The sequence below is a fragment of the Alteromonas sp. ISO5 genome, from assembly GCF_058105165.1.
Map to the genome: position 1 here is coordinate 3,977,843 of NZ_CM176572.1, position 57,671 is coordinate 4,035,513.

At 48.1% G+C, this 57,671-nt stretch carries 48 protein-coding genes and 1 pseudogene (2 of these 49 running past the window's edge); 33 read left to right on the forward strand and 16 right to left on the reverse strand.

Annotated features, from left to right (window positions below; genetic code table 11):
* The 3 genes from AC2T0J_RS17840 to AC2T0J_RS17850 all read left to right on the forward strand — a co-directional run.
* Positions 1–1,012, forward strand: partial view of a TonB-dependent receptor gene (locus AC2T0J_RS17840; RefSeq protein ID WP_489807109.1) — the final stretch only. It extends 2,048 nt beyond the left edge of the window; 1,012 of the gene's 3,060 nt are visible here — the last part of the coding sequence; its start codon lies beyond the left edge, outside the window; it ends in the stop codon at positions 1,010–1,012.
* Between the two features lie 32 nt (positions 1,013–1,044).
* A complete protein-coding gene (locus AC2T0J_RS17845) occupies positions 1,045–5,376 on the forward strand; it encodes an alpha-1,6-glucosidase domain-containing protein (RefSeq protein ID WP_489810363.1) in 4,332 nt (1,443 codons plus the stop codon).
* 65 nt (positions 5,377–5,441) lie between these two features.
* Positions 5,442–5,852 (forward strand): DUF4019 domain-containing protein, encoded by a 411-nt coding sequence (locus AC2T0J_RS17850; protein WP_489807110.1) that lies wholly within the window; start codon positions 5,442–5,444, stop codon positions 5,850–5,852.
* Here AC2T0J_RS17850 and AC2T0J_RS17855 read toward each other — a convergent pair.
* Together AC2T0J_RS17855 and AC2T0J_RS17860 are read right to left on the reverse strand one after the other, a co-directional pair.
* The gene (locus AC2T0J_RS17855; protein WP_489807111.1) at positions 5,842–6,555 is read right to left on the reverse strand and encodes an endonuclease/exonuclease/phosphatase family protein; all 714 of its coding nucleotides are present in this window, start codon (positions 6,553–6,555) and stop codon (positions 5,842–5,844) included. The two genes, AC2T0J_RS17850 and AC2T0J_RS17855, sit on opposite strands and share 11 nt — an antisense overlap.
* Positions 6,543–8,723 (reverse strand): VTT domain-containing protein, encoded by a 2,181-nt coding sequence (locus AC2T0J_RS17860; RefSeq protein ID WP_489807112.1) that lies wholly within the window; start codon positions 8,721–8,723, stop codon positions 6,543–6,545. The genes AC2T0J_RS17855 and AC2T0J_RS17860 overlap by 13 nt, the downstream gene beginning before the upstream one ends.
* Before the next feature lie 311 nt (positions 8,724–9,034).
* On the opposite strand from AC2T0J_RS17860, the gene AC2T0J_RS17865 reads away from it, so the two are divergent.
* Positions 9,035–9,565 (forward strand): RNA methyltransferase, encoded by a 531-nt coding sequence (locus AC2T0J_RS17865; protein ID WP_489807113.1) that lies wholly within the window; start codon positions 9,035–9,037, stop codon positions 9,563–9,565.
* Here AC2T0J_RS17865 and amt read toward each other — a convergent pair.
* The gene (gene amt / locus AC2T0J_RS17870) at positions 9,562–12,618 is read right to left on the reverse strand and encodes an ammonium transporter (protein ID WP_489807114.1); all 3,057 of its coding nucleotides are present in this window, start codon (positions 12,616–12,618) and stop codon (positions 9,562–9,564) included. The genes AC2T0J_RS17865 and amt overlap by 4 nt on opposite strands.
* A gap of 228 nt (positions 12,619–12,846) precedes the next feature.
* Between amt and AC2T0J_RS17875 the strand changes: the two genes are divergently transcribed.
* Together AC2T0J_RS17875 and AC2T0J_RS17880 are read left to right on the forward strand one after the other, a co-directional pair.
* The gene (locus tag AC2T0J_RS17875; protein ID WP_489807115.1) at positions 12,847–12,987 is read left to right on the forward strand and encodes a hypothetical protein; all 141 of its coding nucleotides are present in this window, start codon (positions 12,847–12,849) and stop codon (positions 12,985–12,987) included.
* Positions 12,987–14,663, forward strand: a complete 1,677-nt coding sequence (locus tag AC2T0J_RS17880) for an alpha-amylase family glycosyl hydrolase (RefSeq protein WP_489807116.1) — start codon at positions 12,987–12,989, stop codon at positions 14,661–14,663. The genes AC2T0J_RS17875 and AC2T0J_RS17880 overlap by 1 nt, the downstream gene beginning before the upstream one ends.
* A gap of 17 nt (positions 14,664–14,680) precedes the next feature.
* Here AC2T0J_RS17880 and AC2T0J_RS17885 read toward each other — a convergent pair whose 3' ends face one another.
* Entirely contained in the window at positions 14,681–15,706 is a 1,026-nt protein-coding gene (locus AC2T0J_RS17885; RefSeq protein WP_489807117.1) for a LacI family DNA-binding transcriptional regulator, read from the reverse strand.
* A 214-nt stretch (positions 15,707–15,920) separates the two neighbouring features.
* On the opposite strand from AC2T0J_RS17885, the gene glnS reads away from it, so the two are divergent.
* Positions 15,921–17,588 carry a glutamine--tRNA ligase gene (gene glnS, locus AC2T0J_RS17890; protein ID WP_489807118.1) on the forward strand — a complete coding sequence of 556 codons (1,668 nt, stop codon included), beginning with the start codon at positions 15,921–15,923 and terminating at the stop codon, positions 17,586–17,588.
* A gap of 96 nt (positions 17,589–17,684) precedes the next feature.
* Here the strand turns inward: glnS and AC2T0J_RS17895 are convergent, their stop codons facing one another.
* The gene (locus AC2T0J_RS17895; protein WP_489807119.1) at positions 17,685–18,428 is read right to left on the reverse strand and encodes a YciK family oxidoreductase; all 744 of its coding nucleotides are present in this window, start codon (positions 18,426–18,428) and stop codon (positions 17,685–17,687) included.
* Between the two features lie 345 nt (positions 18,429–18,773).
* On the opposite strand from AC2T0J_RS17895, the gene AC2T0J_RS17900 reads away from it, so the two are divergent.
* The 5 genes from AC2T0J_RS17900 to AC2T0J_RS17920 all read left to right on the forward strand — a co-directional run bounded on the left by AC2T0J_RS17900 (position 18,774) and on the right by AC2T0J_RS17920 (position 24,691).
* Positions 18,774–21,347 (forward strand): VolA/Pla-1 family phospholipase, encoded by a 2,574-nt coding sequence (locus tag AC2T0J_RS17900; RefSeq protein WP_489807120.1) that lies wholly within the window; start codon positions 18,774–18,776, stop codon positions 21,345–21,347.
* A gap of 166 nt (positions 21,348–21,513) precedes the next feature.
* Positions 21,514–22,536: a protease SohB gene (gene sohB, locus AC2T0J_RS17905; RefSeq protein ID WP_489807121.1), complete on the forward strand. Its 1,023-nt coding sequence runs from the start codon at positions 21,514–21,516 to the stop codon at positions 22,534–22,536.
* Positions 22,537–23,178 (forward strand): TetR/AcrR family transcriptional regulator, encoded by a 642-nt coding sequence (locus AC2T0J_RS17910; protein WP_489807122.1) that lies wholly within the window; start codon positions 22,537–22,539, stop codon positions 23,176–23,178.
* Positions 23,179–23,181: 3 nt separating this feature from the next.
* Positions 23,182–23,934 carry a Nif3-like dinuclear metal center hexameric protein gene (locus AC2T0J_RS17915; protein ID WP_489807123.1) on the forward strand — a complete coding sequence of 251 codons (753 nt, stop codon included), beginning with the start codon at positions 23,182–23,184 and terminating at the stop codon, positions 23,932–23,934.
* 10 nt (positions 23,935–23,944) lie between these two features.
* Complete coding sequence (locus tag AC2T0J_RS17920; RefSeq protein WP_489807124.1) at positions 23,945–24,691, forward strand: methyltransferase; 747 nt, start codon at positions 23,945–23,947, stop codon at positions 24,689–24,691.
* Here AC2T0J_RS17920 and AC2T0J_RS17925 read toward each other — a convergent pair.
* A complete protein-coding gene (locus tag AC2T0J_RS17925; RefSeq protein ID WP_489807125.1) occupies positions 24,688–25,701 on the reverse strand; it encodes a 2-hydroxyacid dehydrogenase in 1,014 nt (337 codons plus the stop codon). The genes AC2T0J_RS17920 and AC2T0J_RS17925 overlap by 4 nt on opposite strands.
* Positions 25,702–25,845: 144 nt before the next feature.
* Here AC2T0J_RS17925 and AC2T0J_RS17930 point away from each other — a divergent pair, with 144 nt between their 5' ends.
* Entirely contained in the window at positions 25,846–26,712 is an 867-nt protein-coding gene (locus AC2T0J_RS17930; RefSeq protein WP_489807126.1) for an NAD(P)-dependent oxidoreductase, read from the forward strand.
* Here AC2T0J_RS17930 and AC2T0J_RS17935 read toward each other — a convergent pair.
* Positions 26,709–28,367: a response regulator gene (locus AC2T0J_RS17935; protein ID WP_489807127.1), complete on the reverse strand. Its 1,659-nt coding sequence runs from the start codon at positions 28,365–28,367 to the stop codon at positions 26,709–26,711. The genes AC2T0J_RS17930 and AC2T0J_RS17935 overlap by 4 nt on opposite strands.
* Before the next feature lie 210 nt (positions 28,368–28,577).
* Here AC2T0J_RS17935 and AC2T0J_RS17940 point away from each other — a divergent pair, with 210 nt between their 5' ends.
* Genes AC2T0J_RS17940 through mmsB form a run of 4 tightly spaced genes read left to right on the forward strand, consistent with a single transcriptional unit; the run spans position 28,578 to position 33,252 of the window.
* A complete protein-coding gene (locus tag AC2T0J_RS17940) occupies positions 28,578–30,068 on the forward strand; it encodes a CoA-acylating methylmalonate-semialdehyde dehydrogenase (protein WP_489807128.1) in 1,491 nt (496 codons plus the stop codon).
* Positions 30,069–30,079: 11 nt separating this feature from the next.
* Positions 30,080–31,234: an acyl-CoA dehydrogenase family protein gene (locus AC2T0J_RS17945; RefSeq protein WP_489807129.1), complete on the forward strand. Its 1,155-nt coding sequence runs from the start codon at positions 30,080–30,082 to the stop codon at positions 31,232–31,234.
* Between the two features lie 9 nt (positions 31,235–31,243).
* Positions 31,244–32,359: an enoyl-CoA hydratase/isomerase family protein gene (locus AC2T0J_RS17950; RefSeq protein WP_489807130.1), complete on the forward strand. Its 1,116-nt coding sequence runs from the start codon at positions 31,244–31,246 to the stop codon at positions 32,357–32,359.
* A gap of 2 nt (positions 32,360–32,361) precedes the next feature.
* On the forward strand, positions 32,362–33,252 hold the full coding sequence (gene mmsB, locus AC2T0J_RS17955) for a 3-hydroxyisobutyrate dehydrogenase (protein ID WP_489807131.1): 891 nt from the start codon (positions 32,362–32,364) through the stop codon (positions 33,250–33,252).
* Positions 33,253–33,308: 56 nt separating this feature from the next.
* Here the strand turns inward: mmsB and AC2T0J_RS17960 are convergent, their stop codons facing one another.
* Positions 33,309–34,823, reverse strand: coding sequence for a DUF3413 domain-containing protein (locus AC2T0J_RS17960; RefSeq protein WP_489807132.1), 1,515 nt, complete (start codon positions 34,821–34,823; stop codon positions 33,309–33,311).
* 5 nt (positions 34,824–34,828) lie between these two features.
* Positions 34,829–35,050 (reverse strand): YejL family protein, encoded by a 222-nt coding sequence (locus AC2T0J_RS17965; RefSeq protein WP_489807133.1) that lies wholly within the window; start codon positions 35,048–35,050, stop codon positions 34,829–34,831.
* Between the two features lie 137 nt (positions 35,051–35,187).
* Between AC2T0J_RS17965 and yejK the strand changes: the two genes are divergently transcribed.
* From yejK to AC2T0J_RS17980, 3 genes are all read left to right on the forward strand, one after another.
* The gene (gene yejK / locus AC2T0J_RS17970) at positions 35,188–36,228 is read left to right on the forward strand and encodes a nucleoid-associated protein YejK (RefSeq protein WP_489807134.1); all 1,041 of its coding nucleotides are present in this window, start codon (positions 35,188–35,190) and stop codon (positions 36,226–36,228) included.
* Between the two features lie 108 nt (positions 36,229–36,336).
* On the forward strand, positions 36,337–37,212 hold the full coding sequence (locus AC2T0J_RS17975) for a 6-carboxytetrahydropterin synthase (RefSeq protein ID WP_489807135.1): 876 nt from the start codon (positions 36,337–36,339) through the stop codon (positions 37,210–37,212).
* Positions 37,208–38,008, forward strand: coding sequence for a M23 family metallopeptidase (locus tag AC2T0J_RS17980; protein ID WP_489810364.1), 801 nt, complete (start codon positions 37,208–37,210; stop codon positions 38,006–38,008). The genes AC2T0J_RS17975 and AC2T0J_RS17980 overlap by 5 nt, the downstream gene beginning before the upstream one ends.
* A gap of 19 nt (positions 38,009–38,027) precedes the next feature.
* Here the strand turns inward: AC2T0J_RS17980 and AC2T0J_RS17985 are convergent, their stop codons facing one another.
* On the reverse strand, positions 38,028–39,806 hold the full coding sequence (locus AC2T0J_RS17985) for a M61 family metallopeptidase (protein WP_489807136.1): 1,779 nt from the start codon (positions 39,804–39,806) through the stop codon (positions 38,028–38,030).
* A gap of 106 nt (positions 39,807–39,912) precedes the next feature.
* On the opposite strand from AC2T0J_RS17985, the gene AC2T0J_RS17990 reads away from it, so the two are divergent.
* From AC2T0J_RS17990 to AC2T0J_RS18005, 4 genes are all read left to right on the forward strand, one after another.
* Complete coding sequence (locus AC2T0J_RS17990; protein ID WP_489807137.1) at positions 39,913–40,593, forward strand: flagellar brake domain-containing protein; 681 nt, start codon at positions 39,913–39,915, stop codon at positions 40,591–40,593.
* Between the two features lie 100 nt (positions 40,594–40,693).
* On the forward strand, positions 40,694–41,155 hold the full coding sequence (locus tag AC2T0J_RS17995) for an Mpo1 family 2-hydroxy fatty acid dioxygenase (RefSeq protein WP_489807138.1): 462 nt from the start codon (positions 40,694–40,696) through the stop codon (positions 41,153–41,155).
* Between the two features lie 146 nt (positions 41,156–41,301).
* Positions 41,302–42,399, forward strand: coding sequence for a sensor histidine kinase (locus tag AC2T0J_RS18000; RefSeq protein WP_489807139.1), 1,098 nt, complete (start codon positions 41,302–41,304; stop codon positions 42,397–42,399).
* The gene (locus AC2T0J_RS18005; protein WP_489807140.1) at positions 42,400–43,227 is read left to right on the forward strand and encodes a LytR/AlgR family response regulator transcription factor; all 828 of its coding nucleotides are present in this window, start codon (positions 42,400–42,402) and stop codon (positions 43,225–43,227) included. It abuts the gene before it with no gap.
* Positions 43,228–43,440: 213 nt separating this feature from the next.
* Here AC2T0J_RS18005 and AC2T0J_RS18010 read toward each other — a convergent pair whose 3' ends face one another.
* A complete protein-coding gene (locus tag AC2T0J_RS18010; protein WP_489807141.1) occupies positions 43,441–44,412 on the reverse strand; it encodes an integron integrase in 972 nt (323 codons plus the stop codon).
* Between the two features lie 241 nt (positions 44,413–44,653).
* On the opposite strand from AC2T0J_RS18010, the gene AC2T0J_RS18015 reads away from it, so the two are divergent.
* A complete protein-coding gene (locus tag AC2T0J_RS18015) occupies positions 44,654–45,118 on the forward strand; it encodes a hypothetical protein (protein ID WP_489807142.1) in 465 nt (154 codons plus the stop codon).
* Positions 45,119–45,233: 115 nt separating this feature from the next.
* Here the strand turns inward: AC2T0J_RS18015 and AC2T0J_RS18020 are convergent, their stop codons facing one another.
* Positions 45,234–46,439 (reverse strand): IS4 family transposase, encoded by a 1,206-nt coding sequence (locus AC2T0J_RS18020; protein WP_489810324.1) that lies wholly within the window; start codon positions 46,437–46,439, stop codon positions 45,234–45,236.
* Positions 46,440–46,572: 133 nt separating this feature from the next.
* Between AC2T0J_RS18020 and AC2T0J_RS18025 the strand changes: the two genes are divergently transcribed.
* From AC2T0J_RS18025 to AC2T0J_RS18045, 5 genes are all read left to right on the forward strand, one after another.
* Positions 46,573–47,010: a DMP19 family protein gene (locus AC2T0J_RS18025; RefSeq protein ID WP_489807143.1), complete on the forward strand. Its 438-nt coding sequence runs from the start codon at positions 46,573–46,575 to the stop codon at positions 47,008–47,010.
* Between the two features lie 115 nt (positions 47,011–47,125).
* Positions 47,126–47,590 carry a DUF4262 domain-containing protein gene (locus AC2T0J_RS18030; protein WP_489807144.1) on the forward strand — a complete coding sequence of 155 codons (465 nt, stop codon included), beginning with the start codon at positions 47,126–47,128 and terminating at the stop codon, positions 47,588–47,590.
* A 114-nt stretch (positions 47,591–47,704) separates the two neighbouring features.
* Entirely contained in the window at positions 47,705–48,034 is a 330-nt protein-coding gene (locus tag AC2T0J_RS18035) for a hypothetical protein (RefSeq protein WP_489807145.1), read from the forward strand.
* 152 nt (positions 48,035–48,186) lie between these two features.
* Complete coding sequence (locus AC2T0J_RS18040; protein ID WP_489807146.1) at positions 48,187–48,579, forward strand: TIR domain-containing protein; 393 nt, start codon at positions 48,187–48,189, stop codon at positions 48,577–48,579.
* A gap of 8 nt (positions 48,580–48,587) precedes the next feature.
* A complete protein-coding gene (locus tag AC2T0J_RS18045; RefSeq protein ID WP_489807147.1) occupies positions 48,588–49,910 on the forward strand; it encodes a TRAFs-binding domain-containing protein in 1,323 nt (440 codons plus the stop codon).
* Positions 49,911–50,003: 93 nt separating this feature from the next.
* Here the strand turns inward: AC2T0J_RS18045 and ltrA are convergent, their stop codons facing one another.
* Positions 50,004–51,338 (reverse strand): group II intron reverse transcriptase/maturase, encoded by a 1,335-nt coding sequence (ltrA, locus tag AC2T0J_RS18050; RefSeq protein ID WP_489807148.1) that lies wholly within the window; start codon positions 51,336–51,338, stop codon positions 50,004–50,006.
* 504 nt (positions 51,339–51,842) lie between these two features.
* Here ltrA and AC2T0J_RS18055 point away from each other — a divergent pair.
* Entirely contained in the window at positions 51,843–52,520 is a 678-nt protein-coding gene (locus tag AC2T0J_RS18055) for a CPBP family intramembrane glutamic endopeptidase (RefSeq protein WP_489807149.1), read from the forward strand.
* 422 nt (positions 52,521–52,942) lie between these two features.
* On the opposite strand, the pseudogene AC2T0J_RS18060 reads toward AC2T0J_RS18055, so the two are convergent.
* A pseudogene (locus AC2T0J_RS18060) lies at positions 52,943–53,991 on the reverse strand (IS110 family RNA-guided transposase).
* Positions 53,992–54,195: 204 nt separating this feature from the next.
* Here AC2T0J_RS18060 and AC2T0J_RS18065 point away from each other — a divergent pair.
* Complete coding sequence (locus AC2T0J_RS18065) at positions 54,196–54,615, forward strand: hypothetical protein (RefSeq protein ID WP_489807150.1); 420 nt, start codon at positions 54,196–54,198, stop codon at positions 54,613–54,615.
* Between the two features lie 435 nt (positions 54,616–55,050).
* Here the strand turns inward: AC2T0J_RS18065 and AC2T0J_RS18070 are convergent, their stop codons facing one another.
* Entirely contained in the window at positions 55,051–56,205 is a 1,155-nt protein-coding gene (locus AC2T0J_RS18070; protein WP_489807151.1) for an IS110 family RNA-guided transposase, read from the reverse strand.
* Between the two features lie 123 nt (positions 56,206–56,328).
* Between AC2T0J_RS18070 and AC2T0J_RS18075 the strand changes: the two genes are divergently transcribed.
* A complete protein-coding gene (locus tag AC2T0J_RS18075) occupies positions 56,329–56,625 on the forward strand; it encodes a hypothetical protein (protein WP_489807152.1) in 297 nt (98 codons plus the stop codon).
* 596 nt (positions 56,626–57,221) lie between these two features.
* On the opposite strand, the gene AC2T0J_RS18080 is transcribed toward AC2T0J_RS18075, so the two are convergent.
* Positions 57,222–57,671, reverse strand: the end of a protein-coding gene (locus AC2T0J_RS18080) for an ATP-dependent 6-phosphofructokinase (RefSeq protein WP_489807153.1). It continues 567 nt past the right edge of the window; the window shows 450 of its 1,017 coding nt (coding positions 568–1,017); the start codon falls outside the window, past its right edge; it ends in the stop codon at positions 57,222–57,224.

Genomic DNA, 57,671 nt, shown 5'->3' on the forward strand with positions numbered 1-57,671 from the left:
CGAGTACACCGATGTACTGCCGTCGATTAACTTAAATTTCCAACTTACTGATAATTCGCAACTTCGTGTTGCCGCTGCGCGGGTAATGGGGCGTGCGCCGATCAATCGCTTTGCGGCCAATGCGTCGACCAATGTTGAGTTAATCAGCGCCACCCAGAACCGCGACTCTGGTGAGATTACCTTATCTAACCAGCAGGCGCGCATTTCGGGATCGTCAAATAACAGCCCTTACCTGGATCCGTTTTACGCAACTCAGTATGACATTTCCTATGAGCACTACTTTGACGACAGTGATGGCGCGATTGTAGTTGCGGGTTTTTATAAGAACATTGAATCGTTTATCGAAAACATTGCCATTGAACCTTATGACTTTGAAGGCAACGGTTTTGTGGTACCGGATTCAGTGACTGTACCGGTGTTTTACGAAGCCGATTATCCGGGCCAGGCGCCAGAGCCAGTGGTAGACAGTACCGGCGCGCAGGTTACCGTTACGGTGCCCACCACCGATGGTCGCTATGAAACCGCTATCAATAATGCCCGTGGAGGTTACATTCGTGGTATAGAGCTGGCTTATACCCAGATATACAGTGACTTACCGGGGATGTGGTCGGGACTGGGCGTTAATGCCAGCTACTCGTATACCGAAAGTGAAATACAGCGCACCGTGGGCAATGGCGTGTATGCCAGTCAGTTACCTGGCCTGTCAGAAAACGTCGCTACGATGACCTTATTCTGGGAATACGAAGGGTTTGAAACCCGGGTGTCAGGCCGCTACCGCGATGCGTTTGTTTCCAAGCAGGTCGCGGTCAACGATCAAACCGTCAATTTTGATTCAGAGTTAGTGGTGGACTATCAGGCGTCATACGAAATCAACGACAACGTAAGTGTGTTGTTCCAGATAAATAACCTGACCGATGAACCCACCAAAAGCTATTTCACCTCGCCTGAACAAACAGGAACCATTCAGTTCTTTGGAACCCAATATTTCCTGGGGATGACTTACTCGCTATGAATACCTTTACTCAACCCACAGTATCTACCGGCATGCTGTATAAAATACTGGCTGGCTTAATGGTGATAGTGGTGCTTACCCTTACCGGGTGTGGCAGTTCTGGCACCGACTCAGGATCTAATGATTTATTGGTGTGTGATGCGCCTTTGGTGCCCGACGAAGCAGGCATGATGTGCGTGGAAAAACCGCCTATTGATTGTGATCCACCCACCGTACCTAACGAAGACAACAGTGCCTGTGTGGTCGGCGCTGATCCAACACTGGATGACCCGGTGTATTTCCCTTCTGCCAATCAGGCCGTTTTGTATTACAACCGGGCTGGCGTTGGTGCCACTAATGACCCGGGAGACAGTGCTTATGATGGCTGGAAACTGCATACCTGGAATAATGATGCCTGTGATGCTTATGCCGATGGTGATACCGACTGGGCAAATGGTCGGGCGATTTCCGGTATCGACCCTAATTTCGGGGCTTACTGGATACTGGAGCTGAAACCTGGCGTAGCTGGTACACCGGGCGCCTGCCATAACTTTATTATTCATAAAGGTACCGACGATGCGGGCAAAGAAATGGGCGGAGGCGACTTCCAGGCGCCTCTTGATCAGGATGATGATACGTTCACGCGGATGAATTTCACGCTGTCCGGTGTGTCTACAGTATTTGAATTTCCTTTGCTGTCGCTGGGCCCGCAACCGGTAAAAATTGAGGGGGCGGCGGCACACTGGCTCGATACCCAGGTTGTATTGTGGGATGCGCCGGATGGCGTTGAAACGGTTAAACTGCATTATTCTGCGGCGGCGGATTTAGCCACCACGGTAGAAAACGGTCTCAACGGCACAGCCATTGAACTCAGCGCAACCAGCCTCACCGAAGAGCAGGTTGCCATTGCGCCACATCTGGCTTCGTTGTCAGCTTTTGAAGGGCAGTGGAGTAGTGACGAGGCCAAAGCGGTACTTAAAACCCAGGTGGTTGTGGGTGGCTATGCCAGTGATGGTACCTTGCTGGCAGCAACAGGTTTACAGCATGCAAACGTGCTCGACCAGCTATATACCCGGGGTGAAAATGACGCTGATGAAGCCATGCTGGGAGGTGTCTACGCCGGTGAAAGTATAACGGCATCAGTGTGGGCACCCACGGCAACTGAGGTGAACTTACTGGTCTTCAATGATGATAAAACCTTAGCTAACCGTTATCCAATGACCCTGGATGACGCGTTAGGCGTATGGTCCTATGCCGGAGACGCATCGCTGGATCGCAAACTTTACCGTTACGAAGTCACTGTGTTTTATCCATCACTGGGCGAAATTACCACGCTGGAAGTGACCGATCCGTATTCGGTGTCATTATCAACCAACGGGCGTTTTTCACGCTTTGTGAATTTAACTGATGAATCGCTGAAACCGGACGGTTGGGATACCCATTGGATCCCTGAGATTGCTCATCCGGAGGATGCGGTGATTTACGAAGGACATGTGCGCGATTTCAGTATTCGCGATATGTCTACCAGTGAAGCCAACCGTGGTAAATACCTGGCCTTTACTGAACAGGGTAGCGATCCGGTTAATCATTTACAGACACTGGTAGATGCGGGATTAACACACTTTCACATTTTGCCCAGTAATGATATTGCCACCATCGATGAAGATCCGGCCAATACCGTGGACATCTACGATACGGTGGGTCAGCTGTGCGTCAAGAAGCCGGATGCTAAGGTGTGTAATGAAGAAGACCCCAGCAGTATTTTGCTTGATGTCTACAACAGTTACGACCCGCTTTCGCAGGCGGGCAGTGCTCAGGCGCTGACCCAGGATTTGCGCAGTGTGGATAGCTTTAACTGGGGGTACGACCCGCACCACTTCAATGCGCCGGAAGGCAGCTATGCGTCCAGTGCTGAAGGTGTTGAGCGGATCATTGAAATGCGTGCAATGGTGCAGGCGCTACACGAAACAGGCCTGCGGGTTGCCCTTGATGTGGTGTATAACCACACCAATGCATCGGGTATTTTTACCAAATCGGTGCTCGATAAAGTCGTGCCCGGTTATTACCATCGTTATGAGACGGATAGCGGCGCGATTGTGCGTGAAACCTGCTGTGAGGATACCGAGCCGCGTAATGTCATGATGGAAAAACTCATGCTGGATTCCCTGTCCATGTGGGCTAGTGAATACAAGTTTGATGCTTTCCGCTTTGACATTATGAGTCAGTCAACCAAAGACAGCATGGTGCGCTTACGTAATGCCATTCAGGCGATTGATCCTGACAGCTACTTTTACGGTGAGGGTTGGAATAAGATTGACCGTGGCTACGAGCAGGCCAACCAACTGAATATGGCCGGTACGGAAATCGGTACTTACAATGACCGTCTGCGTGATGCCATTCGCTATGGTCACATTTTTAACCCGGACAGTGAATCTGCACTGTATGAGCAGGATCGGGTCAAAATGGGGATGGCTGGTACACTCGCTGATTTTGTCTTAAATACTTCCGGTGGTCGTGCAACCACAGCATCAGCTCTGGGAGGCTATGCCAAAGACCCGGCCGATATTATCAATTATGTGTCTAAGCATGATAATGAAACCTTGTGGGACCAACTTAACTATGTGTTACCTGAGTCGTTAACCCTCCACGAAAGAGTGCGGGCGCAAAATGCTGCTATGGGGATCACCTTGTTATCCCAGGGTATTCCATTTCTACAAATGGGCGGTGATATGTTGCGCTCAAAATCCATGGACCGCGACAGCTATGACTCTGGTGACTGGTTTAATTATGTTGATTTTACCATGCAAACCAATAACTGGAACGTGGGGTTACCACTAGCCGAGAAAAACGAGGCCCGTTGGTCAGAAATGGGACAATTTGTGTCATCACCTGAACGGGCCGCGAGCATGACGGAAATAGAACTGGCGGCAGAAGTGTTTAAGGAATTCCTGACCATTCGCCAGACCAGTCCGTTATTCCGCCTCACAACCGCTGACGACATTATGCACCGTGTAGGGTTTCATAATCTGGGTACCCGTCAGCAGGTTGGCCTGATCGCCATGAGCATTGACGATGGCTATAACAGCGAGGCAGAAAACCAGCTTACCGATATCGATGCCAATTACGATGCGGTGATGGTAGTGGTCAATAGCGGCTATGAAGAAAAGAGCCTGAGCGTGAATACCGCTGCCGGCTTTATGCTGCACCCGGTCCAGCAAAGCTCTTACGATACGACTGTAAGAGGGGCCTATTTTACTGAAGATGAATCTGGTAACGGTAGTTTCACTGTACCGGCGCTGACCATTGCGGTATTTGTTAAACCTCAGGCCGGGGTCCAGGGGTATGGTCTGGCGAGTTATGCCACAGCCGGTGCTCCGGATGTAGTGCCATATGGGGATACGCCAGTCTATCTGCGCGGTAGTATGAACGGTTGGGGCACAAACGGTGAGTTCAGTTATCAGGGCAACGGTATCTATACCGCTACCGCCCAGTTAACCGCAGGTAACCAGTATGAGTTTAAGTTTGCTTCCGAAGATTGGGCAACGGTTAACTTTGGTGCTGCCAATGCCTCTGAAGCGACCGTTGTTGAGGGCGAACCGGTGGCGCTGGGAACCACCAACAATAACCTGTTCTTTACTCCGGTTACCAATGCAACCTATCTGTTTACGGTAGATGCCAGCGATCCGCAGGCACCGGTATTAACGGTCGAAAATGAAGAACCTTATGCGGGAACCGAGGTTTATCTGCGGGGAGGCTTTAACGGCTGGGGAACAGACACACCATTGCTGTATCAGGGCGGTCGTCAGTATCAGGTGAGTATATCACTCACCGCCGGCAGCTACGAGTTTAAGGTCGCCTCAGAAGATTGGAGTAGCGTTAATCTTGGAGCGTTATCAGGGGCAGATGCCGATAAGCAGGTTGTGTTAGATGAGCCGACGTATCTGGCAGCAACCAACGACAACCTGGTACTGACCATTGAACAAGACGGTGACTATGTGTTTGTCCTCGATGCCAACGATAAGGCTGAACCTGTACTCAAAGTCTTCAATGAGCAATTCTTTGGTAACACCCTTGTGTATCTGCGCGGTGGCATGAATGGGTGGGGTACTGATGATCAGCTTATCTATCAGGGGGCTGGCGTCTATGCCGTTGATATTACCTTAGGCGGTGGCGCTACTGAGTTTAAGGTGGCCTCAGAAGACTGGGCGACTGTGAATTTGGGCAATCCGGACGATGCCCTGACCAATACCATCGAAGAGGGTGTTGGTAAAGTTCTGGGTACAAGTAACAACAATCTGATGATTGAACTGGCTGCCGGAACCTACGAGTTCAGGGTAACCGGACCGGATGTTTCCCAACCCATCCTGACGGTTATTGCGAAATAACCCTGACTTGTTGTACCGTAACAGCGCGCCTGGTTTCCGGCGCGCTTTTTTTTGGGGAAATGAAAATGCGTAGGTTTGCACGTTTACTGTTAGTTGGCTGGTGTTTGATAGTGGTTGTGCCGTCTTATGCGAATGAGCCTCAGATGGATCTGGCGCCTGCTTATACCTGGCTGGAACTGCTCGATAGCGGCCGTTATTACCAGACCTGGCAATATGCCGGTCAGGCTTTTAAGCAACGGATAGATGCGTCCCGGTGGAACCAGGTCCTCATGGGCACCCGCAGCAAATTGGGCAAGTTACAGAATCGCAGCCTTACCGGTTATGGCAAACGCCAGCAATTCAGTGGTCTGCCCGACGGTGAATATTGGGTGCTGAAGTTTGCCAGTGAGTTCGAAAAGTCCAGTTCATTCAGCGAAATACTGGTCCTTACCGAAGAGCAAGGCAAGCTAAGGGTCGTCGCCTACTTTATTCAGTAGGCGAGTTAATCTCAAAATCCACTTTAACCGCTAAATGATCGGAGTAGTGGCGATAGGCCTTATCCGTTAACCGATCACTATGGGTTACCGTCAGTTCAGGACTGGCCCATAACCGGTCAAGTTTGAAAAGGGGCAGATGGCTCGGGAAGCTTCTCCCCGTTCGTAGCTGGCAATAAGTGTGATCAAGACGTTTGAACAACCGGGTGTTTAGCCACCACTCATTCATATCACCACCCAGACATACCGGGATCTGGTAACGTTCGCTAACAGACAGCATGATCTCGTGTAATCGTCTGGCCTGATACGCCCGCTCTTTCTTTTTGAGTCCCAGGTGGGCGTTCAGCAGATTTAGTGGCTGTTTGTTCAGTGTTACTACAACGTGTTGCAGGGTGCGTGGTTCGCGGCCCGTCACACTGATATCAAATTGCTGGCGGTGCAAAACCGGGTGGCGGGTGAGAATGGCATTGCCATACCAGCCATGTTGGGTAGTCACCGTTGGCGCGGGTATCAGCATGTACTTACCGTCGGCACTAATCGCACTGATGTCATCATTAACGTCCCGCTCTGCCGACCGGGTATCCATTTCCTGTAGCAACACAAAATCGGCATCCTGCTCATCCAAAAAGCGGCCGATACGGGCATAATCCTGAATCCCATCCCGGCCAACACCACTGTGTAGATTATAGCTAATTAAGCGATACATTCTTCAGATTCTTCTTTTGCCTCATCTTTTTTAGCCTGATACATTTTGGCCGCTTTTTGCGAGCCAATAATCATAGCCAGCCAGAACACCAGACCAACGACCAGATAGGTAACAGTCTCTGCTGACGGGTTTCTGAAAATTTGCATGATAGAGTCACCCACCAGACCTTTGGCCACCATTTGTGGAGCCATGCCTAAAAAGGTACCTATTAAAAACTGCACCAGGGTTATGGATGAAATACCGGCCACCAGATTTACCAGGCTGAAGGGCGCCACTGGCAGCATACGAATAGCCGCAACGCCAATGATACCGCTTCTTTTCAGCTTCTCATCAACCGCCTCAACTTTAGGGCCGCCCAGTTTGCGCAGCCCGGCATTGCCTAGCAGTTTACCCAACAGGAACGTGGTACCCGCACTGAGCAGTGCCCCCATAATGCCGTAGATCGGGCCCCATATCGGGCCAAAGATTGCAGCCACCGCCAGCGATAGCACAGTAACCGGGAAGAACAACAAACCACCCACCAGATACACCAGTAACACGGTCGGTAAAGCAAAATAAGTGCCGCGGCTTTCTTCGAGGAAAGCCTGAATACGGTCGCCATCGAGCCAGGGCACTGTGTTACTGATAAGGATTAGCGCACCGGCTATTAAGGCCACAATGATGACCCCGAGGCTAATCATAATGGTTCGGCGGCGAGGATTGGTAATGGCACTGAATTTACCATGGAAATCCGGTATTGCCGGGCCGAGCGGCTCTTCCGGGTCGGAAATACTGCGAAATACATTGGTTTCCGACGCAGTAGTAAATTCACTGTCATCAATCTCTGTTAGCACATAGCCGTGGGCTAACTGACCTTCCATAATGGCCGTTACCGGTGAATTACTGTCGATCAGAGCCTGCATTTGGTCGGTTTCCCGGCCGGTATGTTCAGCCAGCAGGTCGTTGCGGACAAATTCGATACAGCGTTGGTTTTCTTCCGTACTGCCATGAAAAACCAAATCGACCTCTGTATCCAGTGTCATTGAACGATTGCTCAGGTTCGAAGAACCAATTACCAGATACTGGTTATCAATGGTCATCACCTTTGAGTGCACCCGCTTGTAAGCCATACGACCTTGTTGATCGCGGATAGACGAGTACGTCATCATCACCCGGTCGTCATCAATGTCTTTCTCAATAATATTTTTGAAGGTAATGCGACTGGCCCAGTAGGCCTCAGATTCAAACAGTCCTTTGGGATCATAGGAGCTAACGATGATTACATGAAGATCAGGACATTCTTTCATGCGCTTGTTAATGGCATAAGCAATCTCTTCACGGGTGGCAAACTGGTTTTCAATATAGATAAACTTCTCTGCCTGGCCGATGAGGTTAATCAGCATGTGGCGCACCTCCTGCACCAGCTCAGTATCTTCCATTTCCGGAATGGTCCGTGCGATCGCACAGTCGGCATTAGTAAAACAGGGCTTCACCCCCTCAGGCCAGCATCTTGGTAAGCCGTCTGTGTCGCTGTCAGGAAAGGGAATGGACTCGATAGGGGTTTCGGCAATGCGATTCCAGCGCCAGTGCGCCAGTTCGGCAAAATGTCTTACCAACGGACCGCTGGACACGATTTGAACGTCGTGAAACGGGCCATATTCCCCGTCCGGGCCGTTTCTGCCGGGCTCATCAATTTTATGTTCACGGGTATCCCAGCGGTGCAATGCCACGTCCATACCGCCGGAAAACACCACTTCATTATCGACAATAACGATTTTCTGGTGTTGAGAGCCGCCCATTGGAATGGAGTCATCGAGGATAGCCTGCACATTCTCCGGCGTTTTATCCTGCCATACTTCAAGCGCCCACATTTCGCGCTGATCAAAGAATGCAAAAGAAGAGTCCCAACGTAACAGGTAGACTTTGAGGTCGGGATTCTGCTCTGCTTTCCACCTGATCAGGTCGCCAATCCGTGAAGGGGCTTCTGACTGTTCTTCTTCCTCACCATGGAGCAGACGTATGCGGCTGTCGATATCCCAGCCGACAATAATAAGCTGCTTTTCTGCTTTACAAATACTTGAATGCAAGGCCCGGTAGTAGTTCGCACAGTCGATGAGTGGGCTGGAATAGCAGGCCTGTGTTTGCTGCCAGCAATTTTTGCCCTCTTCGAAAATAGTTTGCTTAGTCATATTAAGCCCCTGATTACCCTTATCCTTGATAAATCAATGTCGCTGAAATTTTGTCAGTTACTATCAGGACATGATGATACTTGAGCAATACCGGTTGCAGGATTCATACCGCCTGGCTATTCCGTCTATTGTTTGTAAGTGTCAGATAAATATATCTTTATTAAGATTGAGGCTGAGGGTGGTACTGATTTTATTCGACCAACAGGCAAAAATTTCCTGACTGTCTGTAGGAATTGCCCGACCTCATCTTAACGCTATCACAGCGTTATTGGCTTGTAATGGTTGTTGTGATTTTGCCTGAGACGACTAAAATGCTCCCTTCTTCAGAGAGGAGGTTCAGCGTGTATCGTGCCGTTTCCATTGGGTTACAAAACCCGAAATCTGCTACCAATGTTGCCAGTATTTTACGCGCTGCGGGGTGCTTTGGCGTTAGTAGTGTGTTTTATACCGGCCAGCGTTTTCGTCATGCCAAGGAATTTAATGCTGATACTAAAGCCTACCACCGGGTGATCCCTACTGTAGGAGTTGACCACCTTGAAACGGTTATCCCATCGGGCGCCACTGTGGTAGGGGTTGAACTGGTGGAGGGTGCAACACCCTTGCCCGAATTCGTTCATCCGGATAATGCGTTTTACCTGTTTGGTCCTGAAGACGGCAGTATGGAGCATTCGTTAGTCGCAAGGTGTGATCATGTGGTGTATATCCCGACCTTTAATAGTCTCAACCTGGCTGCCACGGTTAATGTGTTGCTGTATGACAGAATGGCTAAAAGTGATTACGATAACTCGGTAGAGCTTATTCGTAACAGTCGCGATACCAATAATCGTTTGCGCCTGGATTAGTTGGTTTCCGGTAACGCAAGGGTAGCGGCCAGTAATCCATCAACACGGTCTACAGACAAAGGCCGGTAAAAGTGATAACCCTGAAAATTGTCACACCCATGGGTTGCCAGAAACTCAAACTGGGCCTGAGTCTCTACGCCTTCAGCAATCGTACGCAGCCCAAGTGTTGAGGCAAGCTCAATGATGGTAGAGCAAATTTTAGCATCCTCCTTCTGACTGGCACACTCGAGCACAAACGATCGGTCGATTTTGAGTACATCCACTGGCAGTTTTTTTAGATAGTTGAGCGAAGAATAGCCGGTACCAAAATCATCAATGGAGATGGCGATTTCCATTTCTTGCAACACTTGCAAGACCTGAATACAGCGCTCAATATCGGTAAGAAACACGCTTTCGGTTACTTCAAACTCAATCCAGGCGCCTGGAATAGAATACTCCTCCATGCATTGGTTAAGAAAGGGGAGAAATGTGTCAGACAGCAGATGAATTCCCGATAGGTTAATCGAAACCCGTGGCGTCAGGGGATAGGTGCTATGCCAGCTTGCCAATTGCTTAAAAACCAGACGCAGGATCAGTTCTTCCAGCGCGATAATTTGTCCCGATTCTTCGGCAACCGGAATAAATTCTGCCGGAGAAGTAAAGTTGCCGGAGCTGAGTTCGAGTCGAACCAGTGCTTCAAGACCAATCAGTTCGCGGTTTTTATTTAGTTTAGGCTGATAGAACATGACAAACTGCCGGGCAGACTGGATAGCCTGGCGTAATGTCTGTTCAAAGTTAAATTGATCTGATGCATCGCGGGCCATGGTGAGTTCAAAGATTTTAAAGTTATCCCGGCCGGCCTGTTTGGCATTATACATCGCAATATCCGCTTGCTGGATCAGCGTCATGGGCTGGCAATTGGCATCATTGGAAATACTAATACCAATACTGGTCGGAATTTTTAGATCCCGGCCACCTAAGTGTACCGCTTCACGCATCACCTGGAGTATTTTGGTGGCGCTGTTAACCACAGAGGTTTCATCGTGACTGCCAGTCATCATGATAACAAATTCGTCACCACCCCAACGACAGATAGTATCCTTTTCGCGGGTCACGTTGATTAAGCGGGCAGCGACTTCGGTGAGCAGCTCATCACCGGCTTTATGTCCCAGCGTGTCATTAATTTTTTTAAAGCGGTCCAGGTCGAGAAAAAAAACGGCGACTGAATCTGTGTCCTGATGAATATTACGCAGTGCAATTTGCAAGGCATCGAGGAAATAGGTGCGATTAAATAATCCGGTCAGCGGGTCACTGTAAGCCAGTTCCCGCAGTTTTTCCTGTAATCGACGCTGGCGCGTCACATCACGAATATGGAGAGTAAATTCATTGCTGACAGTGCTGCCAAAAGTGGTGCCGGTGATGGTGATCTCGGCAGGAAATGTATCGCTGGTGGAACGGCGCAGAGTCAGGGTATTACGGCGGTTAATCAGCAGACCACTGGACGTCACGAACTTACTTTGCAGGCTCTCTGTAACAGAAGGGCGATCCTTTTCCAGGATAAACAGCTCTATAAAGTTGCGGTTGATAACTTTAGCCTGTAAGCATCCAAATGTCCGCTCTGCGGCCGGATTAAACTCGATAATATTACCGTCAAGATTAATCGTAACAATGCTATCCATCGAAGAGTTGAGGATCGCGCTTTTGCGCTTTTCACTGCTTTTAAAATCGCTTAACAGGGAATCCCGTTGTGTCATTTCATGCTGAACGCGTTCAATAACGCGGTTGTACTGGCGGGCAATTTGACCCACCTCGGTGAACGGTTCCTCAGGCACCCGCTGGTTAAAGTTTGCCTGTTGCTCCTGGATGTGCATTGAATTGAGCAGGTCGAGTAGTTCAGTAGTGGCATTGTGCTCGGTCACGTTCATTCCGAGGTATTCCTGCTCAGCACTAACCCGCAGCGGAATTAACCGGTTAATTAAATTCAACGCCAGCCAGGCAAGGGTAAAACTAAACAGGCCAACTACCGTTATACCGAACAGCTGACTACCTAACTGTCCCCAGAAAGCGTTAGAAAAGAGGCTGATGGACTGATGAAAAAACGCCACTGCCAGCGTTCCCCAGATACCGGCAAACAGGTGTGCAGGGACAACACCCAGGGCATCATCGAGACGCATTTTTAACATCAGGCGCTCGCCCCCGTACATCACCAACCCGGCGATAATACCAATCAATGCCGCTGATGCCGGTATCACAACATTAGCGCTTGCGGTGATTGCTACGAGTCCGGCTATCACGCCGTTAAGCATTATGCTGACATCCAGAAACCGGTGCCGAAAAACAAACAGGGCACTGGCACTGAGCCCGCCAAAAGCCGCTGCCAGGCAGGTATTCACCAGAATAACCGGTACCTGCTCATTGAGGGTGAGGGTGCTGCCACCATTAAAGCCAAACCAGCCAAGCCAGATTAGCAAGGTACCCAGGACCGACAGGGGCAGGTTACTACCTGCTGGAAATGTGTGCTTATCATCGAAGCGTCCGGCTCGTGCTCCAAGCACGATGATGGCAGCAAGACTGACCCAGCCACCTACCGAATGCACTACGGTTGAGCCGGCAAAATCAACGAAGCCCAGGCTTTCAAGCCAACCCAGGTTGTGTGCTGAGTACAACGAGCTCCACGCCCAATGACCGACGAAGGGGTAAATAAGTGTGCACAACACTATGGTAATGATCAGATAACCACGGTAGGACATTCGTTCGGCCACAGCTCCGGATACCAGAGTGGCTGCTGTGCCACAAAACATCATCTGGAATAAAAAGAAACTGTACTGCCAGGGAGAGTGGTTTGCACCAAAAAGGAACTCAGATGTTCCGAAATAACCCAGGTTGGACTGACCAAACATGATGGCAAAGCCAAATATCCAGAATAATATGGACGAGACGATAAAGTCAGAGAGGTTCTTCGCCGCCACATTAATACTGTTTTTGCTACGTACTTTGCCCGTTTCCAAACATAAAAAGCCCGCTTGCATACAAAAAACTAAAATCGCAGCGAATAATAACCAGCCTGTATTCAAAATATCTTCCTTTAAAGCAGCTCGTATCAGGCAAATCTGCTTTACCAACTACAGCATTAAAATTTAAAATTAATCATCAGTTAAGCAATATTCGTACCTGTAAAAATCGGTCTGCCCTCAGGCATTAACCCTGTGAATACGTATGCACAAAGTTGGCGTTCCAGCCAACTCCCGTTAGTATTTAAATCATTGTTAACAGGCTGTTAGGCAGCGTAATAAAGCGCAAATGTGACAAAGTGTAACAGCCAGATTCTGCATCCTTTTTCCAATGATGAGACTTTTATCATTGTTATCGCCGGTACGCCGTTGCTAGCTGGGGTACTGGCGATGTTTTTAATTTCAGGATTCGGTGTCAGTACCACAGGATAATGGCTTTTATGAAATTCACTATGCCCGCAGCGTCAGTGCTGCTTGCTCTATCACTGGCTGGCTGCAGCACGACTGAGAAAGTGGTGCAGGAAGAAATCTATGGTACGAAAGAGCCATTTGCTGGCCAAGCCATATACTTTGTTCTGACCGACCGGTTCGTGGACGGCGATCCCACCAACAACCATGAACAACAAGGCGGTGAAAACCCAACCTGGGAATTGCGCCTCAACGGCCCTGACGGCAAGTTTGCCAATGTCGGCTATATGGGCGGCGATTTACAGGGCGTGTTAAATAATGCCGATTACATTGCCGACATGGGCTTTACCGCTGTTTGGTTATCTCCGATACTGGATAATCCGGATGAAGCTTTCACCGGTGATGAGCAAATCACCTATGGCGGACAATTTAAAGACGGCGGTAAAACCGGGTATCACGGTTATTGGGCAACCAATTTCTATAAGCCCGACGAACATCTGGTCAGTGATTCATTAAGCTATTCTGAGTTTACCAGTGCCATGCGTAGCCAGGGTTTTAAAACCGTATTTGATATTGTTGCTAATCATGGTACGCCCAGTTGGACAATGCCGGTTGATCAGCCCGGATACGGTGAATTATACAATGCTGAAGGCGAGCTGGTAGCCGACCACATGAATCTGGCCCCTCAGGCGCTGTCGCCGGAAACGGAGCCACTGCATGCTTTTTTTCATCCTTACCCGGATCTGGTAAAGCTATCCAATCTCAATGAGCATAACCCGGCAGTGCAGGATTACCTGATCAACAGCTATTTGTATTGGATAGAGCAGGGTGCTGACGCGTTCCGAATCGATACCATCCGCCATGTTTCTCATAGCTTCTGGCGCACTATGGCAGAGCGGATCCGCGCTGAGCATCCGGGTTTTTATATGTTTGGCGAGAGCTTTCAGTACGACGCGAATTTTATTGCTCAGCATACTCAACCCAAAAATGGCGGCATTGCGGTGCTGGATTTCCCGCTGCAAAAAGCCATGGTCAGTGTGTTTGAAAATGCCGATAGCAGTTTTGCCGATTTAGCTGAACATCTTTACCTTACCCACGGCCCATATCATAACCCTTATGAGCTCACGACCTTCTATGATAATCATGATATGGCGCGAATGAATGCCAGTGATGAGGGGTTTATCGACGCTCATAACTGGCTGTTTACAGCCCGCGGTATCCCGGTTGTTTATCAGGGGTCTGAATTTGCTTTTATGCGCGGTACCGCGGAGCACGCTGGTAACCGTAACTTCATTGGACAAGCTTTATTAAACGAACAGCGCGATAACCCTATTCGTCAGGCCTTAACCGCCATTGCTCAGGTGCGCAAAACCACGCCGGCCTTGCAGCGGGGCCTGCAATATACTCTGGATATGAACGATCATCAGGCCATGTTCTACCGGGTGCTGGTGGAAAATGGTAATACGCAGGTTGCCCTGGTCATGCTTAATAAAGGTGATTCGCCGGCAACCATGACCGCTGCTGAATTTGTTGAAAACGGTCAGTGGCAGGAGCAACTGACCGGTAATGTAGCAGAAACACAAAATGGCACACTTACCAGTACGGTTCCGGCCCATTCAGTCAGGGTGTTTACACGCAATCAGCCGATCAGCAACGCGGCATTTACTCAGGCTTTACTTAACCAGATGGCCCGTCAGTAATGGCAAGGTGGACGGTTTTATTTAATGTCGCAACCGCAGGACTGACGAACCACCAGATTAGTCGGCAATAGATGGTCATCCGTTAGCTGGCCATCTATCGCCAGCAACAGGTTTTCCACTAGTTTGTCGCCAGCCTGGGCAGTGTTTTGTTGTACGGTGGTCAGTCCGGGGCTGGTAAACGCTGCTAACTGAATATTGTCAAAACCAACTACTGCAACGTCCTCAGGCACCCGAATCCCTGCCTCTTTTAGGTGCTGAAGTACACCCACAGCTATAATATCTGCTGCACATACAATGGCATCGGGCAGTGCAGAAGTACTTTTCAGCAGATGTTTAGCCGCCTCAATGCCGGCCTCCTCAGAAGAGATAGCATCATATTGTTGATGACTGTGTTGTTCTTCATCAAGAGCACTGAGAAAACCATCAAAACGACTCTGAAACTCAGGCGCTTTGTCACCGATATCGCCGATAAAAGCGAACGTCTGGTAGTTATGGGAAAGTAAATGCCGGGTAATGGACTGTCCGCCACTAAAGTTATCACAACCAATCGAGATCCCGGGCCATTGCTCTACGGGCGCACCCCAACGCATAACATGGGTATTATGCTGATGTAACTGATTGAGTTTACCGGCATAGGAGCGGTAGTCACCGTAACCAAGCAGGATCAGTCCGTCGGCTTTATGCGAGTCTTCGTATTCTGCCTGCCAGTTATTCTCCAGGTTCTGAAACGACACCAGCAGGTCATAACCTTTAGCGGCGCAGGCCTTGGTGATACTGCCTAACATAGCCAGAAAAAACGGGTTAACCAGGGAATCGTCTGAAGTGGGATCCTCAAACAGCAACAGCGCAATGGTACCGCTGCGCTGACGGCGCAAATTACTGGCGTTTTTATCTACCTGATAATTGAGCTCGCGAGCGATTTCCTGCACTTTCTGGCGGGTCGCGATATTGACCAGCGGACTGTCATTCAATGCCCTGGAGACAGTGGATTGCGACACCCCGGCAAGATGAGCAATGTCAAAAGAGGTCGGTTTATGCTTCATGCGCGTTATTATAGTTCATATTATTTAACCGATGGATCCGCGTTGATTAATATCTGTACGATACCCGTTTTATTGCACTGAATTGTAAGTAGTGTTGGTTAGCACCCCTAAGACAGTGATATACTTTTGTTAAACACGAAGTAGTATTAGCATAGCGTTTTTCTGCTGCTTCATCACGTATTTAACTTAACATTATAATAAGAGGGCACCGCGAATGGCCGAGACTGAACACCGTCCGACCAACTTTATCCGTCAAATTATTGATAAAGACCTCGCTAACGGGGTACACACGAGCATCAAAACGCGCTTCCCTCCAGAGCCAAATGGTTTCCTGCATATTGGGCATGCTAAATCCATCTGTCTGAACTTTGGTATTGCCAGAGATTATCAGGGCAGCTGCAATCTGCGTTTTGACGATACCAACCCGGCCAAGGAAGACATTGAATATGTAAATTCCATCCAGCAGGATGTGAAATGGCTCGGTTTTGAATGGGATGGTGAGGCGCGTTACTCTTCTGATTATTTCGATCAGTTGCATGGTTTTGCCGTGGAACTGATCGAAAAAGGCCTGGCCTATGTGGATTTCAGTACCCAGGAAGCGATGCGCGAGATGCGCGGCACACTGACCGAACCAGGTAAAAACAGCCCGTATCGCGACACCAGCATTGAAACGAATCTGCAGGAATTTGCTAAAATGACTGCTGGTGAGTACCCGGAAGGGCATTGTTCGTTGCGGGCTAAAATTGACATGACGTCGCCATTTATGTGTATGCGCGATCCGGTGATTTACCGGATTAAGTTTGCCCATCATCATCAAACCGGCGAGAAGTGGTGTGTCTATCCGATGTATGATTTTACCCATTGTATATCGGATGCCATTGAAGGGATCACCCATTCTTTATGTACCCTGGAATTTCAGGATAACCGCCGTTTATACGACTGGGTGATCCAAAACATCACCATCGATTGCACACCGCATCAGTATGAGTTTTCCCGTTTAAACCTGGAATACACCGTATTAAGTAAACGCCGCCTTATTCAACTGGTGGAAGAAAAGCATGTGGCAGGCTGGGACGATCCCCGTATGCCAACCATTGCCGGACTGCGTCGTCGAGGTTACACACCAGGTTCTGTGCGCGAGTTTTGTTTGCGTATCGGCGTTACCAAAATGGACAACATGGTTGAAATGAGCATGTTGGAAGCCTGTATACGTGATGACCTTAATGTGAATGCACCTCGTGCTATGGGCGTACTTGAGCCGATTAAACTGATCATTGAAAACTACCCGGAAGGTCAGTCTGAAACCCTGATTGCGCCGAATCATCCTAATGATGAATCCATGGGTACGCGTAACCTAAAATTAGGCCGTGAAGTGTGGATTGAAGCAGAAGATTTCCGCGAATCCGCCAACAAGAAGTTTAAGCGTCTGGTACTGGATAAAGAAGTCCGCTTACGTAATGCCTATGTCGTAAAAGCCAACCGCGTCGAAAAAGACGCAGAGGGTAATGTGACCGCGGTTTACTGTACCTATGATGCTGACACGCTGGGCAAGGATCCGGCAGATGGCCGCAAGGTAAAAGGTGTTATCCATTGGGTAGATGTCGCCAGCGGCGAGGCAGCACAGTTCCGGTTATACGATCGTTTATTCAACGTACCCAACCCGGCAGCGGAAGATGACTTTGTTGATGCTATTAACCCGGACAGCCTGATTGTGAAATCAGGATGGGTAGAGCCTGGTTTGCCTGGCCGTGTACCGGAAGTAGGCAGTTGGCAGTTTGAGCGTACCGGTTATTTCTGTCTGGATAAAGACTCCACGTCTGAGCAACTGGTATTTAACCAGACGGTGGGACTGCGTGACACCTGGGCTAAGATTGGCGATTAAGTCAGTTATGTGCCGGAAATGACTTTTATGTATTAAAAAGCCCCGCTGTACGGGGCTTTTTCGTATTTGTAACCAGTAGTCAAAGTGATTACCGGGTTATTTGGGCTGGCAATCCAGCGACTGACCGTTAACCTCATGGCTGTCGGCACCCATCAGATACAAGTACAGGGGCATAATGTCGGCCGGGGTTTTCAGCGTATCGGCATCTTCGGCAGGGAAAGCTTTAGCCCGCATGGCCGTGCGTGTTGCGCCCGGATTAATACAGTTAAACCGCAGTGGTTTATTTTTGTACTCATCGGCCAATACCTGCATCAGCCCTTCGGTGGCAAATTTGGATACCGAATAGGTGCCCCAGAAAGCCCGCCCTTTGCGACCCACTGAGGAACTGGTAAAGACGACCGAAGCGTCCTCAGCTTTGAGTAACAGAGGAAGCAGTGGCTGAAGCATATACATGGTGCTGTTCAGGTTTACCTGCATGACCTGTTGCCATTCATCCACCGGGATGTGTGCGAAGGGACTCAGGTGGCCTAGCTTGCCCGCATTAAATAACACGCCATCCAGCACGCCAAACTGATCGCTGATGGTGTTAGCCATATCCTGATAGTGTTTTGGGGTTGCGCCATTTAAATCCAGCGGTATAATCGCCGGCTCCGGAAAACCGGCTGCTACAATCTCATCGTAAACCGCTTCCAGTTTGCTAACCGTTTTACCCAACAGAATGCTGGTAGCCCCATGGGTAGCATAGCTGATAGCAGCTTGTCGGCCGATGCCGTCACCGGCCCCGGTAATAAGAATAGTTTTACCACGAAGTAAGTGGTCCGGTGCGATGTAGTCGTTCATAAATCAAGTTTCCTGCTAAACTTTCTCATCATACCCAGCAATTAGGGTGCAAAAGTGCTGTGATGATACAAATATCCTGTTTTATGTAAACCGATTCTTTTACGTAGTTGAAATAATTGACTACGATAGATGAATAAATTGACGTTTTTACAGTTAATTACAAGAATGGGTTACAAAAAGTTAACAATATTTTGCAAAATCATCGTAAAGAAAATAATATGTGTTTAGTAACTGGTCGTACTTGTTCGATATTTGCCCAGCGATCAAGGTATTTAGCCTTCACAAAAAAGCTGTCGGTCTTATCATGAGCCAGAATAACAAAAATCCGTTTTGTAGGGAGATATAATGAAAAAACTAATCCTTAGCACCAGTGTGGCCTTGGCACTGGGGTTAGCCGGTTGCGGTGGCGGTGAGTCCATTGACGACATTAATAATGAAACCCAAGTCGAGACGCCATTTTCTCGTATAGTATTTGATCCGGCCAACGGCGAGTTGAATATTCCAAACGATTTATTAATGTTACCTGGTGATGATGGTTTCTTTGATTACACACTGAACATTCCGGTAGCTGATCCTACTGACTTTGGCGATCCGCAAAATGCCCTGAATATCCTCGATGGCTGGTCTATTCAGCATCCATTTGTAATTGATGTGCAAACAGCTTCTGGCGTGGCACTTGATGCCTCTACATTGTCTGCCGGCATTCATTTGTTCGAAGCGACGCTGGGGCTGGATCAGAGCGATCCGGACTGTGCGGCAGCGGCCATCCCTTCATCAGGCTGTAAGCTGGGCGATCAGCTTACCTATGGCGTTGATTACGTATTGTCACTGGTTGATGATAACACCGTAAGCGTTGTACCCCTTAAGCCACTTAAACCCGCGTCTGGTTATATGCTGGTAATGACCACCGATCTGAAAGACACTTCCGGTAAGGCTGTGCAGGGGTCTACCACGTGGGATCTGGTGCGCCAGGATATCAACACTGAACCACTGGCTACCGAAGACCAACTGACTTTACAAACGCTGGTAAACTCGTATATCACGCCATTACTGGGTGCGGGTTATGAGCGCGAAGACATCACTTATGTGTCTGCGTTCACTACCCAGTCAACAGTCAATGTGATGGGCACGGTTAAACAACTGCTGGTTGCTGATCTGGTACAAATTCTGACTACGGGTCAGGGCAATCCGGCAACCGCGCTACCAGTTATTCAGGTGCAGGATGCGGCTGGTGCGGATAATGCCATGGAGGCTCTGGGTTTAATCAACAGTGCTACCCTTGATGGTGCCCTCGCGCTGGCTAAAGAAGGGCAGTCCGCGCAAATTCAGGCCGCTATCGATGCTACAGATTTCAGCCTGCTGCAAACCTGTGATGGTATTTTTGGTACCTTATCCGGCCAACTCAGTGCTTACTGGGGTGGCATGGAAACCGTCGCCGCGGGTATTTCTCAGTCTTTTGCTGCCGAAGCTGGCCCATTCTGTGCAGCTCAGCGCTACACCGGTTCTGTTTCGCTGCCGTACTACCTGCCGGTACCGTCAATGACGAATCCACTCGCACCGGTTAATGACTTCTGGCATGCTGCCTGTGACAGCGGTATTGTTCTGGCCGGTGCGCCGGCTGAAGTATTAGCCATGGCTGAGCCGGGTCCAAACTACGAAATGTGTACTCAGGTGGGGTTATCTGACCTGCGGGTGAACGGCGAAATGATTGATGATGCGCGTAACGTTACCCGTTACAGCCCCATCCCACAAACCACCATTGCGGCAAATCCACTGGAAGTGCAGGTAACCATTCCTGATCCGGCCATTGCCACTGCGCTGGGAGCCCCAATCAGCAAACCTGATGCCGGTTGGCCAGTGGCGATGCTGGTGCATGGCATTACCGGTACGAAGGAGCAAATGCTGGCGATCAGCGGTACTTTGTCGCTGCACGGTATTGCCACCATTGCTATTGATTTACCCTTGCACGGTAGTCGCGGATTTGATGTCGACGGTGACGGTGCTGATGACATTAGCGCAACCTACGTTTCACCTACTCATTTCATGAATCTCGCTTCACTGCCTACTGCCCGCGATAATGTGCGTCAGGGCATGGCTGACCTGTTGGGCTTACGCCTTGCTTTAAATGCGGTGGCTGATATGACGGCGACGCAGTCCATAGATTTGGATGTTTCAAACGTGTCTGTGATGGGCGTTTCGTTAGGTGCCATTACCGGTGCTAACTTTGCTGCTATGGCAAACAGTACACTGGGTAATGCTACCCTTGACGGCATGTTTGCCATTAATGCTGCCTCGCTTGAGTCACCGGCTAGCGGTATTGCTACCTTCCTGATGGAGTCACCGGATTTCGGCCCGCTGATCAAAGCCCTGTTATTAACTGAATCTTCGGAAGACTTTGTTGCTTACGTCGGACAGGTGTATGGAGAAAACGCAACAGAAGCCCAGCTACGTCAGGCCTATACCGACTTCGTTGCCTTGCTGGACGACAGTGCCAAAGCAGAAGTAGAGGCGTTGTTTGCCCAGTTTAACTTTGCTGCGCAAACTATACTGGACGCAGGCGACCCAACAGCTTATGCCGGTATGCTGGGTGCTACTACGCCAGTGCACTTTATGTCGGTAGTGGGTGATGGCGGTGAGAATCTGCCTGATCAGGTAAACCCTGTGGTCACATCTCTACCGTTGGCTGGTCAGCATCCAATGGCTGCTATGATTGGTCTTGAGCAGGTTACCTCAACTATTTCTTCACAGACAGGTACGGTAAGCGGCCAGGTGCGCTTTAACAGTGGTGCTCATGCATCAAGTTTAAGCCCGGCTGCCGATCCTGCGGTAACCCGCGAGATGCAATTAGAAGTGGGTGGTTTTATTCAGTCTAAAGCGCAGGTATTACCCATCACTAATACCGATGTCGTGGCGAACTAACGCCTCCTCACTATCATCAATCCAATAAAGCCAGCTAAGCTGGCTTTATTTTTGTCTGGCGGGTGAGCTACTGAGCCTGAGTCGGCTTTGTGTATCGTCAGCGAAGACGATCACTGGTATGATTCAGCTTGAAAAAATCAGACAAACAATAACACAAGAGGCATTTGTGGAATTCTTATACGAATACGGACTATTTTTAGCTAAGGCAGTGACGTTAGTTGCCGCAATTGTGATTGTTCTGGCCTTGGCAGCTGGTGCTGCGGCAAAACAAAAACAAGGCAAAGGGCAACTTGAAATTCATTCAGTGAGTGAGCAGTTAAAAGATATCACGCACTATGCTCAACAGGTGACGCTGGACAAAGCCAGCCTGAAGAAACTGGCCAAAGAGCAAAAGAAAAAGCAGAAAGAGAATAAAGAACCGGCAGATGACAATGGGAAGCTCTTTGTTATCGACTTTAAGGGCTCGATGGATGCTCACGAGGTAGAAAAACTGCGCGAAGAAGTCACTGCAGTGTTGTGTATTGCAACAGAAAAAGACGAAGTGCTGGTTAAAGTCGAAAGTGGCGGCGGTGTGGTGCATGGTTACGGATTGGCTGCAGCGCAGCTACAGCGTATTCGTGACAAAGGATTAAAGCTTACCGTTGCCGTTGATAAAGTCGCTGCCAGTGGCGGTTATATGATGGCTTGTGTGGCTGATCACCTGGTTGCCAGCCAGTTTGCCATCATCGGTTCTATCGGTGTATTGGCTCAACTGCCTAACTTCCACAAGTTACTGAAGAAAAATGACATTGATTACGAGCAGCACACCGCCGGAGAATACAAACGTACTCTCACGGTATTTGGTGAAAATACCGATGAAGGCCGGGAAAAATTCCGCGAAGAGCTTGAAGCCGTGCATGTGATGTTTAAAGACTGGGTAAGTACCAACCGTAAAGACCTGGACATTGCTAAAGTAGCCACAGGTGAATACTGGTACGGCAGTCAGGCACTAGAGTTAGGCCTGATAGACGGCATCAGTACCTCCGATGATTACATCATGAATGTTTACCCGGAGCGGGATATTTTTGCCGTTAAATTTATGCAGAAGAAAAACGTTGCCGAGAAGCTGGGTATGTCTTTTGCTCAGGGAGCTGAAAGGGCGGCAATGCGAATGGTCAGTCAACTTCCACAATGGTTTAAAAAGTCGTAAATGAGTAAACAAACCAAAACGCGAATTATTGAAGCGGCCGAATACCTGTTTGCACTGCAGGGCTACGGGCAAACTTCGATGCGTGAAATTACCGCCCGGGCGGACGTTAATCTGGCATCGGTGAATTACCACTTTGGCAGTAAAAAAAATCTGATCCAGGCAGTACTCAAACGTTACTTTGATGTCATGATGCCGCAAATTGATGAGGCGTTGGCGAAATTGGTTCCCAGCGTTGGTCGCAAAGGGGTGGATCAGGTGTTGCAAAACCTCAAGGGCCCATTGCTCAATCTCAATGCAGTGCAGCCTAACGGCACCGAAATGTTTGTGCAGTTACTGGGTAAAGGATATACCGAGTCTCAAGGCCATTTGCGCCGTTTTATCATGGGTAGCTACGGCGACACAGTACAAACTATTCTGGCTATGCTGCGTACGGCATTACCAGCGATACCGGCCGATGAGTTATTCTGGCGCTTACACTTTGCCATCGGCAGTTTTGTGTTTTCCATGGCATCTAGCCAGGCGCTTAAGGACATTGCCAAGGCAGATTACCAGCAAGACATTGATATTGCAGACGTGATTGAACAATTGTTTCCATTCGTTGCCCAGGGGATCAGTGGTGACGGCTATCAAAACGAGGGATAAATAGTGCTGACGACTCAACTTGTTGATTATCTGAATCAGGAATTGCAGGTCGCGACCATCAGGGATTACTGTCCCAACGGCTTACAAATCGAAGGTTGTGCGGATATCCAACACATAGTGACCGGGGTGACCGCCTCGCAGCAACTCATCGATGCGGCTATTGAGGCCGGTGCCGATGCCTTGCTGGTCCATCACGGCTATTTCTGGAAGGGCGAGAGCGAAGTCCTGGTAGGCATGAAAAAACGCCGTATTGCCAGTTTACTGGCGCATAACATTAACCTGCTGGCTTATCATTTACCCATTGATATGCACCATCAGTGGGGCAATAACGCGCAACTTGGTGCCTTGTTTGAACTTGGGAATGTTGCACCTTTAGAAGCGATAAGCCCAACAGGCATCGTATACCAGGGCGAGACATCAACGACCCTGAATGAACTGGCTTTATTAATCGAGCAAAAGCTAGACAGACCCCTGGTGGTGTGTGAAGGCGAAGCAAATAAACCGGTTAACAAGGTCGCCTGGTGCACCGGCGGTGGACAAAGCTTTATTGAACAGGTCGCAACGGCCGGCTGCGATGTGTTTATTACCGGTGAGGTGTCGGAACAGACCATTCATATCGCCCGTGAAATGGGCATCGCCTTTATTGCTGCCGGACACCACGCCACCGAACGCTATGGCGTCAAAGCGGTGGGCGAGCACCTGGCTGGCGAATTTGGTCTGAAGGTGACCTTCATCGATATTGATAATCCTGCCTGAGACGATCCCGTTGAAAGATCAATCCTTTAATGGCCTCGCGGAAAAGTTTAACCGTAATATTTACGGCACCACCAAGGGCCGTTTACGCCATCAGTTGCTCTGTGATGTGTTAAACGAAGTGCTCGCTGATGAGCCTGCTCAGAATATTATTGAACTGGGTGGGGGAACAGGTGTGATGTCAGCTTTCCTTGCGGGACTTGGTCATCAGCTGACACTGACCGATATATCTGAAGATATTTTAACCCTTGCCCGTCAGCAACTGGCTCCCGGCATCACCGTCCGGCAAGCCGACTTATTTGCCATTGACGATCTTAGCGAGTTTGATGTGGTGGTCTGTCATGCCGTGTTGGAGTGGCTGGCCAGGCCCTTTGAAGCGCTTAGCGTGCTGGCGCGACGGATGCGACCGGGTGCGCGCCTCAGTCTGACATTTTTCAACCGTGATGCGGCGCTGTTCAGTAATGCCGTGTATGGTAATTTTGATTACATTGCCCGCGGTATGAAAGTAAAGAATCAGGTGCGGTTAAATCCTCAACAACCGCTGGTGCCCAGAACGGTGATAGAAAAAGTGCAACAACTTGGCTTTATAGTGCACTCTATGCGGGGTATCCGTTGTTTCCATGATTACCTTCGTGACCGCGACATGGCCGATTCCAAATATGACGAACTCCTGGCTACTGAACGTGAATATGGCCACCAGGAGCCTTATTTATGGCTGGGTAAGTATTTTCATTTGTGGCTGGAAAAACGCCCGGTTTAATCCGGTAATACCACAAACCGGCTGTTGTCGGCCGTGCCATTATCAAGTGCCAGAATATTCTGTAGCGTGACTTCGGCAATCTGATCGAGGGCTTCAGCGGTAAAAAAGCCCTGATGGCCGGTAATCAACACATTGTGAAAGGTCTGCAAACGTTCAAACACATCGTCCTGAATAATTTCGCTGGAGTGATCGCGGAAAAACAGCTCTGATTCCATTTCGTATACGTCCAGGCCTAGATAGCCAATTTTGTGTTTTTTCAACGCTTCAATCACTGCGTGGGTGTCGATCAGCCCGCCCCGGGAGGTGTTAATAAGCATTACACCATCGCGCATGCTGGCCAGCGACTCAGCATTGACAAGATGATGGCTCTGTTCATTGAGGGGACAATGCAGGCTGATAATATGGCATTCCTTAAACAAGGTATCGAGGCTGGTGTATTTGACTCCCTGCTGAATAAGCGCTTCATCAGGGTAGGGGTCGTAACAATAAATCTCACAACCGAAACCACTCAGTAAGCGTGCCAGTGCAGCGCCAATATGGCCGGTCCCTACAATACCTACGTTTTTATTGCATAGGGTAAAGCCCAGCAGGCCGTTGAGGTTAAAATTGCCTTCTCTGACCCGGTTGTAGGCTTTATGGGTTTTGCGGTTTAGGGTCATGATCAACGCCAGCGCATGTTCGGCTACGGCCTCGGGTGAGTAAGCGGGCACCCGTGAAACAGCCAGACCGAGTGCTTCGGCGGCAGCCGTATCCACGTTATTGTAGCCGGCACACCGTAGCGCGATATGCTTTACGCCCTGATCGCTCAATTGCTGCAAAATCGTGTTATCAAGACAATCGTTAACAAATGCACACAGCACATCGAAATCCTGGCTCAGCGAAACGGTTTTAGACCCCAGTGAGGTTTCAAAGCTGGTCAGGTCAATATGTTGATATAGCGGATGCTGTTTAAATGATTGAATGTCGTACTGTTGAGCACTGAACATGGCAACGCGTGGTGGAGGAGTCATTTGCAATCCTGTTGTCTTTCCCTGTTACGCTAATACTATTAGGATGCGTTATACAGTCAAGTTAAGCTTGCTTCAAAAAATGGTCACCGTGTTACACTTGGCAGCGCAACATTTTCACCTTTATTCGGGTACTAAGGAAAAATAATGAAAGTGAGTTTTATTGGTTTGGGGGTAATGGGCTTCCCCATGGCAGGGCATTTGCAATCCAAGGGGTTTGACGTGTGTGCGTATAACCGCACCACCAGTAAGGCCGAAAGCTGGCACAGTCAGTACGGTGGTCGTATAGCTACCACGCCTCGTGCAGCTGCAGAGGGCGCTGAACTGGTCTTCTTATGTGTCGGCAATGATGATGATGTACGTCAGGTGGTGTATGGCGAGTCTGGCATTCTCGCTGGTACCAGTGCAGGTTGTCTGGTGGTCGATCATACCACCGCGTCGGCCGAACTTGCCCGCGAACTTGCTGAGGCCTGTAAAGCACAGCGTGCAGCGTTTCTGGATGCGCCGGTTTCAGGTGGCCAGGCGGGTGCGGAAAATGGTCAGCTGACTGTCATGGCCGGCGGCGAAGAGAGCGACTTTGCCCGGGCACAGCCGGTAATGGATGCCTATGCCCGTCACAGTCAGCTGATTGGTGGTCATGGCAGCGGCCAACTGGCCAAAATGATGAATCAGATTTGTATTGCTGGTATTGTTCAGGGGCTTGCCGAAGCCCTGCACTTTGGTGAGCAGGCCGGCCTTGATTGTGGCACCGTCATTGACGTTATCAGCAAAGGCGCTGCACAGTCGTGGCAGATGGAGAATCGTGCGACAACCATGATTAAAAGCGAATATGAGTTTGGCTTTGCGGTTGACTGGATGCGTAAGGACCTGGCGATAGCCCTGGATGAAGCCCGCAAGAACGGTTCAACGCTGGCGCTGACCGCGCTGGTTGACCAGTACTATGCTGACGTGCAAAAAAGTGGCGGTGGTCGCTGGGATACGTCGAGCTTATTAACCCGTTTACATCAGGATTAAGGCGGGGTTACTGGGTTAGCGGCGCTGGCGTTAGTCGCTGCCTTTAATACCTCATTAATTTGCGGGTATTTCTTTTGTAATCTGGCAAAGCGCTGCTGGTTGGTTTCAGACAGTTCACTGTACTGGATCTGCCGTACCAAATCATTCAGCAATACGCTTCGGTAGCTACTTTGCTGTTCAACCAGCAGCGTTTGCAACATGTTCAGCGCAATGGCCGGCAGCGCAGGGCGCAGTTGCAGGGCATGGTAGAACGCGGCGAGTGCTTCCTGATAAGCTGCTTTAACAAACAGTTGCTGGCCTTGTTCGTTAAATACATCGGCACGACTGTGTGCCAGTCCTGACTCTTTTTCAGCATCAATCAACCGGCTCTGCAGCGTTTGCTGTTCTGCCGGCATGTCACCCAACTCACTTTTTACTGTGGCCATATCAAGTAAAAACAATGCCTGGGTTTCATTGCCCAGCGCACTGAACACTCTGGCTGCCATAATTAACGTGTTGGCAGAACTGCGATTAAATACCTGCATATGTTCGCGTTGAGTGAGGCTCCTGGCTTTGTCACCCTGGTCTTCCAGCACATAGCTGTAAGCCAGCAGATAATCATGTCGCTGTATCACCAGCGAATCGCCCTGGCTACGAGCCGCTACACCGGCCAGTTTTCTGGCCTGAGTGAGACTCTCGCCGCGGTTATTCATCGGGCTGTTTTGGGCAATACTCAGATAAAACTCTGCCAGTTCGAAGGTAAACTCATCGAAACGCTCTTTGGTAGAGCGGTTGTACTCACGTTTTTTTTGTAGTAAGTCGATGCTTTCTACCACCCGGTTTTGTTTCTGGTAGGTCATGGATTTCAGTCGGGTGGCCGGCAAGCTAAGTTCGCTGTCCTGAATATGATCCAGATAGTATTCGGTTCTCTCATAGGCCGCCTGTTCGAAAGACAAACAGGCCAGCCATTCAAAGGCCTTATCGCGTGTCAGCAGGGTATCGAGCATGGCATCGAGTGATTCCTGGCAGTCGGGCCAGTTACCCATTAAAAACTGACATTTTAATTTGCCCCACTGGGCCCAAAGTACTTTATCGGATTGTTGTAATACCCGTTGATAAATAGCGAGCGCCGCTGAATACTGATGAACCTGAAGTAGCAGCCTGGCCTGAAGTTTTTCAAGATCGGAACGTAGTCTGGCTGACAAGGGCGTCTGAAGTTGCTGTTGAACCTGATTAATAGCCCGGTCGCAGTAACCATCATCCAGGTACATTAGTGCTTTATTCGCTTGCTCGCGATATTCAAGGTAATGATTGAGCCCGCGTTGCAGTGAGTTAATAGTATAGGGTTTGAGTAGCAGCAGGTCAGGGTGAATATCAATAATCTGGCCGATGGTCTGAGGCATTCTGTCGGCGGTGAGAAAAATGATGCCGGTACTTGGGCGGATAAACTCGGCTTGCCGCAGGGCTTGCACCCATTCAACACCGTTGCGACGCTGACCGAGATGAAAATCAAAAATTAAAAGTTCGAAATGCCCCTTGCGCAGCACATTTTTTAACTCACTGCCGGTGCTAAAGCTTGCCACCTCGAAATTACCCATGGCAATTAAATGGCTACGAATGGTGGCCCGGGCTGTCGCATTATCCTCGATAATCGCGACTCTGATTTTTTGCACCATTCATCTACCGCTGTTCGTCAGTGTTACCTGACTTAAGCATATCAGCAGGGACCTAAAATAAAAGCGTAAATTCGATAATAGGTATGGGTAAAGGTAATGATGTCACAATTTATTTACATTGTTAACGCACCTTTCACGCTTGCTTACGTTTACGTAAACGGAGTCATGCTATAGCGTTAGGAGAAAACTAACGACAGAGAATAAACGGTCATGCAAAACGTTAAACTTTTAATCGACGGCGAATTCAAAACTTCCGCTAGTCAACAGACGATTGATGTCACCAATCCTGCCAGTGGCGAAGTGATCGCCAGAGTACCGGATGCATTAGCAGAAGAGACCGAGCAAGCAGTTGCCGCGGCCAAAAAGGCCTTTAACTATTGGAAAAATGTGCCGGTTACCGAGCGGGCACGGGTGATGATGAGCTATCAGGCGCTCCTGAAGCGCGAACAGGAACGCATCGCTAAAGTACTGGCCCGAGAAACCGGCAAAGTGTTTGAGGATGCCATGGGGGATGTCTGGCGCGGAATTGAAGTCGTCGAACAGGCCATGAATGCGCCCAGCATGATGATGGGGGAAACGGTGGAAAACGTCGCCAGGGGCATCGATACGTACAGTGTTATTCAGCCTTTAGGGGTATGTCTGGGCATTACGCCGTTTAATTTTCCGGCTATGATCCCGTTATGGATGTTCCCGCTTGCGGTAGTGTGTGGTAACACCTTTGTGCTTAAACCTTCCGAACAGGATCCGCAAACGCCAGTATTACTGGCTGAATTATTTATGGAAGCCGGCGCGCCGGCCGGTGTGCTGAATGTGGTTCACGGTGGCCGTGAGCGGGTTGACCAATTGCTTAATCACCCGGATATCGCAGCGGTTTCTTTTGTTGGCTCAGTACCGGTAGGTAAACACGTTTATCAGACCGCCACGGCCAATATGAAACGGGCCCAGTGTTTTGCCGGTGCTAAGAACCATACCGTAGTCATGCCTGACGCGAATAAGCAGCATGTGATCAATAATCTGGTTGGCGCTTCAGTAGGCGCTGCCGGACAACGCTGTATGGCTATTTCGGTAGCGGTGTTTGTCGGCGATGCAAAACAGTGGATTGACGAACTGGCCAGTGCCATAGCCGAAGTCAAACCCGGTGTGTGGGATGATAAAGAAGCTGGTTTCGGCCCGCTTATCAGTGCTGCTGCCAAAGAGCGTGTGTTGGCACTTATTCAGTCTGGTAAAGATGAGGGCGCTACCTGCCTGGTGGATGGCTCAGACACCTCTGTTGAAGGTTATGAGCAAGGCCACTGGATTGGCCCTACGGTATTTAGTGATGTGACTACCAGCATGCGCATTTATCAGGAAGAGATTTTTGGCCCGGTGTTGTGCTGCTTGTGTGTGGATTCTCTGGATGAAGCGCTGGCTATTGTTAACGACAACCCTTACGGTAACGGTACGTCCATTTTTACCGCCAGTGGTGCCGCCGCCCGTAAATATCAGTCTGAAGTCAGCGTTGGTCAGGTGGGGATTAATGTACCTATTCCCGTACCTCTGCCATTCTTCTCGTTTACCGGCTGGAAAAACTCCTTCTTTGGCGATCTGCATGCTTATGGCAAGCAGGCCGTCCGCTTTTATACCGAAACCAAAACCATTACTTCGCGCTGGCCTGAAGACAGTATTCCGGCTGGCCCGAACCTGACGATTAATTTACGCTAGGGAGACAGTCGGTGGATTTTAATCTAAACGAAGACCAACAGGCGTTTGCAGATGTGGCAGCACAGTTTGCCCGACAGGCATTGGCGCCATTCGCTGCGCAGTGGGATAAAGACCACACCTTTCCGGTAGACACCTTACGTCAGGCCGGTGAACTGGGATTCTGTGGGCTATATACTCCTCAAGCAGACGGCGGGCTGGGACTAAGTCGCCTGGATGCATCGATTATTTTTGAACAGCTTGCTATGGGCTGCACGGCCACCACGGCTATGTTAACCATTCATAATATGGCGACCTGGATGCTGGCGTCTTACGGCCAGGAAATGGTGAAAGAAGCCTGGTTAGCAGACCTCGTAAGTGGTAATAAGCTGGCTTCCTATTGTTTAACTGAACCGGGGGCCGGCTCAGATGCAGCCAGCTTGACCACCAAAGCAGAGCGGCAGGGTGACCATTACCTGCTCAACGGCAGTAAGGTTTTTATATCCGGAGCAGGTAGTACCGATTTACTCATTGTGATGGCCCGAACTGCCAATAATGGTGCTAAGGGGATTTCGGCGTTCGCAGTACCGGCTGACGCTGTGGGGATCAGCTACGGTAAGCCGGAAGAAAAAATGGGCTGGAATGCTCAGCCCACGCGCATGATCACGTTTGACAAGGTAACCATTCCGGCCAGTCATCTGCTGGGTGAGGAAGGACAGGGATTTACCCTCGCTATGAAGGGACTGGATGGCGGCCGTATTAATATCGCAACCTGTTCTATCGGTACGGCGCAACAGGCGTTAAACACAGCGCGCGACTACATGCATGAACGTCAACAGTTTGGTAAGCCGTTGGCAGCCTTCCAGGCGTTGCAGTTTAAACTGGCGGATATGGCCACTGAACTGGTTGCAGCACGACAACTAGTACGGCTGGCTGCATTCAAACTCGATGAGCAGGATCACCAGGCTACCGCATATTGTGCAATGGCAAAACGCTTTGCTACCGATGTAGGCTTTACTGTCTGTAATGATGCGCTGCAGATCCATGGCGGTTATGGATATATTAAAGAATATCCTCTTGAGCGCCACGTGCGGGACGTTCGGGTTCATCAGATTCTCGAAGGCACCAACGAAATCATGCGCTTGATTATCAGTCGAAGTGTGCTGCAGGAAGGTAGCGAACTTGTTTAGGAGAAAACGGTGACAGAGAAACTTCAGAGCAATCTTATGCCAACCCGCTGTGGCCGCCAGATTGGCCACCTGCGGTTAAACAAGCCCCAGGCGCTTAACGCCCTGGATTTGGATATGGCCATGGCGATGCAACAACAACTGGATGCCTGGCGAACGGATGACTCCGTATTACTGGTGGTGATAAGCGGCAGCGGCCCCAAGGCGTTTTGTGCCGGTGGCGATATTGTCTCTATGTATCAGGCCATGCAGTCAGCGAGTCATCAGATCCCGGCGTTTATTGCCGAATTTTTTGCGACGGAATACCGCCTTGATTACACCATACACACCTACGAGAAACCCATCATTGCCTGGGGGGAAGGGATTGTTATGGGCGGTGGCATAGGGTTGCTGGCAGGTGCCAGTCACCGCTTGCTGACCGCCTCATCAAGACTCGCAATGCCTGAAATCACCATTGGCCTTTATCCTGATGTCGGGGCCAGTTATTTTCTGTCTCGCGCACCGGGTCAAACCGGGCTGTTTGCTGGTCTGACCGGGGCGTCGTTAAATGCTGGCGACGGGCTGTTTATCGGTTTAGGCGATTACATCATGGCCGATGAATTTTTGCCTGCGTTGCTACAAGCTTTGAGTGATACGCACTGGCAGAACGGGCAGGTTACGGCTCAGTTAGACCAACTGTGTGAGCGTTTCCAACTGTCGGCTGGTGAGCGCCCGCAGGCAAACCTGACTGTTCATCTCAGCCGCATCGACCAGGCGTTGCAGAACTGCCAAAGCGCCAGTGAGGCGGTAAAAGCTATTCAGGCCATGCCAACTGATGAGGACGAGTGGTTAAGTAAAGCGCAGCATTCTCTTAGTAAAGGCTCGCCCATTACCATGCATCTGGTCTGGCAACAAACCCGTCGGGGCAAGTCACTTTCACTGGCTGAATGTTTTGAAATGGAACTGATCATGTCCTGTCGCTGTGCCGAGTCCGGCGAATTTGCCGAAGGCGTCAGAGCGTTACTTATCGACAAAGATAAACAGCCAAAATGGCGGTTTACCGATGTAGACAGTGTCCCTGAGGACGTTGTTGAGCAGCATTTCACCAGCCCCTGGGAGCAATCCCCGCTAACTTTATCCGGAGAATAATCATGACACAAATTGCCTTTATCGGACTGGGTAACATGGGCAGGCCAATGGTTCGTAACCTGTTAAAGCATAAGCAGCATGTTACCGTGTTTGACCTGATGCCGGAAGCGGTCGAAGTACTGGTTGAAGCCGGTGCGCACAAGGCAGGATCGCCCCGGGAAGCAGTGGCTTCTGCCGACGTAGTCGTCACCATGTTACCGGCCGCTGCGCATGTTAAATCGCTGTATCTGGGCCAGGACGGGTTGCTGGCCCATGTCAGTAAAAGTGCGTTGCTAATCGACTGCAGTACTATTGATGCGCAAAGCGCGATAGCAGTGGGAGAGCAGGCAAAACAGGCCGGTATTGCCTTTATCGATGCACCGGTATCCGGTGGCGTGGGTGGTGCAGCCGCCGGCACGCTAACCTTTATTATGGGGGGTAGGGAAGCCGATGTAGACAGGGCAAAGCCGGTGCTGTCGATGATGGGCGCGAACCTGTTCCGAGCCGGTGATCTGGGGGCCGGGCAGATTGCCAAGGTCTGCAATAACATGTTGCTATCGGTGCTTATGGCGGGCACCTCCGAAGCGCTGCAACTGGCTATTGCCAATGGCCTCGATCCTAAGGTGATCTCGGACATTATGCTGCAAAGCTCGGGCTGCAACTGGACCCTGCAGAAATACAACCCTTGCCCCGGCGTGATGGACAACGTGCCGTCGAGCAATGACTATCAGGGGGGGTTTATGGTAAAACTGATGAATAAAGATCTCACCCTGGCCATGGATACCGCCGCCCAGGTTGGCGCGGCGACGCCGATGGCCTCTGCAGCGCAGGCGCTGTATCGGTTGCATCAGGGTCAGAAGGACAATGCTGATAAAGACTTCTCAAGTATCTTTAACCTGTTTGCCAGGGATTAAGCCTCGCTTCAGGCAGATGTAACAATAGCAGCCATTTGGCTGCTATTTTTTTAGCTTTACTGTGAGAAGCGGGTGAGGTGTTTAATCGCCCGACTGAGTAAATCGACGTTGAGCGGATCGTCACTGCGCATCTCATTACTGATATGCGTTATGTCGTAACTACCGTTACTCAGTACGTCGATACGCTGGTCGTTGTAGAACACCACGATTTTTTCACCAGAGGTACTGACTAACCAGTCACGCTTTGGTGATAACAAGTTCTGCCCGGTGGAGTAGAACTGTGAGGGCGCACTACAACCCAACGCACTGAGCAGGGTTGGCACGAGATCTTCAGTACTGGCCAGTTCACTGTTAACTGCTAAATTGGTATACAGCTTTCCTTTGGATTGCTGATAACCCGTTGCTACCATTACCAGTGTGTTGGTTAAATCGCTGCGCTGCAGCAAACGGGTGAGTGTGCCGCCGTCAGCAAATGCCACCACAATATTGGCCGAACCGCTTAACTGTTCATTGAAAGAAAGCTGAGTAAACTGTTCTTTAAGCTGTGAGTCTGAGCTGGTATACAGCTCAGTACTCAGGCCATAGGCATCACTTAAGCCAAACAATACCGGTTGGGTAGTTTTCAGGCTTTGCTGATACAGCTCCGGTACCCCGTACAATGTACTGGTGATTAAACCGCCCATACTGGTTGAGGTGGTAAAGTAATTGTCGATATGGCGCAGGTCAGCTTCTTTCATTGCCTGACTGATATCGGCCTCGTCAATTTGCACTAATAACAGTGCCCGTCTATCCGAATCCAGGGCACAATACACCGGATCTGACGGGTATTTAACCTGATGAATATCCGGGTCAAACTGCAATTGTTTACGCTGTTCATAGCGCTCGATATCCAGTAGCCCGTAGCGCGACATGGTGGTTTTTGCTGTGGCCGGGTAGGACAGCGGAAACATATTGTCCTGTTTAATAATCGGCTGATAAAGCTGGGCATCGGCCCATACGTGGATGGCATGGCCAGACACAAAACACACCACAAAAAAGCTCACGACCCGGCGGCCAATGCGGTAGTGCATTAAACGGTCGATACGTTTCCAAATGGCGTTAGCCAGGATCAACTGAAGTCCAAACCAGACCACAAACAACAGCAACAGATACAGAAACTGTTGCCAGCTAAACTGAAACAGCTGGGCTTCTGCTTCGTTTTTAATCAGGTACGCGGAGTTATGACTTAAATGAAAGCCCGTGCGGTTATACAGCAGGGCATCAAAAGCCATTAATGCCAGCCCGAGCGCTGATACAGCCGAGGCAATGGTTTTTATAAAGCGCTGGGAGACATCGAGGTAGCACAGCGGCAGGATAAAAATCACAAACGCAAAAAAGGTCAGAAAGCTGATGTGCCCGAACCAGTTGGCAAACAGGTAAAAGGTACCCAGTACCGTACCCGGCGCAGGCGAGGATATAACAAACACAGAGGCAATAATAATGGCAATGACAATATTCGCCAGTGCAAACCAGTGACCCCAGTTAACCAGTTTTGTTACCCGTTGACGCCGTGGGGATTCTGCTAAAATCATGGGGGTCAGGCCGTTCCTTTCACGCTTTTTACCAGCACGCTGGCAAATTGTTCAACCATCGCTTCGCGATTGCCAGGGGATACCCTATGCTCAAAAATATGAGAAATCACATTTCCCAGTACCATTAAAGAAAGATCACGACTTGCACCGTGTTTTTCTAGTACCATAATAACGTCGTTCATCAGACGTTCGAATTCAGCATCACTGTATCGGCTTTGTTGGGGCATTTTACGCCTCTTATCGTTAAATCGCTTGAAAAAGCAAAGTTTTTGGCAATAAAGCGATTATAATCGTTGTGCATCTGATAACAATCATTCATTCAAAAAACTGCATCATTCAGCAACGAATTGGACACGGGTAATTCATGAGTATATTGATTCATCATTTTGTCGTGCATCAGCTTATCGTTAATAACGAAGGTAAAATGCAACTGATCCCCCGGGAAGGTTGCCTGCCGGTAACGCCGGCGCTGGAACAACTGGGCCAGCAATTACATCACACCTTTGTGAGTAAACCTGGCAAAGGGGTAGGACATTTTATTGAAGCAGAAAAGGACGATGCCAGCTTTTCTGAAGCATTGAATGGCTATATTGCCCATCACGAAGCTTCACCGTCTGACAGTGACAACGTCTTCGTACCCTTTACCAAAACGGCTGGTGATTTACTGCTGAAATCGCTTGTAGAGACTGGTCAGGTCGAAACCGGCTTTGTGTTATTTGTCCATTATGAGTACCTGGCCACCCAGTATTTACTGGTTACCCTGCTAAATACCAAGGCCCACGTGGAGATTAACCAACAACTGGAGCTCAACAGTCGTGAACATCTGGATTTGGCCAAAATGCAGTTGGCGGTGCGGATTGATTTAACCCAGTACCGCATTCAGCCGGAACAGCAGCGCTACGTTAGTTTTATAAAAGGGCGCATGGGGCGTAAGGTCTCTGACTTTTTCATGCAGTTCGTTGGCTGCGAGGAAAAGGTCGACGTGAAGCAGCAAAATAAACAGCTGATCAGCTCGGTAGAAACTTATCTGGCCAGTGAAGGGTTGGATGCCGAAGAGAAAACCGCCCATCGCACGGAAGTCTCCAACTATTTTAAACAACAGATAGACAGCGGTGATAGCATAAGAATAAGCGAACTGGCCGAAAAGTTACCCCGTGATGAAGATAACCAACGGGACTTTGCGCAGTTTACCCAGGGGTTGGAGACGCCCATTGAGCCGGAAGTCCAGCCAGACCCGGCGGCGATACGACAATTGGCTAAGTTTAGTGGTCAGGGGGGCGGTGTATCGTTGAGTTTTGACCGGAAATTACTGGGTGACCGTATTATCTATCACCCGGATTCTGACACGCTGACGATTAAAGGGATCCCGCCGAATTTAAAAGACCAGTTAAAACGCAACAGCTAAGTTTAGGGTAGCGGTACAGTCACTTTGCTATCGCTGGTATACTAAGTAGATTATTGGGCGACTCGCAGTCGGTGGGCCGTCAACCTGTTAAAGATTAATCGAGACACAATGCAATTATTTGTAAACGACCTCACCGTCATGGATTTCTCTTACCTGTGCCCGGAGCGTGGCATGGTCGGGGAGAGCTGGATTGTGGATGTGCTACTGGATGGCACATTAAATGAAGAAAGTATGATCCAGGACTTCGGCGTGGTGAAAAAGAACCTGAAACGCCTGATTGACGGATACATAGATCATAAGCTGCTGGTCCCGGCAGAGAGTGAGCAGGCTCACATCCGCCGTGATGAAGACTCAGAACAAGTGGAAGTCCGCTTTGATCTGGCTAATGAACAGGCGATTCAGATGTACTGCCCGGCAGAAGCTTACGCGTTTATTTATGCGCCGACGATTACCATGGCGTCTGTAAGCGAATATTTGCGTGAGGTGATTGCCACTCATTTGCCGGATAACGTGGATAACCTTACCATCAAGTTACGCACGGAAGTGATCAACACACCGTTTTATCACTATACCCATGGCCTTAAAAAGCACGATGGTAATTGCCAGCGTATCGCACACGGCCACCGCTCACGGGTGGATATCATCACCAATGGCAGTGAGGACCTGGAAAGCGAAGCCTATTGGGCTAAGCGCTGGGAAGATATCTATATCGCATCACGGGAAGATAAGATTAGTGCCGATGCTTTGCAATGTCAGCACCGGTTAGCCAGTTACGATGAGCACGTGTGTTTTGCCTACGAGGCAGCCCAGGGCTATTTTGAGATAGTTTTACCGGCATCAATCTGTGAAATCATCGAAACAGATTCAACTGTGGAGTGCCTGGCGCAGTTTATTTACACCCAGCAAAAAGAGCGTCTGCCGGATGATTCATGCTGCGTAATGGCATATGAAGGGGTTGGTAAGGGAGCCATGATAGGTGATTAAACTTAGCGGTTTGCTGCTTGGTCTGTTGTGCATTAGCAGTACTTTGCATGCCCTTGAATTACGCGGAAAGTTAACTCAGGGCAGTTTATTGCGCGGCGAACTTACGCCTGGTAGTGCAGTGTGGCTGAATGATGAGCCAGTTAACGTGTTGCCAGACGGTAAATTTGTGGTGGGCTTTGGCCGTGATGCGAAACTTACCCAGGCGTTGCGCTGGCAAACCCCGACGGGCGAAACGCAGACCCGAGATCTCACACTGGCCGCCCGGGAATACCCTACACAACACATAGAAGGTGTTCCGCAAGCCATGGTAACGCCGCCGAAAAGTGTCCTGGAACGCATTAAAGATGATAACTGGCGTGTGGCTAAGGCTCGTAAAACCAGTAGCACAAGAACGGATTTTGCCGTTGACTTTATCTGGCCGGCCGAGGGGCCAATCACCGGTGTTTACGGCAGTCAGCGGGTTTTTAACGGCGTGCCTAAACGCCCGCACTATGGTGTGGATGTTGGCGCACCCACCGGTACAGAGGTGATCGCACCGGCTGGTGGAAAAGTGACCCTGGCGCACCCTGATTTATATTATTCCGGTGGCACCATCATTATTGATCATGGCCTGGGCGTTAATTCGACGTTTCTGCACTTAAGCAAGCTTACAGTTGAGCCGGGTGAGATGGTGGAACAGGGCCAGAAAATCGGCGAGGTCGGCGCCACTGGCAGGGCAACCGGGCCCCACCTTGACTGGCGTATCAACTGGTTCAGTGAACGGCTGGATCCGGCATTACTGGTGCCAGCCCGCTAGCTTTCAGCAATGTGCTTGTTTACAGCCCCAGCCACGCCGCTGCTTTATCCTTATTAGTGATCTTCAGTACACAGCCTTGTTCACGAGCCGGCAATAGTGGCAGTGTCAGACTAATTAGCCGGCCGTCCCTGATGACACTAAGCCCTAACTGACTGTCACTGGTAATGCTGAGCAATCTTTGCAACAGTTTAACGGTTACTACATAGCCGTTGGCCGCGATAATCTTATCGTCGATCTGTAACCCGGCCTCACAGGCAGCTGAGTTTTCCTGCACTGACTGTATCACTATTCCGATCTCGGCATCTTTTATGACGGCACCAAAATCATAGCGGATTGCAGCTTGGCCGGTTGCCTCATCGCCACCTTTGTCCTGCAGGGAAAGTGGTATTTGCAGTGTCTGACCAACACCGATTGTTTCAAGTAAACTATCCAGCGCTACATCCTCTGTACCGTAGACTACAGCGTCGAGATAATCCTTTACATCTATCTTAAGTTTATCTCGGCATAAGAGCTCGATAACGTCGGCCGGGGTGCCTTGCTCATCACCGAATTCTGACCAAAGCAAAAGCATTAAGTCATCCAGATTGTAACGATTTTGGCTGCGCTGTCGTAGCAATAAGTCCAGCCCCAGTGCTACGATACCGCCCTTATTGTAATAGCTGACAATATGGTTAATCGAACCAGCGTCCTGCTTATAAAATTTGTTCCAGGCATAAAAGCTCGATTCGGCAATGCTTTGCTTAAACCGTCCGGCATTTTTGTACAGGCGGGTCAGGTTTTGCGCAACAATTTTGAAGTAGCGCTCTGGGGTGATAACACCCACGCGAGCCAGGGTGACATCGTCATAGAAGCTGGTGAAGCCTTCGTAAATCCACAACTGGTCGGTATAGGTTTCCTGACTAAGATCCGGTACTACCATGACATCGGGCTTGATTCGCTTAACATGCCAGGTATGGAATAATTCGTGGCTGCACAGGCTGATAAAGTTAATGTAGCTGTCGCTTAGTTCTTCCGGCTCACCCAGTAACGGTAGCTCGAATCGGGGAAATAGCAGTGCCGTTGAGCTGCGATGCTCCAAACCACCATAGCCCTCATTGGCGATTAATGTCATAAACAAATAATGTTTTATCGGGTAGGGCCGCCCAAATAAAGATAAGTGATGCTGGCAGACTTTCTCGAGATCTGCGCACAGGCGAGGGAGGTCGTACTCTGTGGTACCACTGAACATCAGCGTAAAGGTTACGCCATCCACTTCAAAGTCGGCACTGGTGCACTCACCCATAAAAATGGGGTGATCGATAAGTTCATCATAGTCTGCAGCGATAAATCGATTGTCCTCCAGGTGAGGCAATGTGGTCTCTATTTGCCAGTCCGGTTTGCTGACTGGGCAGTGGATTACCAGCTCGCAAGGCAGGCTTTCTTTTCCGGCAACGCCAACAAAGACGCTGGTGCCGTTACAAAAGGCATATTCATCGTTGATGTAGGCGCTGCGCACTGAAAGATCGAAGGCATACACCTGATAGGCTATTTCTACTGCCTCGCCGGCCGTCTTTAACTGCCATTGTTGTTTATCCAGTAAGGTAACTTCGATGGTCTTTCCTTCGCTGTTGGTCGCTGAAAAATTAACGATGTTGCGGGAAAAGTCGCGCACCATATAACTGCCCGGGATCCAACCAGGCAGGTTCAGCGTGAGGTGTTCACTATCTATAGCCGGGATTGATAAAGTGACATCAAACAAATGCTGGCTTACTGAGTTTACCGATAAAGAATACTGAAGGACGGGCGATTGTTGCGCCATGGGAGATACCTCTTCTTGCATCCCGTTGTAGCAAGGATGGACATGAATAGTTGTGAAATACTGAAAATGTGATTATATAGCTATAGTGATTGCGATTCAGTTTTAAATGATGCCTAAACAAAAAAAGATCCTGCTTAGTAGTTCTGATATCAATAGCTTACAGTCGCTTATACCTGGCAGTGTGGTGGATTTACAAATCTCTACACCCACCGCACCAAAGCGGGTAAAAACCAGCTATATTGGCGCCGATGTACCAAATTGCCTGTTATTTCAGGTTCCCAGTGAAACCCGCTGGGGCTATCTGCGCGATGTGCTGGTGCCAGACAATGAAGTGGTTTTACGCTACGTACTGGAAGGTGATGAAGGCAAGGTTATTGCTTTTCGTTCCCGGGTAATAAAAGTCATTACTCATCCGGTGCCCATCCTCTTTGTGGCTATGCCGGAATCGCTGCAAACCCTTGCGCTGCGCAAACACAAGCGCTGGACGCCAGGTATCCAGGCCAGTATGAGTGCCAGTGATGAAAAACAAACCCTAAGCACCGACTGCATGATTGTTGATGTGTCCTTTCAGGGGTGTCGTTGCGTATTGGAATCCAGTCCTGAATTCCCCATTCTTGAAAACGGTAAAACTATCCAGCTAAAAATTGCCGAAGACAAAGAAAACGTGATCAAAGGGATCATTAAAAACAGCAGTACCACACAAACGCGGGTGTTTTATGGCGTTCAATTTGCCGCCAATGCACAAATTGTTAAAAAATTGTTGGATCGTTTTATTGTTGAGCTTTAGGATAGGAGTTACGCTGGTTGTACCAGCGGCGGAAAGAGAGCATTAATGCAAACACAATCTGCCTCATTTCGTATCTGACAGGAAAACGGGGACAATTTGTATGCGTGACATTGAACGGCTATTTAACGAATATTCAGAAAGCCACATGAATCCAACCAACAAGATGATTCATAATCTGGCCGTGCCGGCCATCTACTTTTCAGTCATCGGGTTAGTCTGGTCTATACCAGTGCCTGGCTTTATTGACCAATTCGGGATTAACTTTTCGCATATTATTGCTGTCCCTGTACTGTATTACTATTTCCTGCTGTCTGGCCCTATTGGTGCAGCCATGACGTTACTGACCATTGCCTGCTTCCTCATCATTGAACAAATAGCTCAATCGGTGGTGCCGGTGTGGCAGGTGAGTGTCGGGGTGTTTGTGAGCATGTGGATTTTGCAGTTTATTGGTCATGCCATTGAAGGTAAGCGGCCGTCGTTTTTCACAGATTTGCGTTTTCTGCTGATTGGCCCTGCCTGGGTATGGGGTAGCTGGCTCAAACGTTTAAATATTAGCTATTAATTTCCCGGCAATGTGGCAATTACTACGCAAAGCCTGTACGGTCCGCATTGCCTGCTATCCTCAGGTATGACAATAGTGCGATAAATCGTAAATCAATTACGACTAAGTCATTATCCACCCTCATAAATACACGTATAATGCAGTAGATGATAAAACAATCTGGTACCTTTGTGCTGAAGTGGCAGCGACTATTTGAAAACAACGAACGTTTATTCTGGGTATTACATACCGCAGGGTGGGCGGGATTTGCTGTGGTTTATTATATTGGGTCGTTTTTGCATGAAGTTCGCCCGATTTTCCTGTTTATTATTATCCTCAATTCCTATGCCGGCTGGATTTTAACTATTCCACTGCGCTACGTTTATCGCTGGGCACGAAATCAGGGTGCAGTTAAATTACTGCTCACCGTTCTGGCGGCTTCCTACGCGGTAGCGCTGCTGTGGGCCGTGGTGAAGAATGTAAACTACTGGGAAATTTATAAGCACGGCTTCAGGCCCGATGCCTGGTATATGTATTTCAGCAATACCATCGACTCAATGATCATGATTGGTTGTTGGAGCGGTTTGTATTTCGGTATTAAAAACTTTGAAATGCTGCAACGGGAAAAACAAAATGCACTGAAAGCCAGCACTATGGCTCATCAGGCACATCTTAAAATGTTGCGTTATCAGTTAAATCCTCATTTCCTGTTTAATACACTGAATGCCATTTCTACCCTTATTCTGATGAAGAATAACGATACGGCCGAAGCCATGGTATCAAGGCTCAGTGATTTCCTCCGCTATTCGCTCGATAACGACCCGATCAAAAAGGTGGCTTTAGGTCAGGAAATCAAAGCATTACGGTTGTATTTAGAGATTGAAAAAGTGCGTTTCGGCGAACGACTGGAAGTGGTTTGGAATATCGAAGAAGATTGCGAAAATGCTATGGTTCCAAGTATGATACTGCAACCAATCGTTGAAAATGCCATCAAGCATGCGATCTCTAAGCTTGAACATGCAGGCAAGCTCACCATTGATGCACGCAGATTTGGTAACGATTTGCTCCTTGATGTTGCCGATAACGGGCCGGGGGCAGATATTCTGGATGGTCAGTTAAGCCGCACCGGTGGCGTGGGTTTGCCCAATATAAAAGAACGCCTGCACGCTTTGTATAATCGGAATTTTGCTTTTACGGTTGAACACAATCAGCCGCAGGGAGTACGCGTTAGTGTTCGTATTCCTTATGATGTAAAGGATAGTTAAATGAGTCAGCAAAAAATTAAAACCCTGATCGTCGATGATGAGCCTTTAGCCCGCAGTGGCCTGCGCTTGCGGCTGGAAAAGTTTGACGATGTAGAAGTGGTTGCTGAATGCCAGAATGGTCTGGACGCAGTCAGTATGATTTCTCAGCACCGACCGGATTTGGTTTTCCTCGACATTCAAATGCCCGGGCTAAACGGTTTTCAGGTAATCAATAAGCTCAAAGAGCTGAAACAGCCAATTCCAATGATTATCTTTGTTACCGCCTACGACAGCTACGCTATTAAAGCATTTGATGTTCACGCACTCGATTATTTACTTAAACCGGCCGATGATGAGCGTTTGCGTGCCGCCATTAAGAAAGTTCGGGAATATTTTGCCACCCAGAACCAGGATGAGCAGTCCAGAAAGCTGGTTAACCTTGTCGCTGAGTTAACTGGCGACGATTGCGAAGAAATTTTACGTAAGCTTGCCAGCGGCGAAGCGGTAGAAACCAATCCTTATCCTGACGTACTGGCGATTAAAGATGGCTCAGAAGTCACTCGGGTAAATGTATCCGATATTCAGTGGATTGATGCGGCAGGTGATTACATGTGCGTGCACGCCCTGGACGGTATGCATATCATGCGTAAAACCATGAAAGAACTGGAACAGGAATTAAACCCGCAATTGTTTGTGCGTGTTCACCGTTCAGCTATCGCTAATATTCGTTATGTGAAAAAACTGGTGAGTCACATAAGCGGTGAGTATCACCTTATCCTCAATAACGATACCGAGCTCAAAGTGAGTCGGAGTCACCGTGATAAGGTAAAAGCGGCTATGAAGATGTAAGCCCTAATGCATGGACTCCGGTAAGTGGCTGTCTTTAATGGTAGAGCTATGCCTTTAGAGGTCGGAGAGTGACCCAGCACCATGCTGAGTAATATAGATTTATACTGCTCAAGACGGCTTAGAGCGAATTGCGGACGGTCACTATACTTCTGACTTTTATTTATATTTCTTCAAAGCAGACATTAAGCTAACTCAGTTCTGCCCCAAAACAAGCTAGAAAATTTTGCTCAAAGGGCTAACGACACCGTTTGCGCCTTGCTGTAAAACATGAGTATAAATCTGAGTGGTTTTAACGTCTGAATGACCTAACTGAGCTTGCACAGTTCTTATATCAGCCCCACTTTGTAACAAGTGTGTAGCAAAAGAATGGCGAAAGGTATGAGGGGTTATAGGCTTAGTAATATTAGTCTGCTTAAGCGCCTTTTTTATCGCCTTTCTAACACAAGTATGATGAAAATGATGACGGCGTATATCGCCTGTCTCTAGATCTCCGCTTAATTTATAAGATGGGAATAAATATTGCCAAGCCAGTGACTTGTTGGCTGATGGGTATTTACGTGCTAACGCATTTGGCATCCAAACACCCGCATATTGATCATTTTGCAAATCCAACTTTAGATACTCTTCCACCTGCATGATTTGATTCCTAAGTAATGGGATCAACTCAGTCGCTAGTGTAACTATTCGATGCTTGTTGCCTTTTCCATTCCAGACTTGAATACATTTATAGTCAAAATCAATGTCCTTCGTCCTAAGTTGTACGGCTTCCATGACCCGCAAACCACTACCGTACATTAACCCTGCAATTAGGTAATATCGTTTGGATAAATGACTCATCAGTTGTTTTACTTCATCTGGCGTCATCACCACGGGTAATTTGGGCTGCTTTTTAGACCGAATAAAATCCAAATTTAACGAAAGTTCATTCTTAATGATGTGTTTGTATAGAAAGACTAATGCATTCAATGCAGTTGCTTGAGTCCGAGGTGATACATTACCTTTGAGTACAATATGATCCAGATAAGTTGTCACCTCATTATTTCCCATTGATGCAGGATGACGTTTATCATGAAAATGAATATAAGAACTTATCCATTTTAAATAGGTTTCAACGGTTCTAAGCGAATAATGCCGACTCAGCATGTAATCAGCAACAGCGTTCAAAAACGGCGAATGTGTTTTCATAAAATCCTTTTACCAAAATAACTGTTTATATATACAGTTGTAGTGTAGTTTCCCCCATATTCAAGAAAATGCGCAAATTGCGCACTTTTATCATGCTAAAAAAATTAACAACATTTATTTTTAATAACAGTGGCAACTAGTTATCAACTTTGTTAAAACTAATTCAATCAGGAAAGTGCGCGATTATAAATCAGAAATATGCGCGATTTGCGCACTATTAAATTGTTAGGTTTACGAAATTATGTCCAATGAGTTGAGTGAATATTCAAAAGAAATGTCAGCTCAAATATTGCGAGAGTATCCAGAATGGGAGGAGTATTCTGGCACAGATGAATATAATGGTGAGGTCTATTTCCTAATCGAGATAATGCCGCCTTCGAATAACGTGGAAAATCCATTGAGAGTGTATACGTATCAAGATGAGCTTACGGTTTCCTTTGATGCTTATCACGCTCACTTTTATGAATTTGTGGAAATTGACCCGGAGATGAAAGATGATGATGCATCTACTTTCATTAGAAAAATAGTAAGTGATTCACACGCAGTAGTAAGTTACTGGCACGATGATCAGTGGTGTGGGTCAACACTGCTTCCAAAAGAAGAGTTTCCTGTTGATAATGGCGAGTATCCATATGCAAATCTTATTAAGTTTAGGTCGTGGTCAGGGAAGTTAGACAAAGAAATTGAGTGTGAATGGAAAGAATAAACCTAACAATACAAATTCACTCGGACAAATTTCCGCAACGTTCATTTGTGCTATGAATAGCACAAGCCTCACATTGCTACAATTTGCCGGTGATTTGCGGCGCTGGGGGATCCCCTCATAATTCAGGCATCCCGGTAACGTGAACCCGCTGAATATATTGGGCTATGGCCCAGCGAATTTCAGAGATAGAAACCGGGTAGTCCCGCCACCGTTTCCGAACTTCCCGGCCCAATCTTATTAGTGATAGAACCGGCCGGTACCGGATAGTATTGGCCTGGAAGGCCCGCTGCCATTGATGCTTTTGAGCAATGATGCCAATCAACCGTAACAGCCACTCGGCAAGCATAGCAATGAGCAACAGCATATCGAAGCGTTTAGGGCAGCGTGTTCTGCTATGACGGAGCCCTAATCCGTACTGAGGACTTTTGATATCGCGGAAACTTTCTTCTATTTGCATTCGCTTAGCATAGAGGTTGACGAGCTTCTTTGAGGTCAGCGATTCGGCAGGAACATTGGTTGCCAGTAGCCAGGGCTCTTTGCTGCTATCACGATAATTTTGTTGTGCATTGTGATGACGGCCAGCTTTCGAAGAACGCTGGTCTTTACGACCTTTGGATTTAGCTTTATACAAATGTAGATAGGCATCAATAGGCCTTTTGCGCCCTAATTCCCCGAAGCCCAGGTAACGTGCTTTGGCGTTAGCAGAGGGATAAAATGACTTATTACTGAGCCATTTAGATTGGCCATGTTCACGAAAGCCGACTTCACCACGGACACGCCCAAGCCAGAACCAACCAAGTTTCTCCACTTCCCGGAACCAGGTGTTGCGATAACCGGCATCCGTCACTATCAGAGGGCAACAGCGCTCTGGCAGTATGGCAGCCAATTCTTGTAGAAAGGGGTTGTGGCTGACCGGTGAGTTATATTGGGAAAATGGAAATACTCGTTCATAGAGTATGACGGAGCGCCCCTCAAAACTCACTGAGGCACGCAAGGTTTGATGACGCATTTGTTCTCTTACATCAGACCAATCTATAAGAATTATCGGCATTGGGTTTGCCCCACACAGCAAACGTGCATGCCAGCAGTAAATATCCATCCGCTCCTGGTACAACGCATGGTTGCCCAGCAAACGGTCAATACGTTTAATATTGTGTTTAGCCGCAACTGGTCCGGAGATATTCCGGCCCAGTTCAGTCAGTGAGAGCTGCTGCCCGTCAAGCAAGGATTGCACAGCAATCATCAGAGAGGAAAGCCGTTTTTGATGTAAATTAGGGCATTGATTCTTAAGCAAATCATGTAAGATAGAGATATCACGCATGGTGTGTGGTTCTACTTGGTTTTTGGCGAAATGAATTAGATCAAATCGCGCCATGCGTGTCTATATTATTGAATCTGCTTTAATTTATGAGGGGATTCGTTAGTTTGCGGCGTTATGTGCCACAAGGAAAGTTATGGCTGATTCTTTAGATGTAGTATTTGAGTTTGTAGAACCTGCAATAGAAAAACTTGAGAAAAATGGCTCAGATAGCCTTTCTGAGCTGGAAACTACGATACTTTCAGTTTGGTTACTCGAAGCCGATGTGAATAATGGCGGCTTCAATCAATATTTTTGGAATTCATCAGGGAATTTCGCAAACCAAGTAGTAAGCTCACTTCATAAAATAGGAGCTGTAGAAACGGCTGGTATCGTAAAGGCCGCTTTAGCAAACTTTCCTAATTCAACCCCGCCGACAAATAGAAAAGAACGACAAAATACACTAGAGGCCTTGGAAGAGTCTGGTGCATTAAAACTTGATAGCTTAGATAGCGAGTTTTATGAATATCCTTGTGATTTAACTGAGTTAATGTATCAATATCTATTAAAACAAGGTGCGGTAGGTGGCACATAACAAAAAAATCATGTCGCCCGCCGGCGGGCTGGGACATAAACAGACAGGCGGCTTCGCCATTGTAGCCTGCCTGTTTGTGCCCCATATTTAGGTGTTATATTTCACGGAGATTTTAGTGGACGAAAGGGATGAGAAGGCACTTAGAGACATCGTAGAATTTGGATGTCATGTATTAACAGTCATGGAAGGTGATGGAGAGCCCTGCTTCAGCTATTCGATTGGAATCAACAAACAACAAAGTAAACCGGATTTAATTATTGTCGGTCTCAAGCTTGATTTAGCTCACTCTATTATTAATAACTATAAAAATCGCTTACTTGCAGGTGAAGTTTTTGAACCTGGTAAATACTATTCAGATTTTCTTGGTGGCTTTGATGTTTGCTTCATAAAAGTAGACAAATCACATTACGAAGAGTATTTGGGCTGGGGGCTGTGGCTACACGATGGTGATGAATTTGATATGTTACAAATGATATGGCCAACTACTGATGGTTTTTGGCCTTGGTTTGATGACAGATCAGAATATTATAGGTGGGCACAACCCATTTTAAATGAGACTGGTGCACTAAGTGAAATATAACAAAACGCTGTTGGCACTCCCTTCGGTCGTTGGGACGCATACACGGGGCCGCTTCGCGATTATATCCCCGTGCCTGCGCCCCAAAGCTTAGTGTTAGCTGCCAAGGATGATTACGTGACTCTGATTGCATTTCTCTGCATACTTATTTTTGTAATATGTACTGTGATGTATGGTATTGAATTGAGAAAAATCCGAACTTATTTAAAACAAAATCATGATGAAGTTTTTAAAAAATATAGCCTTGATGCTGCAAGTTTAATGCTAGGCACTGATGATGTAGATTGGAACTTTCAAAAGTTTATTTTAAACAAAAAATACGCTGAAATACCGGATGACAAATTAGTCCAGTTATGTAAAAACTGTCGCAATTTAGGTTTAACAACTTACACATCTGGTGTGGTTTTATTAATTATCTTTGTAGCTGCGGGTGTGGTTGGCAGCTAACAAAAAAATTAAGTTCGCCCGCTGCGCGGGCTGGGACGCAAACATGTGGGCTGCTCACTTCGTTCGGATTTTAGCCCACATGTCTGCGCCCCTTATTTAAAAGTTGGGCAGATCAGCCGTTTTAAGACAACAAACTATGCAAGGAGAATCAAATGCCGAATGTATGTTTTTTTAGTTTTACCGAGGCCGACCGAGGCGTTGTGTTGACTATTAAAGGTCGAGCCGTAAACCCCGACTACAAGAATCTCAATTTCCGAGTGAAAGATCTTTTAAAGCGGTGGAAAACGGAAGATGTTGCCACGATACGTCAAGCCATATCAAAAGCAATGAACGGAACGTCTCGTACAATAGTATTTGTTGGCGAAAAAACGCACCAGAGTCGATGGGTTCGTGAAGAGGTAGAGATGACTCTAGACAACAAAAAACCTGTCTACGCAATTCGGTTAAAAGATACCAACGGTGCCAAACCGAAAGTTCTCGAAGAGAACAATATCCAGCTATACAGCTGGAGCGAGGCAAAACTTCAGGACCTAGCGACACGGTAAAGGGATAGATGATGAAACCCTATTGCTTCGTGCTAATGCCCTTCGGGAGAAAATCTGATGAGAGTGGCCGCGTCGTTGAGTTTGATGCGATATATAATCAAATAATTGCTCCTGCAATAACGGATGCCAATTTAGAGCCGATCAGAGCGGACGAAGAGGTCATCGGTGGGATCATCCATAAACCGATGTTTGAGCGGCTTATGATGTGTGACTATGCGGTAGCAGACCTCACGACCGCTAACGCCAACGTATTTTATGAATTGGGGATAAGGCATGGTGTGCGACCATACAGCACGGTTCCGGTAGCCGGAAGTGGCATGCGTTTACCTTTTGATGTTTCACCTTTAAGAGCGATTCTCTATAACATCGATGAATACGGATTCCCAGAGAACCCCGAGGAGACCCGTCACGCGCTAGCTGAAAGGCTTGAGGCGTGTCGTGACCCTGCAGATGACAGCCCACTGTATCAACTGTTAACCGATGTGCCGAGACCGGACCTTCAAAGACTAAAAACAGATGCTTTCCGGGACATTGTAGAGTACTCAAAGACCATGAAAGAGCGGCTAAGGAGAGCCCGCGAAGAAGGTCGTTCTGCCGTTGAAAACATTGAGAGAGAAATTGATGTGGTGGACGCGGATCCCGCGATTGTTATCGATCTGTTTCTTTCTTACAGAGCAGTAAAAGATTGGCAGAGCATGGTTGATCTAGTTATTAAGATGTCCCCGCCCCTCAAGCAAACGATACTTGTGCAAGAGCAATTAGGTTTTGCACTGAACCGGCTTGGACGGCATGAAGATGCTGAGGGGGTGTTGGCAGAAGTGATTGAGTGTCATGGCCCCAGTAGTGAAACCAACGGAATTCTAGGTCGTGTATATAAAGACCGATGGTTGAAGGCTAGTGAGGAGCAGAACCCGGCTGCTCGTGGCTTCTTGAATAAGGCTATAGATGCTTATCTCCAAGGTTTTGAATCGGACTGGCGAGATGCATATCCAGGAATCAACGCGGTAACGCTCATGGAGTGTTCAGACCCTCCTGATCCCAGAAGAAATGAACTTATGCCTGTAGTTGCTTATGCAGTTAAAAGACGCCTGGCTAGTAAAAGGCCAGATTACTGGGATTACGCTACAGAGCTTGAAGTATCCGTTTTATCTGACAATGTCGAAGACGCGCAGTCCTCTTTAGGAATGGCCGTCGCATCAGTGCGCGAACAGTGGGAGCCGGAAACTACGGCAAACAATATCAGAATGATAAGGCAGGCGCGCGAAAACAGGGGCATTGAATGCGAGTGGATCAAGGATATCGAGTTAAAATTGATGCGGGCCAAACCTTAAGGCATCGACCTAGAGTGCTGCCCAATCGGGTAGCCGGAGGTATCTAGCCTCCAGCCCCCACAACACCCTGCATGCGGGTCCGCACAGGGCGTTTCATTTAGGATAGTGAAGCGCGATCCAACCATCACGTAGTGAATAAAGCCCTTCGGATTTTAAGTAATCAAGTGATAGCGCCTGATTGATCCCCGGAGATTTTGCGCTACGCCATGGCCCTTTGCTGGTGATACCACATGCAACTGCCGCTTGAACATGCACCCCTAACCTCATTAAGTTTCGGACCTTGGTGCGCGGCTTTCGCCACTGACGCCAGTAGGCCATTCTCACTCTGCGCCGGATCCAATGATCCAGTTCAACGCATCGCTGATATCCACTGGCGATACCAAAGTAATTTATCCAACCTCGTAAATATTGGCTGAGCTTAAAGAGTTGGTAATGCATCGACACGCCCCAGTTGCGGTTTGTTAACCGTCGAACCTGTTGTTTAAACTTCATCAGGGTCTTCGGGTGCCATTGGATGCGGCCTGCCTTGAAGGTGAATCCAAGGAATTTGCTTTCACTGGTCTTAACAACGTGGCTTTTGATTGTGTTAACAACCAATTTCAAACGGCTACTCAGGAATCTGCTGATACTGTTGAGCACGCGTTCACCCGAGCGGAGCGTCTTTACCAGTATGGTAAAGTCGTCTGCGTATCGGGCAAATTGGTGACCCCGTTTCTCTAGCTCTTTGTCCAACGGATCGAGCATGATGTTCGCCAGTAGAGGCGATAATGGCCCGCCCTGAGGGACACCTTCTCGACTATCACTGTAGAACTGGTTATCGATAACCCCAGCTCGTAAGTAGCGTTTAATCAATTTAAGCAATCGCTTGTCCTTCACTTTGTAGCCAAGGTAGGTCATGAGTAAATCGTGATTAACGCGGTCAAAGAACTTAGACAGATCAACATCAACGGCAAAACGGCGTCCCGTTTTGATGATGCTGTTTACCTGCTTCACTGCTTGTTGCCCATTTCGATGTGGCCTGAACCCAAAGCTATTGTCTGAGAAGGTTGGGTCGAAAATAGGCGTAAGGACTTGAGCAATCGCCTGCTGGATCACACGATCAACGATTGTTGGGATCCCTAATTGACGTTTTCCGCCATCAGGTTTGTCAATCTCAACGCGTTTCACCGGTGAAGGTTGGTATTGGCCTGAGCGAAGCTCAATCATAATACGTTTCCAGTTTCCGGCGTTTGCCCAAGCGGGGAAGTCATAAATGGTCATGCCATCAATGCCAGCAGCCCCTTTATTGGCTCGTACCTGTTTCCACGCCGCCACAGCATTGGAAGGCTGAAGAATAAGTTCGAGTAGATCTGCACTAAAGGCTGGCTGCTCGTCGGTACGCTGAGTCACGTCATTACCGGACGGCATTCGTGTGTTCAAGTCTGACAAGGCTCCTCCTTTGTTCTAAATGTTCGGGCCTTCACCGTGTCCCAACCATTACGCTGGGCATTTGGCTACTATGCCGTCTGCTGACTTCTGCTTTATCATCGCCATAGTTGCCTGTGACGACGCTATCGGTTTGCATCAAATTCGCTCGCAGTGGATGATGCCTTTCCTCTGCGCCAAGGCACTTGTAAACCAGAGCCTCACTGGTAATTACCGATCGCTCATATAGCAGATCTCCCCAGATAAGAGCATGCACTGTCTCTGCACTGCTGCATCATTTACGGTGGCCGTTAGATCACATGGTTTCGTCGTCTTGTGCCAACTCACCTTCAGCCTACGCCTCATATGATGTTCTTGTTCATCAGCTCGCAGATTTGCTAGCGGCTTCCTCCAGACTATCTCTCACGATTTAGCCCTTGCCATTCGCTAGTAGTTAGCGTTGAATAACAACGTGTTAAACAACGGTGATCTTCCTACAGAGGACTTTCACCTCATTAGTACATGCCCATGCTGGGCGTACACAAGGCCATCCAGCCGACGCTCGTACCTCGCGCGGCTAATGGCTGGCGTTATGCCAAAGGAGTGGCTCAGGTGCTTTATCTTTTATTAAGTATCATTGTTTATTGCTTTTTAATGATTTCGTTAGAGAGTTTTATTTCTAGCGAACTTTCTTCTATGTTCTTGCATGGCGTAAGTTTGGCTGTTTCGGTTGTAATCGGCTGCTTGCTTCAGAAGCGTAAAATCCAACTTGGGGATAGGGTGGCAAAGACGACATTAATAGTTATAGTCAGTATGGTCGTTTATAAATCGCTAGTTATTTTGGCTGTTTTAGATTTCAATCCTCCCGAACGAACTATTCTTGCATCGATTTATTTATTTTTTGCTGTCAGTTTGGTCTCTATATCTGAAGAGTTGTTTTTCAGAGGGTTTCTATTTGATACTGTACTCGCTAAATACAATCAAAATATCGCAATAATTGCATCGGTATTGCTTTTTACATTAATGCATATGAGTAACTCGATGATAGCGTTAGCGTTTAATTGCGTATCAGGCATTATCTTTGTGTACCTAAGGGTTAAATACCAAGGTATCTTTATGCCAATAATTGCGCATTTAGTCAGTAACTGGACCGTGTTTTGTTTAAGCCTGGCATATAACACATATGAGCCTCCGGGCTGTCAATGAAAAAAGATAGCCCCTTGACCACTATTTCAAGATCAATACATAGCCCCTGATAGAATCCGTTTACTTCGTCTGTCATGGTCGATGTTAGGCGTATTGCCTACGTCAAACACATATAGAGGCTCTTAAAGTTGCACTTATCAATTCCATCTGACTGGCAACGGCACTAGACATTCATCGGTTAACCTTCCTCTGTCCTATTCAAAGCTAAGTGGCTGCTTTACGCCAGTTAGTAGCGGGCTCAGTGAAGGTGTAAGCAAATTCTGAAAAAGGTAATAATGCGCAACAGTGGCATGTCTAATCAAACGCAACGGGTTATGAGCTGTTGGTATACTTATCGAAGCTGCTGAGTGCAGAGTATTGTGCGATAAGACGATACTCGTCGTTTAACCAGTTATACGCTAAAGCTCATGCCACTGTGCGACTTACCCGTTTAAAAAACGTTCTTCATCAAACACCTGTTGGTTTTTCAGCATAAAGTATATACATCGCCCGATTTTATGAGCTAAAGCCGATAAGGCTTTAGCTTTGCTCATGCGCTTTTGCAGATTAGCCAGGTAGCGCTTGGCGTTGTCATTGCCTTTCAGGTACAACACAGCCGCTTCACTGAAGGCCCATTTCAAATGTGCATTGCCGATTTTATTTCCCTGGGTACCGTATGATTTTCCTGCGGACTCTGCTTTGCATTTTACTAACCGCGAATAGGATGCGAATTTCTGAACAGAAGGGAAGCGTTGAATATTGCCGACCTCATATAAAATAGTCAGAGCAAGGATTTTACCAATGCCTGGAAACGACTTAAGAATATGCAGGTCACGAGCGTTATGCGTTTGCGCCTGAATTTTTACATAATGTTCATTTTATACAGCTCATGCACCATGGTGCTAATGATATTGAGATTTAAATCCATACTTTTCTGCACAGCTTCGTCAGGGAAAAAGTGATGCATTTTCTGGCGGTCGGGTGAGTTTTGCAGGTTTAACCGGGCTTCGAGAGCGGGTAGGTTATATTGGCTAATCGTACTGGCTACATGAGCTTTCAGTTGTGCACTCATTCTCATAATATGCGTTCGACGGCGCAACGCATCACGGATAGAGCGGTGCTCTTTTGAATAGGCGTGAGCTAACGGAAAGTTGCCACCGCGGATAAGCTTAGCAATCTTCAGTGCATCAATTTTATCATTCTTGGTTTTACCTGCATGAATAGCCTTCATGTAAAGAGCGTGGCCGAGAATAAAATCAATATTGTACTCTTCACAGAAGTCGGAGACCCAATACCAGCAGTGCATACATTCCACTCCTACCACGATATTGCCCAAATAGGGGGTTAGCAGTGCGAGTAACTTCTCTGGTGAATCGTCGATTTTTTCGTGGACTAGGATATTGTTTTCATTATCGATGATACAGACATACAGTAATCGTGTATGAAGATCGATTCCACAATAGTAAGGATGTGTATTAGTATAAAAGTTCATTGAGTTTTCTCCCTCGGTTTGGTCGCCTATTAGGGTAAACTCTGTTTATGCTGATAGGGAGGAGGCTCAATGAGTATCAAAACACTAAAGGCACTCGCGGTGCTCGCTGGGGCGCTAACACATGGGCTGCGTCACTTCGTTCCTAATTTTAGCCCATGTGTTATCGCCCCTTAGTGGGATGTTAGCTGACTCACGGAAGATTGAATGAACGATGTAATATTAGCGGCAGCAATCTGTACACTTACTTCGATGATTTTTATATTCGTTACTTATTTATTTGAAGATGGAAAAATCACCCGAAATATAAAGGATAGCGTTGAAGTCACGTTTTATTTATCAATACCACTTTTGATTAGCTTTTTGGGAGTCGTCCTTTTTTGCCGAAATGACTTTGAATTAAGTCAATCTGTCCTGAGCACAGTGGTACTGTTTTCTTTTTCGGCAATTGCCTTACTGTATATTGTGTGGAATGGTTTTATGCTTATTGACGTACTGCATAAGCGAACCATTGGGCCAGAACAAGGATATAGTGGCCTTATTTTATTTTTAGGCAGCGTCAAAGCTACCTTCATCGGTTGCATTATCGGCTTATGCGTTTGCTTGATTAATTGGGTAGTCAGCTAACAAGCCAAGGCAGCGGGACAATTACATGCAGGCTCCCGTCACTTCGTTCCGTATTTTAGCCTGCATGTACTTGCCCCTGCTTGGGGCGTTGGTATGACTCCCTTTGTCAACCCTGAACGAGTGCTTCCCTGACACTCTTTCAGTCCATAATTAGTTATCTTTTTCACTCAAATAAATGAGCTAACGCACCGGATGAGGCAGTAATGTCGTCGGTTGTTATGGCGAGTGTCGCCCCAGTGGTACTCGTAGGTTACTTATTCGATGAATAAGCAGAGCTGACCTTACTCAATCCGCCGTGGCCCGGTGACCGCTCAGCCATTCTCATCAGTCTATGCTCGTGGGTCAATCACGGTTAAGTGATTGCCATCATAACGCCCTCGTAGGTTGTGCCACCTTCCGCGGCCTGATCCGAATGCGTTAGCTCAAACTCGTTTATCATGCAGGTACCCGGCTCAGTCTTAATTTGGGATTAACCGGAGTGAGTACCACTTCTTTTGCGATTGCCCAGATGTAGGCTGCCATTTCTCTGGCGATTGCCGTAATAATGAGATTGTAGTGTTTCCCTTTCTTGCTCATACGCTGGTAGCGTTTACACAAACGAAGTTGCGCTTTCCAGGCAATATCGACGATGTCTTTGGGTAAGCCTTCTTGCCTTAACTGTAATTCGGTAGAGACATTTGCCGGATAGCGATAACTGTGCGCACCTTCAATCAGTAAACGCCTGGCTCTGCCGTTTCCGGCTTTAGTAATGGTTCCTAAGTGCCGCTTTCCACCTGATGATTGTTCGCTGGGAACCAGACCTAAATAGGCCATGAGTTTTCTGGGATGGTCGAAGCGATGTAAATCGCCCAATTCAGCAATGACCCCAACAGCCACCAACAATCTGACACCCCGCATAGCCTGAATAGCCTTCACTACCGGATAATAACGCCACTGGTGAACATGATGAGTTAATTCATTATCCAGCCTTTCTAACCGACGAATGCGTTCTTCAATGGTTTGCAATTGTTCCTGCAAAACAATTTGCTGCGCTGGATGCGGTAATATGAGTTCGGTGAGCCACCGCAGGTGTTTCTTCGACCAGTTGGCCGTGCCTTCATAACAAATATTGTTGCGCAGCAGTAAGGCCTTAAGCTGATACTTCGCTTCTTTTAAATCCTTCATTGCCGCTTCGCGAGTACGGGATAAATCGCGAACCGCTTCATCTTCCGGCTCCGGGACATAGATGGGCGTGAGGTCTTCTGACTTCAATGACCTAACGAGTTTAAGCGCATCCCGGCGGTCGGTTTTAATTCGTTCACCAGGCTTTTTAGGAATAAGAGAAGGGGCGACCACATAACAGCAATGACCCAAACTTGTTATCAGTCGATAAATCCAATAGCCGCAAGGCCCGGCTTCATAGACCACGTGCAGAGTCGCGCCAGGGTATTTCGACTCGAACTGACGGAGCAGCTTTTTAACACTGACCTTGGAAGAGGGGGTACGGTCATAATGAACCGGACTCGCCCCACGCTGTTCCTCACAATAAGCTACTTCATGAAATTCTTTGTGCGTATCCAATCCGATAAAAATCATGCTATGTTTATTCATGCTAGCCTCCAAATTGATTTAGTATTGAACAAACTAATTATGGCAATGGCTTTCAGCTAACCCACGAAAATGCGGAGGCTAGCACTTTCACCGGGAGTCATTGTGTCTATGCGTCGGAGAAACATGGAAGCTCTAAACAAAAAGTTGGCTTTACTATTGTGGGCGCAAACTGAGCAAGGTGAGGACGATGTTGCCTTATTTCACGGCACTCTAGTCTTTGAAAATGAGAAATATATTTTCAAAAGAAGCGAGCCTCCGCATCCGACAATTCAAGATAACTGGCTACATCGAATTCAACCCGCAAGTCCGGAGTTGGCTGAGGTGTTAGGGGAAGCAGAGTTCACACTTTCTTTATCAGTTGGTAGTTGCGAGGAATCGGATTCAGACTTTAGCAACTTTGGCCTTAAGTGGCCTCAGTAGTAACGCATACAAACCAAGTCAGCGGGACAATTACATGCAGGCTCCCGTCACTTCGTTCCGTATTTTAGCCTGCATGTACTTGCCCCTGCTTGGGGCGTTGATGTCCGCTTTAGCAAAATTATTAGTTCTAGAGTGGGCTAGGTGGTCTTTTCGGAATGACCGCTCCTGACCAAGAAGAGACGTTTTCAGTATGCAACTATAATACTCGAACTAAGTGCGGTTTTTGCAATAGTTGGCATTCGAGTATGTTACTTTAATTCTTTGGATGCCCAGCTGACAACGGATCATCGTGGTTTATTTTCTAGTCTGGTATGTGACTTTATTACTTTCCCGCAGTAGAGGATTAAGCCAGCAAAGAAAGGTGTTTAAAGATTGTTGCCGGAGTCGCCGGCAGCATAATAGTGCCCATCGCAACAAACGTCCCTGTGATTCATCCCAGCCACGCCATTCATGGCGTGTCGTTCCTCATACCGCGAAATGCCAGTGACGATGACAACATGAAGAAGGGCACAAAACTTGTTCTTTCATCGACTGCAATAGGGCTCTCTTTTATGGAGGAACGCAAAGCCACTTTTTTTAGAATATAGGCGTCTTACTCAGGTTGCCATACCCCAGTGATGGCGCTCATTGAGCATGGTTATCATGGTATGGGTCAGCGTGTCGCCCAGCTCCTTGCGATTTTCCCAGGTTTGTGTCAGTTCGACTTCTACCGGATTGTTGTTTTGCAAGCCAACCATAATCCCGGTTTTATTCTGTTCCACACAGCGTACCGCGTTAACCCCCAACAGCGTTGCCAGCATGCGATCCTGACTTACCGGTGAGCCACCGCGTTGAATATGGCCAAGTGTTACCGGTCGCACTTCACCGCCGGTCAGCTCTTCCAGTTGTATGCCTAAATCCACTATGCCATCAGGCCATAGGTTTTCAGTCAACACGATAATAAAGCTCTCGTGCCCATAACGCTGACGGTGGATGGAGAGTTGTTGATGAATATCCTTGAGCGTAGTGTCTGTGTCGGTAAATAACTCGGGTAAAATGACATAGTT

Excerpts from the sequence above, each read along its gene's own strand:
- AC2T0J_RS17845 (WP_489810363.1), top strand. The coding sequence starts at position 1,045 with ATGCTGTATAAAATACTGGCTGGCTTAATGGTGATAGTGGTGCTTACC.
- AC2T0J_RS17850 (WP_489807110.1), top strand. The coding sequence starts at position 5,442 with ATGCGTAGGTTTGCACGTTTACTGTTAGTTGGCTGGTGTTTGATAGTG.
- AC2T0J_RS17855 (WP_489807111.1), bottom strand. The coding sequence starts at position 6,555 with ATGTATCGCTTAATTAGCTATAATCTACACAGTGGTGTTGGCCGGGAT.
- AC2T0J_RS17860 (WP_489807112.1), bottom strand. The coding sequence starts at position 8,723 with ATGACTAAGCAAACTATTTTCGAAGAGGGCAAAAATTGCTGGCAGCAA.
- AC2T0J_RS17865 (WP_489807113.1), top strand. The coding sequence starts at position 9,035 with ATGCTCCCTTCTTCAGAGAGGAGGTTCAGCGTGTATCGTGCCGTTTCC.
- AC2T0J_RS17880 (WP_489807116.1), top strand. The coding sequence starts at position 12,987 with ATGGCTTTTATGAAATTCACTATGCCCGCAGCGTCAGTGCTGCTTGCT.
- AC2T0J_RS17885 (WP_489807117.1), bottom strand. The coding sequence starts at position 15,706 with ATGAAGCATAAACCGACCTCTTTTGACATTGCTCATCTTGCCGGGGTG.
- glnS (WP_489807118.1), top strand. The coding sequence starts at position 15,921 with ATGGCCGAGACTGAACACCGTCCGACCAACTTTATCCGTCAAATTATT.
- AC2T0J_RS17895 (WP_489807119.1), bottom strand. The coding sequence starts at position 18,428 with ATGAACGACTACATCGCACCGGACCACTTACTTCGTGGTAAAACTATT.
- AC2T0J_RS17900 (WP_489807120.1), top strand. The coding sequence starts at position 18,774 with ATGAAAAAACTAATCCTTAGCACCAGTGTGGCCTTGGCACTGGGGTTA.
- AC2T0J_RS17910 (WP_489807122.1), top strand. The coding sequence starts at position 22,537 with ATGAGTAAACAAACCAAAACGCGAATTATTGAAGCGGCCGAATACCTG.
- AC2T0J_RS17925 (WP_489807125.1), bottom strand. The coding sequence starts at position 25,701 with ATGACTCCTCCACCACGCGTTGCCATGTTCAGTGCTCAACAGTACGAC.
- AC2T0J_RS17930 (WP_489807126.1), top strand. The coding sequence starts at position 25,846 with ATGAAAGTGAGTTTTATTGGTTTGGGGGTAATGGGCTTCCCCATGGCA.
- AC2T0J_RS17935 (WP_489807127.1), bottom strand. The coding sequence starts at position 28,367 with ATGGTGCAAAAAATCAGAGTCGCGATTATCGAGGATAATGCGACAGCC.
- AC2T0J_RS17940 (WP_489807128.1), top strand. The coding sequence starts at position 28,578 with ATGCAAAACGTTAAACTTTTAATCGACGGCGAATTCAAAACTTCCGCT.
- mmsB (WP_489807131.1), top strand. The coding sequence starts at position 32,362 with ATGACACAAATTGCCTTTATCGGACTGGGTAACATGGGCAGGCCAATG.
- AC2T0J_RS17960 (WP_489807132.1), bottom strand. The coding sequence starts at position 34,823 with ATGATTTTAGCAGAATCCCCACGGCGTCAACGGGTAACAAAACTGGTT.
- AC2T0J_RS17965 (WP_489807133.1), bottom strand. The coding sequence starts at position 35,050 with ATGCCCCAACAAAGCCGATACAGTGATGCTGAATTCGAACGTCTGATG.
- yejK (WP_489807134.1), top strand. The coding sequence starts at position 35,188 with ATGAGTATATTGATTCATCATTTTGTCGTGCATCAGCTTATCGTTAAT.
- AC2T0J_RS17975 (WP_489807135.1), top strand. The coding sequence starts at position 36,337 with ATGCAATTATTTGTAAACGACCTCACCGTCATGGATTTCTCTTACCTG.
- AC2T0J_RS17985 (WP_489807136.1), bottom strand. The coding sequence starts at position 39,806 with ATGGCGCAACAATCGCCCGTCCTTCAGTATTCTTTATCGGTAAACTCA.
- AC2T0J_RS17990 (WP_489807137.1), top strand. The coding sequence starts at position 39,913 with ATGATGCCTAAACAAAAAAAGATCCTGCTTAGTAGTTCTGATATCAAT.
- AC2T0J_RS17995 (WP_489807138.1), top strand. The coding sequence starts at position 40,694 with ATGCGTGACATTGAACGGCTATTTAACGAATATTCAGAAAGCCACATG.
- AC2T0J_RS18000 (WP_489807139.1), top strand. The coding sequence starts at position 41,302 with ATGATAAAACAATCTGGTACCTTTGTGCTGAAGTGGCAGCGACTATTT.
- AC2T0J_RS18005 (WP_489807140.1), top strand. The coding sequence starts at position 42,400 with ATGAGTCAGCAAAAAATTAAAACCCTGATCGTCGATGATGAGCCTTTA.
- AC2T0J_RS18010 (WP_489807141.1), bottom strand. The coding sequence starts at position 44,412 with ATGAAAACACATTCGCCGTTTTTGAACGCTGTTGCTGATTACATGCTG.
- AC2T0J_RS18015 (WP_489807142.1), top strand. The coding sequence starts at position 44,654 with ATGTCCAATGAGTTGAGTGAATATTCAAAAGAAATGTCAGCTCAAATA.
- AC2T0J_RS18020 (WP_489810324.1), bottom strand. The coding sequence starts at position 46,439 with ATGCGTGATATCTCTATCTTACATGATTTGCTTAAGAATCAATGCCCT.
- AC2T0J_RS18025 (WP_489807143.1), top strand. The coding sequence starts at position 46,573 with ATGGCTGATTCTTTAGATGTAGTATTTGAGTTTGTAGAACCTGCAATA.
- AC2T0J_RS18040 (WP_489807146.1), top strand. The coding sequence starts at position 48,187 with ATGCCGAATGTATGTTTTTTTAGTTTTACCGAGGCCGACCGAGGCGTT.
- AC2T0J_RS18045 (WP_489807147.1), top strand. The coding sequence starts at position 48,588 with ATGATGAAACCCTATTGCTTCGTGCTAATGCCCTTCGGGAGAAAATCT.
- AC2T0J_RS18055 (WP_489807149.1), top strand. The coding sequence starts at position 51,843 with ATGCTGGGCGTACACAAGGCCATCCAGCCGACGCTCGTACCTCGCGCG.
- AC2T0J_RS18065 (WP_489807150.1), top strand. The coding sequence starts at position 54,196 with ATGAACGATGTAATATTAGCGGCAGCAATCTGTACACTTACTTCGATG.
- AC2T0J_RS18070 (WP_489807151.1), bottom strand. The coding sequence starts at position 56,205 with ATGAATAAACATAGCATGATTTTTATCGGATTGGATACGCACAAAGAA.
- AC2T0J_RS18075 (WP_489807152.1), top strand. The coding sequence starts at position 56,329 with ATGGAAGCTCTAAACAAAAAGTTGGCTTTACTATTGTGGGCGCAAACT.